The 57,671-nt window shown below is 66.2% G+C and carries 52 protein-coding genes (1 of these 52 running past the window's edge); 30 read left to right on the forward strand and 22 right to left on the reverse strand.

The window, feature by feature from the left end; genetic code table 11:
* Window positions 1–449: 449 nt before the first annotated feature.
* Genes M1247_RS25155 through iolC form a run of 8 tightly spaced genes read right to left on the reverse strand, consistent with a single transcriptional unit; the run spans window position 450 to window position 8,802 of the window.
* A complete protein-coding gene (locus tag M1247_RS25155; RefSeq protein WP_317159134.1) occupies window positions 450–1,292 on the reverse strand; it encodes a sugar phosphate isomerase/epimerase family protein in 843 nt (280 codons plus the stop codon).
* A gap of 7 nt (window positions 1,293–1,299) precedes the next feature.
* Entirely contained in the window at window positions 1,300–2,175 is an 876-nt protein-coding gene (locus M1247_RS25160; RefSeq protein WP_317159135.1) for a sugar phosphate isomerase/epimerase family protein, read from the reverse strand.
* Window positions 2,176–2,178: 3 nt separating this feature from the next.
* The gene (locus M1247_RS25165) at window positions 2,179–3,198 is read right to left on the reverse strand and encodes a Gfo/Idh/MocA family protein (RefSeq protein ID WP_317159136.1); all 1,020 of its coding nucleotides are present in this window, start codon (window positions 3,196–3,198) and stop codon (window positions 2,179–2,181) included.
* A 7-nt stretch (window positions 3,199–3,205) separates the two neighbouring features.
* Window positions 3,206–4,111, reverse strand: a complete 906-nt coding sequence (locus tag M1247_RS25170; RefSeq protein WP_317159137.1) for a sugar phosphate isomerase/epimerase family protein — start codon at window positions 4,109–4,111, stop codon at window positions 3,206–3,208.
* Between the two features lie 8 nt (window positions 4,112–4,119).
* Entirely contained in the window at window positions 4,120–6,069 is a 1,950-nt protein-coding gene (gene iolD / locus M1247_RS25175; protein WP_317159138.1) for a 3D-(3,5/4)-trihydroxycyclohexane-1,2-dione acylhydrolase (decyclizing), read from the reverse strand.
* Between the two features lie 3 nt (window positions 6,070–6,072).
* Complete coding sequence (gene iolB / locus M1247_RS25180; RefSeq protein WP_317159139.1) at window positions 6,073–6,945, reverse strand: 5-deoxy-glucuronate isomerase; 873 nt, start codon at window positions 6,943–6,945, stop codon at window positions 6,073–6,075.
* 2 nt (window positions 6,946–6,947) lie between these two features.
* Complete coding sequence (locus M1247_RS25185) at window positions 6,948–7,832, reverse strand: Cgl0159 family (beta/alpha)8-fold protein (protein WP_317159140.1); 885 nt, start codon at window positions 7,830–7,832, stop codon at window positions 6,948–6,950.
* Complete coding sequence (gene iolC, locus M1247_RS25190) at window positions 7,825–8,802, reverse strand: 5-dehydro-2-deoxygluconokinase (RefSeq protein ID WP_317159141.1); 978 nt, start codon at window positions 8,800–8,802, stop codon at window positions 7,825–7,827. Before iolC ends, M1247_RS25185 begins: the two co-directional genes overlap by 8 nt.
* A 216-nt stretch (window positions 8,803–9,018) precedes the next feature.
* On the opposite strand from iolC, the gene M1247_RS25195 reads away from it, so the two are divergent.
* From M1247_RS25195 to M1247_RS25210, 4 genes are all read left to right on the forward strand, one after another.
* Window positions 9,019–9,747, forward strand: a complete 729-nt coding sequence (locus M1247_RS25195) for a GntR family transcriptional regulator (protein ID WP_410506937.1) — start codon at window positions 9,019–9,021, stop codon at window positions 9,745–9,747.
* Window positions 9,748–9,977: 230 nt separating this feature from the next.
* Complete coding sequence (locus M1247_RS25200; protein ID WP_317159142.1) at window positions 9,978–10,967, forward strand: substrate-binding domain-containing protein; 990 nt, start codon at window positions 9,978–9,980, stop codon at window positions 10,965–10,967.
* Window positions 10,968–10,986: 19 nt separating this feature from the next.
* Window positions 10,987–12,045, forward strand: coding sequence for an ABC transporter permease (locus tag M1247_RS25205; RefSeq protein WP_317159143.1), 1,059 nt, complete (start codon window positions 10,987–10,989; stop codon window positions 12,043–12,045).
* Window positions 12,046–12,048: 3 nt separating this feature from the next.
* A complete protein-coding gene (locus tag M1247_RS25210) occupies window positions 12,049–12,867 on the forward strand; it encodes an ATP-binding cassette domain-containing protein (RefSeq protein WP_317159144.1) in 819 nt (272 codons plus the stop codon).
* 41 nt (window positions 12,868–12,908) lie between these two features.
* Here M1247_RS25210 and M1247_RS25215 read toward each other — a convergent pair whose 3' ends face one another.
* Window positions 12,909–13,808 carry an AraC family transcriptional regulator gene (locus M1247_RS25215; protein ID WP_317159145.1) on the reverse strand — a complete coding sequence of 300 codons (900 nt, stop codon included), beginning with the start codon at window positions 13,806–13,808 and terminating at the stop codon, window positions 12,909–12,911.
* A gap of 151 nt (window positions 13,809–13,959) precedes the next feature.
* On the opposite strand from M1247_RS25215, the gene M1247_RS25220 reads away from it, so the two are divergent.
* The gene (locus tag M1247_RS25220) at window positions 13,960–15,042 is read left to right on the forward strand and encodes an aldo/keto reductase (RefSeq protein WP_317159146.1); all 1,083 of its coding nucleotides are present in this window, start codon (window positions 13,960–13,962) and stop codon (window positions 15,040–15,042) included.
* An 8-nt stretch (window positions 15,043–15,050) separates the two neighbouring features.
* Here the strand turns inward: M1247_RS25220 and M1247_RS25225 are convergent, their stop codons facing one another.
* Window positions 15,051–15,821: a TIM barrel protein gene (locus tag M1247_RS25225; RefSeq protein WP_317159147.1), complete on the reverse strand. Its 771-nt coding sequence runs from the start codon at window positions 15,819–15,821 to the stop codon at window positions 15,051–15,053.
* Between the two features lie 149 nt (window positions 15,822–15,970).
* On the opposite strand from M1247_RS25225, the gene M1247_RS25230 reads away from it, so the two are divergent.
* Together M1247_RS25230 and M1247_RS25235 are read left to right on the forward strand one after the other, a co-directional pair.
* Window positions 15,971–16,957: a LacI family DNA-binding transcriptional regulator gene (locus M1247_RS25230; protein WP_317159148.1), complete on the forward strand. Its 987-nt coding sequence runs from the start codon at window positions 15,971–15,973 to the stop codon at window positions 16,955–16,957.
* Window positions 16,954–17,289 carry a hypothetical protein gene (locus M1247_RS25235; protein ID WP_317159149.1) on the forward strand — a complete coding sequence of 112 codons (336 nt, stop codon included), beginning with the start codon at window positions 16,954–16,956 and terminating at the stop codon, window positions 17,287–17,289. The genes M1247_RS25230 and M1247_RS25235 overlap by 4 nt, the downstream gene beginning before the upstream one ends.
* On the opposite strand, the gene M1247_RS25240 is transcribed toward M1247_RS25235, so the two are convergent.
* From M1247_RS25240 to M1247_RS25260, 5 genes are read right to left on the reverse strand one after another with little or no spacing between them, the layout of a single operon-like run.
* Window positions 17,262–18,107 (reverse strand): hypothetical protein, encoded by an 846-nt coding sequence (locus M1247_RS25240; RefSeq protein WP_317159150.1) that lies wholly within the window; start codon window positions 18,105–18,107, stop codon window positions 17,262–17,264. The two genes, M1247_RS25235 and M1247_RS25240, sit on opposite strands and share 28 nt — an antisense overlap.
* A 26-nt stretch (window positions 18,108–18,133) precedes the next feature.
* Complete coding sequence (locus M1247_RS25245) at window positions 18,134–19,114, reverse strand: Gfo/Idh/MocA family protein (RefSeq protein ID WP_317159151.1); 981 nt, start codon at window positions 19,112–19,114, stop codon at window positions 18,134–18,136.
* On the reverse strand, window positions 19,111–19,980 hold the full coding sequence (locus M1247_RS25250; protein ID WP_317159152.1) for a sugar phosphate isomerase/epimerase family protein: 870 nt from the start codon (window positions 19,978–19,980) through the stop codon (window positions 19,111–19,113). Before M1247_RS25250 ends, M1247_RS25245 begins: the two co-directional genes overlap by 4 nt.
* On the reverse strand, window positions 19,977–20,984 hold the full coding sequence (locus M1247_RS25255) for a Gfo/Idh/MocA family protein (protein WP_317159153.1): 1,008 nt from the start codon (window positions 20,982–20,984) through the stop codon (window positions 19,977–19,979). Before M1247_RS25255 ends, M1247_RS25250 begins: the two co-directional genes overlap by 4 nt.
* Window positions 20,981–22,144, reverse strand: coding sequence for a phytanoyl-CoA dioxygenase family protein (locus tag M1247_RS25260; RefSeq protein WP_317159154.1), 1,164 nt, complete (start codon window positions 22,142–22,144; stop codon window positions 20,981–20,983). Before M1247_RS25260 ends, M1247_RS25255 begins: the two co-directional genes overlap by 4 nt.
* Before the next feature lie 103 nt (window positions 22,145–22,247).
* Between M1247_RS25260 and M1247_RS25265 the strand changes: the two genes are divergently transcribed.
* The 7 genes from M1247_RS25265 to M1247_RS25295 all read left to right on the forward strand — a co-directional run bounded on the left by M1247_RS25265 (window position 22,248) and on the right by M1247_RS25295 (window position 30,265).
* On the forward strand, window positions 22,248–23,249 hold the full coding sequence (locus tag M1247_RS25265) for a LacI family DNA-binding transcriptional regulator (RefSeq protein ID WP_317159155.1): 1,002 nt from the start codon (window positions 22,248–22,250) through the stop codon (window positions 23,247–23,249).
* Between the two features lie 97 nt (window positions 23,250–23,346).
* On the forward strand, window positions 23,347–24,195 hold the full coding sequence (locus M1247_RS25270; RefSeq protein ID WP_317159156.1) for a PfkB family carbohydrate kinase: 849 nt from the start codon (window positions 23,347–23,349) through the stop codon (window positions 24,193–24,195).
* 339 nt (window positions 24,196–24,534) lie between these two features.
* Window positions 24,535–26,472, forward strand: a complete 1,938-nt coding sequence (locus tag M1247_RS25275; RefSeq protein ID WP_317159157.1) for a 2-oxoacid:acceptor oxidoreductase subunit alpha — start codon at window positions 24,535–24,537, stop codon at window positions 26,470–26,472.
* Complete coding sequence (locus M1247_RS25280; RefSeq protein ID WP_317159158.1) at window positions 26,469–27,554, forward strand: 2-oxoacid:ferredoxin oxidoreductase subunit beta; 1,086 nt, start codon at window positions 26,469–26,471, stop codon at window positions 27,552–27,554. Before M1247_RS25275 ends, M1247_RS25280 begins: the two co-directional genes overlap by 4 nt.
* Window positions 27,555–27,574: 20 nt before the next feature.
* The gene (gene mobA / locus M1247_RS25285; protein ID WP_317159159.1) at window positions 27,575–28,141 is read left to right on the forward strand and encodes a molybdenum cofactor guanylyltransferase; all 567 of its coding nucleotides are present in this window, start codon (window positions 27,575–27,577) and stop codon (window positions 28,139–28,141) included.
* Window positions 28,142–29,215: 1,074 nt separating this feature from the next.
* Window positions 29,216–29,539 carry a transglycosylase family protein gene (locus M1247_RS25290; RefSeq protein ID WP_458695252.1) on the forward strand — a complete coding sequence of 108 codons (324 nt, stop codon included), beginning with the start codon at window positions 29,216–29,218 and terminating at the stop codon, window positions 29,537–29,539.
* A gap of 228 nt (window positions 29,540–29,767) precedes the next feature.
* Window positions 29,768–30,265 (forward strand): transglycosylase family protein, encoded by a 498-nt coding sequence (locus M1247_RS25295; RefSeq protein ID WP_317159160.1) that lies wholly within the window; start codon window positions 29,768–29,770, stop codon window positions 30,263–30,265.
* Between the two features lie 27 nt (window positions 30,266–30,292).
* Here the strand turns inward: M1247_RS25295 and M1247_RS25300 are convergent, their stop codons facing one another.
* A complete protein-coding gene (locus M1247_RS25300; protein ID WP_317159161.1) occupies window positions 30,293–31,441 on the reverse strand; it encodes an FAD-dependent oxidoreductase in 1,149 nt (382 codons plus the stop codon).
* Window positions 31,442–31,525: 84 nt separating this feature from the next.
* On the opposite strand from M1247_RS25300, the gene M1247_RS25305 reads away from it, so the two are divergent.
* The 12 genes from M1247_RS25305 (at window position 31,526) to proB (ending at window position 47,265) form a co-directional block, all read left to right on the forward strand.
* Window positions 31,526–33,493 carry a S9 family peptidase gene (locus M1247_RS25305; protein ID WP_317159162.1) on the forward strand — a complete coding sequence of 656 codons (1,968 nt, stop codon included), beginning with the start codon at window positions 31,526–31,528 and terminating at the stop codon, window positions 33,491–33,493.
* 10 nt (window positions 33,494–33,503) lie between these two features.
* Window positions 33,504–34,754: a saccharopine dehydrogenase family protein gene (locus M1247_RS25310; RefSeq protein WP_317159163.1), complete on the forward strand. Its 1,251-nt coding sequence runs from the start codon at window positions 33,504–33,506 to the stop codon at window positions 34,752–34,754.
* 115 nt (window positions 34,755–34,869) lie between these two features.
* On the forward strand, window positions 34,870–35,481 hold the full coding sequence (locus M1247_RS25315) for a DUF937 domain-containing protein (protein ID WP_317159164.1): 612 nt from the start codon (window positions 34,870–34,872) through the stop codon (window positions 35,479–35,481).
* A gap of 108 nt (window positions 35,482–35,589) precedes the next feature.
* Entirely contained in the window at window positions 35,590–38,241 is a 2,652-nt protein-coding gene (locus tag M1247_RS25320) for a valine--tRNA ligase (protein ID WP_317159165.1), read from the forward strand.
* Window positions 38,242–38,269: 28 nt separating this feature from the next.
* Window positions 38,270–39,691, forward strand: coding sequence for a bifunctional tetrahydrofolate synthase/dihydrofolate synthase (gene folC, locus M1247_RS25325; protein WP_317159166.1), 1,422 nt, complete (start codon window positions 38,270–38,272; stop codon window positions 39,689–39,691).
* Window positions 39,692–39,756: 65 nt separating this feature from the next.
* Complete coding sequence (locus M1247_RS25330) at window positions 39,757–40,095, forward strand: DUF4233 domain-containing protein (protein WP_317159360.1); 339 nt, start codon at window positions 39,757–39,759, stop codon at window positions 40,093–40,095.
* 52 nt (window positions 40,096–40,147) lie between these two features.
* Window positions 40,148–40,570, forward strand: a complete 423-nt coding sequence (gene ndk / locus M1247_RS25335) for a nucleoside-diphosphate kinase (protein WP_317159167.1) — start codon at window positions 40,148–40,150, stop codon at window positions 40,568–40,570.
* Between the two features lie 291 nt (window positions 40,571–40,861).
* Entirely contained in the window at window positions 40,862–43,840 is a 2,979-nt protein-coding gene (rne, locus tag M1247_RS25340; RefSeq protein ID WP_317159168.1) for a ribonuclease E, read from the forward strand.
* 165 nt (window positions 43,841–44,005) lie between these two features.
* On the forward strand, window positions 44,006–44,317 hold the full coding sequence (gene rplU / locus M1247_RS25345) for a 50S ribosomal protein L21 (protein ID WP_317159169.1): 312 nt from the start codon (window positions 44,006–44,008) through the stop codon (window positions 44,315–44,317).
* Window positions 44,318–44,364: 47 nt separating this feature from the next.
* On the forward strand, window positions 44,365–44,631 hold the full coding sequence (rpmA, locus tag M1247_RS25350; RefSeq protein ID WP_317159170.1) for a 50S ribosomal protein L27: 267 nt from the start codon (window positions 44,365–44,367) through the stop codon (window positions 44,629–44,631).
* A 91-nt stretch (window positions 44,632–44,722) separates the two neighbouring features.
* Entirely contained in the window at window positions 44,723–46,168 is a 1,446-nt protein-coding gene (obgE, locus tag M1247_RS25355) for a GTPase ObgE (protein WP_317159171.1), read from the forward strand.
* A complete protein-coding gene (gene proB / locus M1247_RS25360; protein WP_317159172.1) occupies window positions 46,165–47,265 on the forward strand; it encodes a glutamate 5-kinase in 1,101 nt (366 codons plus the stop codon). The genes obgE and proB overlap by 4 nt, the downstream gene beginning before the upstream one ends.
* A gap of 48 nt (window positions 47,266–47,313) precedes the next feature.
* Here the strand turns inward: proB and M1247_RS25365 are convergent, their stop codons facing one another.
* Complete coding sequence (locus tag M1247_RS25365; protein ID WP_317159173.1) at window positions 47,314–47,949, reverse strand: TetR/AcrR family transcriptional regulator; 636 nt, start codon at window positions 47,947–47,949, stop codon at window positions 47,314–47,316.
* Between the two features lie 67 nt (window positions 47,950–48,016).
* Here M1247_RS25365 and M1247_RS25370 point away from each other — a divergent pair, with 67 nt between their 5' ends.
* Window positions 48,017–49,294, forward strand: a complete 1,278-nt coding sequence (locus tag M1247_RS25370; RefSeq protein ID WP_317159174.1) for a cytochrome P450 — start codon at window positions 48,017–48,019, stop codon at window positions 49,292–49,294.
* On the opposite strand, the gene M1247_RS25375 is transcribed toward M1247_RS25370, so the two are convergent.
* Entirely contained in the window at window positions 49,266–50,108 is an 843-nt protein-coding gene (locus tag M1247_RS25375; RefSeq protein ID WP_317159175.1) for an NAD-dependent protein deacetylase, read from the reverse strand. The genes M1247_RS25370 and M1247_RS25375 overlap by 29 nt on opposite strands.
* A gap of 53 nt (window positions 50,109–50,161) precedes the next feature.
* Window positions 50,162–50,701 (reverse strand): cysteine hydrolase family protein, encoded by a 540-nt coding sequence (locus M1247_RS25380; RefSeq protein ID WP_317159176.1) that lies wholly within the window; start codon window positions 50,699–50,701, stop codon window positions 50,162–50,164.
* Window positions 50,702–50,758: 57 nt separating this feature from the next.
* On the opposite strand from M1247_RS25380, the gene M1247_RS25385 reads away from it, so the two are divergent.
* Window positions 50,759–52,810, forward strand: coding sequence for an NAD(+) synthase (locus tag M1247_RS25385; protein ID WP_317159361.1), 2,052 nt, complete (start codon window positions 50,759–50,761; stop codon window positions 52,808–52,810).
* A gap of 21 nt (window positions 52,811–52,831) precedes the next feature.
* Here the strand turns inward: M1247_RS25385 and ripB are convergent, their stop codons facing one another.
* The 3 genes from ripB to M1247_RS25400 all read right to left on the reverse strand — a co-directional run bounded on the left by ripB (window position 52,832) and on the right by M1247_RS25400 (window position 55,448).
* Window positions 52,832–53,446: an NlpC/P60 family peptidoglycan endopeptidase RipB gene (ripB, locus tag M1247_RS25390; protein ID WP_317159362.1), complete on the reverse strand. Its 615-nt coding sequence runs from the start codon at window positions 53,444–53,446 to the stop codon at window positions 52,832–52,834.
* A 285-nt stretch (window positions 53,447–53,731) separates the two neighbouring features.
* On the reverse strand, window positions 53,732–54,544 hold the full coding sequence (locus tag M1247_RS25395; protein WP_317159177.1) for an enoyl-CoA hydratase/isomerase family protein: 813 nt from the start codon (window positions 54,542–54,544) through the stop codon (window positions 53,732–53,734).
* A gap of 31 nt (window positions 54,545–54,575) precedes the next feature.
* The gene (locus tag M1247_RS25400) at window positions 54,576–55,448 is read right to left on the reverse strand and encodes a ribokinase (protein ID WP_317159178.1); all 873 of its coding nucleotides are present in this window, start codon (window positions 55,446–55,448) and stop codon (window positions 54,576–54,578) included.
* 72 nt (window positions 55,449–55,520) lie between these two features.
* Here M1247_RS25400 and M1247_RS25405 point away from each other — a divergent pair, with 72 nt between their 5' ends.
* Together M1247_RS25405 and M1247_RS25410 are read left to right on the forward strand one after the other, a co-directional pair.
* Window positions 55,521–56,786 carry a glutamate-5-semialdehyde dehydrogenase gene (locus M1247_RS25405; protein WP_317159179.1) on the forward strand — a complete coding sequence of 422 codons (1,266 nt, stop codon included), beginning with the start codon at window positions 55,521–55,523 and terminating at the stop codon, window positions 56,784–56,786.
* Between the two features lie 31 nt (window positions 56,787–56,817).
* A protein-coding gene (locus M1247_RS25410) for an AAA family ATPase (protein WP_317159180.1) crosses the window boundary here: on the forward strand, window positions 56,818–57,671 show its 5' portion. It continues 31 nt past the right edge of the window; the window shows 854 of its 885 coding nt (coding positions 1–854); the start codon lies at window positions 56,818–56,820; its stop codon lies beyond the right edge, outside the window.

The raw sequence follows: 57,671 nt of genomic DNA on the forward strand, positions 1-57,671 counted from the left end.
ACGGCGAGCAGCTCAGTACGGGTCAGTGATTCGACCTCGCAGGCGGCGAACGCGTCGAACGCCGCCCGCAACCCGGCCATCGCTGCGACCACACCACCCTCCATTCATCGAACATACATTCGACCACTGACAAAAACTGTTCGCCGCCAGAGTGGCCCTGCTCGATAATGGGACACATGTGAACTGCTGTGACTGTTGAAACCAAAGTGCCTAAAGTTTTTTCCACGGCACCGTTCCGACCGCTCCGTGACGGGGGCGTTCGGTGTTGTAGATGTGTCGAAGTCGTCGACTTGGGCTTGCAGTTCGTCGCGTGTCTCGGTGAGAGGCTGTCTGTCGGGGTAGCCGAACAGGGGTTTGGTGGAAGCGATGCACCGGCCCGTGATCCAGACGAGACTGCCCCGCGAGGTGCATCATCGGGCCAATGAGAGATGGCTAGGCGAACGCGTGCCTTAGAGCACCGAGATCGCCGATTCGGCCGCGAGCCTGACTGCCTGGCTGACCGGCAGGGCACGGTGCGCGGCCGAGAGGATCTCCACACCCCAGGGCCCGTCGAAGCCCAGGCTGCGCAGCAGGATTACTAGTCCGGGGAGGTCGAATATCCCCTCGCCGCACAGCAAGCGATTGTTGACGGTGTCCTCGAACAGTGATCCGAGGACCGTGGCAGCCGCGTCATTGAGTTCGACGCCGAAGAGCATTTCCGGCGCCAACGCGGTCGCTGTCTCGTCGAGGGAGGTGCCGGCGCGGAAGACATGCCAGGCGTCGACGACCAGTCCGGCCGCGGGATGTTCGGCAGCCCTGATGATCTCGGCCCCCATGGGAACGGTCTCGATGATCGAGAACGGCATGGTCTCGATTGCCACCCGGGTGCCGTGCGCGGCGGCCTCATCGGCGAGCTGCCGTAGCGGCGCCACCAGGGACTCTGGATCCGTTGTGCGCGGCCCCTGCTCGGAGCCGAGCTTGATGAATGCGGGCGTCAGCACGTCGGCGGCCTCGAACAGCAGATCTCGTACCTCGTAGGTGTGCCCTGGCGCGCCCCGGGGGATCCACCAGCGTTCGATCAACTCGATCTCGATGTGCTGGAGTCCGGCGTCGGTAATCAGGCGGCGCAGCCCGGCGAACCCGATGGAGTTCCGGATGGCGAGCAGGTCATCAGCGATCAACCCCAGGCCCGTATAGCCCGCATCCGCCACTGCGGCAACACGTTCAGTGATCGGTACCGGACTGACAGCGGGGCTGTCCATCGGGGATATATCGCCCGCGCTGGTCCATGCGGTGGCAACCAACTGTGGCATGTGACGGCTACTTGCGGTACTTGGCGACGTAGTCGGTCATGGTGGCGAGCTGGTAGCGCGACACCTCGGGCGAATTCTCGTCCTCGGCGAAGACGGAGGACACCATCACCGTGTCGGGACGGTCATAGAAACCGATCTCGGCCAACCCGCCGAAGAACTCGTCCCAGTCAACGTCACCGTCACCGATCTTGAGGTGCTGATGTACCCGCACCGGATTCCCGGGCGGGTTGGTGATGTAGCGCAGGCCGTGGGAGCGGTGATGGTCCATGGTGTCGGCGACGTGCACCAGGCGTAGCTTTTCGCCTGCGGCACGCATGATGTCGAGCATCGCCGACCCCATGTGAAAGGTGTGACACGCTACGTAGACCATGCCGATGTTGGGGGAGTTGACCCCGCGGATGATGCGCAGCGCTTCAAGGCCGTCTTCGACGAAATCGTCCGGGTGCGGGTCGATTCGGACGTCGATACCCTCCCTTTCGAAGACCGGCAGAAGCTCCTCCATCGAGCGGAAGAACGCCCGCTCGGACTCTTCGGACTTCTCGGGCCTGCCGGAGAATTCGGTGTTGATGACGTTGACGCCGAGGTCGACGGTGATCTCGATGACGCGCTTCCAGTTGCGCACTGCGGCCTCGCGGGCATCTTCATCCGGACCGGACCAGCGCAGTACCGGCAGCACCGATGCGATGCCGATGCCCGCATCTGCACACGCCTTACGGAACTTCGCCACCAACTCGTCGTCTGCGCGCGGGTGGTTGAAAAACGGGATGAAGTCGCGATGCGGGGTGAGTTGCAGGTATTCGTAGCCCAGATCGGCCACTACCCGGGGAAGTTCGAGCAGCTCGTGGTCGTGGTGGAACGGGGTGGGATCCAGGGCGATCCTCATCGCTCAGGCTCCTGGGATCGAGGCGCGGGCCACCATGTCCACCTCGACAACCCCACCAGACTGCAGTGACTGGACGCCGGCCGCGCAGACCGCCGCGGCCGCGTAGCCGTCCCACGCGGTCGGGCCGTCTACGTTGACGCCGCTACGGACGGCATCGACCCACCGCTGGAACTGGATGTCGTAGGCGCGGCCGAACCGTTCCCGGAACCCGGGGGTGATCTCGCCGCCCCAGGTGCCGGGGGCGCCCTTGCGGATCAACCCGATGTCGAGTCCGATGATGGCCGAGCCCTTTTCGGCGACCAGTTCGGTACGCACCTCGTAGGCGACGCCCGTGGTGACGAACAGTTCGACGTCCACATGCTTGCCGCCGGCGGTGCGCAGAATCGCAATCTGCGGATCCTGAATACCTTCGGGGGCCCCTGGATTGGTGGCCGGACGCAGGATCTGGATGGAGGTGATCTCCTCGTCGAACAGGAAGCGGGTGACGTCCACTTCGTGCACGAGAGAGTCCTTGACGATCATCGAGCTGTCGAAACTGGGTGGCACGGCGGGGTTGCGATGTACGCAGTGCAACACCAGGGCGCGGCCCAGTTCGCCGCCGTCCAGCAGATTCTTGAGTCTGTCGTATTCCTCGTCGAAGCGGCGCATGAACCCGACCTGAATCAGCCGCTTACCGAGTTCGGCCTCACGACGGACCACCTCCAGTGAGGATTCCACGTCCGTGGTCAGCGGCTTCTCACACAGCACCGGCTTGCCGTGCTCCAGGCAGGCCAGCAGTTGTTTGTCGTGGGTGGGCCCGGGCGTGGCGAGCACGACCGCATCGACATCCGGATCGGCGATCGCATCCAGCGGATCGGCGACAGCGCGGCAGCCGGGGATGCCTGCCGCGACGGCTTCGGCCTTTTCGGCGATGAAGTCGTTGACCACCGTCACCCGCGCACCGGAGATGCGGGACGACAACCGCTCGACGTGGTCAGTACCCATGATGCCCACACCGAGGACGGCGACACGAAGATCGGACATGATGCTCCTAGCTGAAACGAACGGACGGGATGCCGCACGAGCCCAGATATCGATGGGTGCGTTTGGCGATGGGCAGGGGTTCGTCGGCGGCGCACGGATACATGTCCTGCTCGACGATCGCGAACACGTCGATGCCGAGCTTCGCGACGGCCGCGAGAAGTGGTGGCATCTCTGGGATTCCGTGCGGTGGCTCGATCATGGCGCCGAGTTTGACGGCCTGACCGAACGGCAGATCTTCGGCTTCCACCTTGGCCCGCACCTCCGGGTCCACCTGCTTGAGATGCAGGTAGCCGATACGTTCCGGCGCATGTTCGATGATGGCGATGTTGTCACCCCCGCAGTACGAGATGTGACCGGTGTCCAGGCACAGGTTGACGAACGCACCGTCGGTGCCGTCCAGGAAGCGGTAGACGTTCTCCTCGGTGTCGACATGGCTGTCGGCGTGCGGGTGGTATTGCGCACGCACCCCGTATGATTCGAACATCGCCTTACCCAGCGCGTTCATCCCCTGAGTCTTCTTCCGCCACTGTTCCGGGGTGAGGTTGCGATCCTCCAGCACCGCTCCGGTGGCGGGATCCCGCCACATCTCGGGGATCACCACGACATGCTTGCCGCCCACGGCCGCGGTCAGTTTCACGACATCCTCGATCTGTGACCACACCGAGTCCCAGCTGTCGTCCTGGTGGAGATGTTCGAAGACCGTGCCCGCGGAGAGTTTCAGGCCACGGGCGGCGAGCTCATCGGAGAGCTGCTGCGGGTCCGTGGGCAGATATCCGTAGGGGCCCAGTTCGATCCACCGGTAGCCGGAGGCGGCCACCTCGTCGAGGAATCGGGTGTACGGGGTCTGCTGCGGATCGTCGGGGAACCAGACACCCCAGGAGTCGGGGGCGGACCCCACCAGAATCGTGCTCACGGTCCCTCTCAACGGTCCGACGGATTGACGAATGGGCGTTGGACCTTCTTCCAGTCCGCGTAACGCCGGTAGGCCTGCTGCGTTGAGGCCAGCGTGGATTCCTGGCTGACCGGCACGTCCCACCACGAGTTGCTGTCCGGGGCGAAGATCATCGGATCGGTCTCCACATGGATCACCGTGGTGGTGTCGGCGCCCTTGGCGGTTTTCACGGCGTCGGCGAACTCGGCCGCAGTGGTGACCTTGATGACGTCCGCGCCCAGGCTGGCCGCATTGGCCGCCAGGTCGACGGGCAGGGTGGCGCCGTCGAGACGACCGTCCTGGCTGCGGTAACGGTAGGCCGTACCGAAGCGCTGGGAACCCAACGACTCGGAAAGGCCTCCGATGGAGGCGAATCCATGGTTCTGGACCACGACGGGAATGACTTTGACGCCTTCCTGCACGGCGGTCGCCAATTCGGTGGCCATCATGAGGTATGAGCCGTCGCCCACCATGATGAACACGTCGCGGTCGGGTGCGGCCATCCGTACCCCGATGCCACCGGCGATCTCATAGCCCATGCACGAGTACCCGTACTCGACGTGGTAACCCTTGCGGTCGCGGGTCCGCCACAGTTTGTGCAGATCGCCCGGCATCGACCCCGCCGCGCATACCACTACGTCGTGGGGGTCTGACAGCGTGTTGACCAGTCCGATCACCTGGTTCTGGTTGAGTGGCGCGCCCTCCTCGGTCGCGTAGACCGACGACACGGTGACATCCCACTCGGTGGCCAGCTCGACTGTGCGGGCACGGTATTCGTCGCTGACGGAATGATCCCCGAGGGTGGCGTGCAACGCTTCGAGACCTTCGCGGGCATCGGCGACCACGCTGATCGCGCTCTGCTTGACCGAGTCGAGCGACGCCACGTTGATGTTGACGAAGCGAACGTCGGGATTGTTGAAGGCGGTGCGCGACGCCGTGGTGAAATCGCTGTAGCGGGTGCCGATCCCGATGATCACATCAGCCTCGGCTGCGAGTGCGTTGGCTGCCGTGGTACCGGTGGAGCCGATGGCCCCGACCGACTGCGGATGGTCGAAAGGTAGCGAGCCTTTGCCTGCCTGGGTTTCGCCCACGGGGATGCCGGTACGAGAGGCCAGTGCGGCCAGGGCGTCGGTGGCGCCTGAATAGATGACACCGCCGCCGGCGATGATCAGCGGTTTGGCGGCCGAACGGATCAGCTCGGCGGCGCGGGCGATCACCGAACGTTCAGGCAGCGGCCGCGCCACATGCCAGGTGCGTTCGGCGAACAGCGATTCGGGCCAATCATGGGCCTCGGCCTGCACATCCTGGGGGATGGAAACCGTCGCTGTTCCTGTTTCAACGGGGTCGGTCAGTACCCGCATGGCGCCGAGCAGCGCGCTGGGCAGTTGCTCGGGTCGCCACACCCGATCGAAGTAGCGCGACAGCGGTTTGAACGCGTCGTTGACGGTGATGTCACCCGATGAGGGCAGCTCGAGCTCCTGCAGCACCGGGGCACTGACCCGGGTGGCGAAAGTATCGGCAGGCAGCAGCAGTACGGGTAGCCGATTGATGGTGGCCAATGCGGCACCGGTCAGCATATTGGTCGAGCCAGGGCCGATGCTGGCGGTGACCGCCCAGGCCTGCAGCCGGTCCTTCTGCCGGGCGTAGGCGACAGCGGTGTGCACCATGGCCTGCTCGTTGCGGCCCAGCACGTATCTGAGTCCGGGCTCGGTGTGCGCCTCGGCTGCGTCGATTTCATCCTGCAACAACGCCTGGCCGAGGCCGGCCACGTTGCCGTGGCCGAAGATGCCGAGGCAGCCGGCGAAGAACTTGTTGCGTTCGCCGTCCCGCTCGACATATTGGTTGGCCAGGAACCGAATCGTGGCCTGAGCCACCGTGAGTCGCACGGTGGCCTCCGTGTCGGCAAGCTTCTCGGTGGACTTCGGTGCGGTGGAGACCATCGGTCAGGCTCCTTCTCGTGCGCTGCCGAACGGCAACCGGGGATCGATTTCCTGGTGTTCCCAACTGTTCCGCAGCCAGGTGTGGTTCGGATCGTCACAGATCAACCAGGCCCGATTCGGACCGGAGCCTGCCATCACATTGAGGTAGTACATGTGGTGGCCCGGCGCTGCGATGGACGGGCCGTGGTAGCCGTGCGGCACCAGCACCACATCGCCGGTCCGCACCTCTTCGAGCACCTCGATCGGGCGTTGCGGGGTGCCGTACACGCGGTGGTAGCCGAAGCCGGGGGTGCCGGCCGGGCTGTCGTCGACCTCGAAGTAGTAGATCTCCTCCAGCTGCGTTTCGACGTCGGTGTTCTCGTCATGCTTGTGCGCGGGATAACTCGACCAGTTGCCGCCGGGAGTGATCACCTCGCAGGCGATCAGCGAATCCGCCTCGAATGCGGTTGCGGTACCGAAGTTGTGTACCTGCCGGCTGCAATTGCCCGCACCGCGCAGTTCGACCGCGACATCTGCGGCGGCAACGCGCCGGTTCGGGAGCGACCGTGCGGCGCGAGCGCCGCAGATCGCGATGCGGCCGTGACCGGTCAGCGTGTACTTCTGGTCGATACCGAGATAGACCATGTCGGCCGGCCCGTCGAAAACCGAGGCACGCGGGGACAACTCCAGCGTCTCGCCTGCGCATTCGACGGCGCCGCCGCCGGCCAGCGGCAGGATCATCAGCTCAGTCTGGCCGGTGGACCGGGCCACCGAGCCGGACTCGCCGAGATCGACCACCTGCAGCGAGGATTCGGCCCAGCCTGCTGATTCGGGGGTGATGTCGACGGTGTACGGAGACGCTGCGCTGTTCGCCGGAATGTACAAGCTGTTGTCCACGGTCACCTCACCATCTTCACCGCGGTCGCGACCGCTGAACTGACATCGTCATCGGCTGGGTACAGCAGCGTACGTCCGGCGATGAGCCCCCGGACCGACGGCAACGTCAGTGCCTTCTCCCAGCTGGCGAACGCCTCGTCGGGGTCAGCCGGGTCACCGCCCAGCAGCAGCGTCGGCAACGTCGTCGCTTCCATCACCCGGTCCATCTCGGCCACCACCGGCAACTTCATCCAGGTATAGGCCGAGGTGGATCCGAGGCCCTGGCTGATGTGCACGGACTTGATCACCGCGTCGGGGGAGAGGTCGTTGCGGACCTTGCCCTCGACCCGGGTGGACAGGAACGGCTCCAGCATGGCGATCAGGCCGTGGGCGGCGAGCTCGTCGACGGCCTTGGCGCAGGCGGCCATTGTGGATACCGTGCCGGGATCATCGACATCGATGCGGCACAACATCTTTCCGCCGTTCAGTTTTGCCGCTGCGGTCGACGCCGCGGTGGCGCCCGTCATCCGGTCATCGAGTTCGAACGTCGAGCCGGCCAACCCGCCACGGTTGAACGAGGAGAACACCACCTTGTCCTCCAGCGCCCCGAGCAGCAGCAGGTCGTCGAGAATGTCCGCGGTGGCCAGCACGCCGTCCACCCCGGGATCGGCAAGCGCGGCACGCAGCCGGTCCAGCAGGTCGATGCGGTTGTTCATTGCGGTGGGCCGTGACCCGACGGCGAGCGCGCCGCGCGCCGGGTGGTCGGCGGCGACGATCATCAGCTTGCCGTCACCACGCACGGTCGGTCGGGTGCTGCGCTGTTGCCAGGCGGCGGCGACCGCGGCGGGCTCGGCTGCGCGCAGTTCGGTGATCTCGGTGTAGCTCTTACACACGGTCGGTTCAGACATTCACGGCCTCGTCCGCGGTTCGTTCGGCGAGCTCGGCCACTTCGGCGGCGGTCGGCATTGCGGTCGAGCATTCCAGCCGGGAGGCCACGATGGCGCCCGCGGCATTGGCATAGCGCAGCGTCTTCTCCAATGGCCAGTCGTGCAACAAGCCGTGAATCAGGCTGCCGCCGAACGCATCGCCTGCGCCGAGGCCGTTGACCACCTCGACCTCGTTGGGCGCGACGGTGACCGCGGTGTGCCTGGTCTTGCCCAGCACACCACGCGGGCCCTGTTTGACGATGGCCAACTCCACGCCCAGGTCGAGCAGCGCGTCGGCGGCCTTGTGCGGGTTGGTCTCACCGACGGCGATCTCGCATTCCTCACGGTTGCCGACCGCCACGGTGACGTGCTGCAGTGCGCGTTGCACCTGTTCGGTGGCCGCAGCCGGGGTGGCCCAGAACATCGGGCGGTAGTCGAGATCCAGCACGGTCAGCGGCGCCCGATTGCGGGCATCCCACGCGGCGAAATGCGCACTGCGGCTCGGCTCTTCAGACAGCCCGGTGACCGTCGACCAGTACAGCCGGGCGTTGCGTACGGCGTCCAGGTCGATCTCGTCTGCTCGGACCTGCAGATCGGGAGCTGACGGCTTGCGGTAGAAGTACAGCGGGAAATCGTCGGGTGGGAAGATTTCGCAGAAGGTCACCGGGGTCGGGTACTCGTCATGGGTGGTGACGAACCGGTTGTCGACGCCGAGACGGGCGAGCTCGTTACGGACGAAACGGCCGAACGGATCGTTGCCTGCACCGGAGATCAGGGCGCTGCGATTCCCCAGCCGCGCGGCGGCGACCGAGACGTTGGCGGCACTACCGCCGAGGAACTTTCCGAATGATTCGACGTGTTCGAGACCCACGCCGACCTGAAGCGGGTAGATGTCGACACCGCTGCGCCCGATGGCGAGGACATCGAATGCCTGGTTAACCGTATCGGTCACGACTGACTCCCGGGTGCGATGTGCAGATGTGGCTGGCTACGAGCGTGAGCGGCGACGGGTCCACCGGCTCCCGTTGACGACTGTGCTCCCTTACGCCGCACGCTGTCAAGACTTTGTTCGGACATTCTTACTTCCAGTCATTAGCAGGTACGCTGAGCAGTCACTCCAAGCGAACGCCGTGCGGAGCACGTGAGGATCGGAGCGAAGGTGACCCCGATGCTGTCTGTCGAACTCGACCGCTCGAGTCCGGTGCCGCTGTACTACCAGGTCGCGCAGGTCTTCGAAAAGGCAATCCTGGACGGACAACTCAAGCCGGGCGACCGTTTTGAGAACGAGCTTGCGCTGGCCAGTCGACTGAATTTGTCGCGGCCGACCACGCGCCGTGCGATCCAGGAGTTGGTCGACAAGGGAATGCTGGTGCGAAAGCGCGGCGTCGGCACCCAGGTGGTGCAGACCCCTGTGCATCGTCCGGTCGAACTAACGAGCCTGTATGACGATCTGACGAGGGCCGGTCAGGAGCCGGCCACCAAGGTCCTGGACTACTCGGTGCGTCCGGCGGATGACGACATCGCCGAGCGGCTGAACCTGGAAGTGGGCAGTGAGGTGGTGATGATGCGCAGGCTGCGCTCGTCGGGCGGACAGCCTCTGGCGCTCATGACAAACCATCTACCTGCGGCGATCGCGCCCGACCGCGAGGAGCTCGAACGCGCGGGCCTGTACCAGTCGTTGCGTTCACGCGGCGTGCACATCCGGCTGGCCAGGCAGCGGATCGGGGCCAAGGCGGCTGATCGGGAAGAGGCGCGACTGCTCGACGAGAAGCCGAAAGCGCCGCTGCTGGTGATGGAACGCACCGCGTTCGACGACTCAGGCCGCATCGTGGAGTTCGGCAGCCACGCTTACCGCGCGTCGCGCTACTACTTCGAGACCACGCTCGTCGACCGCTAGGACATATTCAAAGCAGCTTTCCTCCTGTCCTTTTCGCGACACTCGGCGCATTTGCGGCGGCTTGGTGTTCACCAGCCGCCTGCTGGTGCATTTGATATGCAGTCCTAATGTCAGAACAAAGTCTTGACATTCAGATGTGAGCCGTATTACATCAGCGGTGAGGCCGTGCCGCTTGGCTCCGGAAGCCGGACGCACAAGCACCGCGGTGAGGTCGATGACAAGGAGAAGCAATGAGGTTCAGTCGGCTCATGGCGGCCGCCGCGGCGAGCCTGCTCGTGTTGGGGGCCAGCGCATGCTCCAGCACGGGTGGGAAGCCGGAGAGCAACGGTGACGGTATGGGCGCCGGGCAGGCGAACACACCGCGTGCGACGATCGCGATGATCACCCACGAAGTACCCGGTGACTCTTTCTGGGACCTGATCCGCAAGGGCGCGCAAGCCGCAGCCGACAAGGACAACATCGAATTGCGGTACTCGAGTGATCCGGAAGCCCCCAGCCAGGCCAACCTGGTGCAGAGCGCGATCGACAGCAAGGTCGACGGAATCGCGTTGACGCTGGCCAAGCCTCAGGCCATGGCGCCGGCGGTCCAGAAGGCGCTCGATGCGGGCATCCCCGTCGTCGCCTTCAACTCGGGCTTCGCCGACTTCAAAGCCATGGGCGTCCAGCAGTACTTCGGCCAGGACGAGAAGCTCGCCGGCGTCGCGGCCGGTGACCGCCTCAACCAGGACGGTGCGAAGCGGGCGCTCTGCGTCATCCAGGAGCAGGGCCAGGTGTCGCTGGAGGCCCGTTGCGCCGGTGTGCGGGAGGGGTTCAAGGGTCAGATGGAGATCCTGAACGTCAACAGCAAGGATATGCCGTCAGTGGAGTCCACCATCACCGCCAAGCTGCAACAGGACCCGACCATCGACCATGTCGTGACCCTCGGGGCGCCCATTGCCCAAGCGGCCGTGCAGTCGGTCGGTAACGCCGGAAGCCAAGCCAAAGTGGTCACCTTCGACACCAACGCTGCACTTGTCGACATGATCAAGAACGGCCAGGTGCAATGGGCCGTCGACCAGCAGCCGTTCCTGCAGGGCTACCTCGCCATCGACTCGCTGTGGCTGTATCTGAACAACAAGAACACCATCGGCGGCGGGCAGGCCACGCTGACCGGCCCGTCCTTCATCGACAGCTCCAACATCGGCGCGATCGCCGAGTTGGCCAAGTCCGGCACTCGTTAGCCGCCGAATCGGAGAAATGATGACTACGCAAGCAGATCTCGACCTCGAGACCCACAAAGTCGTCCGCGACGAACGGGTCAAGGAGCAGAACAAGCTGCAGCGCTTGATGATTCGTCCCGAGGTCGGCGCGCTGGTCGGCGCGATCGGGATCTTCGTCCTGTTCCTGATCGTGGCTCCGCCATTCCGCACCCCTGAGGCCCTGGCCACCGTGCTGTACGCCAGCTCGACCATCGGCATCATGGCGGTCGGCGTGGGTGTGCTGATGATCGGCGGTGAATTCGACCTGTCCGCGGGTGTCGCCGTCACCACCGCGTCGCTCGCGGCGTCGATGCTGAGCTACAACCTGCATCTGAATCTGTGGGCCGGGGCGGTGCTGGCGCTCGTCGTGTCGTTGGTCGTCGGTTTCTTCAACGGCTACATGGTGATGAAGACGAGGATCCCGTCGTTCCTCATCACCCTGAGTTCGTTCTTCATGTTGACCGGCATCAACCTGGCCGTGACCAAGCTGGTCTCCGGCCAGGTCGCCACCCCGAGCGTGTCCGATATGCAGGGATTCGAGTCCGGCAAGGCCGTTTTCGCCTCATCGTTCGACGTCTTCGGGGTATCGGTGCGCATCACCGTGGTGTGGTGGATCCTGTTCGCGCTCATCGCCACCTATGTGCTCTTCAAAACTCGCGTCGGCAACTGGATCTTCGCGGTCGGCGGAAATCAGGACAGTGCACGCGCGGTCGGCGTCCCGGTCACCAAGGTCAAGATCGGCCTGTTCATGGTGGTCAGCTTCTGCGCCTGGTTCGTCGGCATGCACCTGTTGTTCGCGTTCAACACCATCCAGTCCGGCCAGGGCATCGGCAACGAGTTCTTCTACATCATCGCCGCGGTCATCGGCGGCTGTCTGCTCACCGGCGGTTACGGCACTGCGATCGGCACGCTGATCGGTGCGTTCATATTCGGTATGACCAACCAGGGCATCGTCTACGCCGGCTGGAACCCGGACTGGTTCAAGTTCTTCCTCGGCGCGATGCTGCTGTTCGCGGTGATCGCCAACAACGTTGTCCGCAACTACGCAGCGAAAAGGTAAGTGATGAGCACAACTGCTGAAGCGCCGCTCGCCGAGACACCCTCGGGTGGCGAGACACCACTGGTCGAGCTCAAGGAAGTCGGTAAGAGCTACGGAAACATCATCGCGCTCAAGGACATCAACCTGCGGGTCGGTGCGGGCGAGGTCACCGGTGTGCTCGGTGACAACGGCGCAGGCAAGTCGACACTGATCAAGATCATCGCGGGGCTGCACAAACCCACCGAGGGGGAGCTGCTCATCGACGGCAAGCCGACGGTGTTCGAATCGCCCAAGGATTCGCTGAAGGCCGGCATCGCGACCGTGTACCAGGATCTGGCAGTGGTTGCACTGATGCCGGTGTGGCGCAACTTCTTTCTGGGCAACGAGCTCCGCAAGAAGGGCATCTTGAAGTCGCTGGACATCAACGCGATGCGCGCGACCACCATCTCCGAATTGCAGAAGATGGGCATCGACCTGCCCGATGTCGACGCGCCGATCGGCTCGCTGTCCGGCGGCCAGCGTCAGTGCGTGGCGATCGCCAGAGCGATCTTCTTCGGTGCCCGCGTGCTGATCCTCGACGAACCCACCGCCGCACTCGGGGTCAAACAATCCGGCATGGTGCTGCGCTACATCACCGCGGCCAAGGATCAGGGCTTCGGCGTCATCTTCATCACCCACAACCCGCATCACGCGCACATGGTCGGTGACCATTTCGTGTTGCTCAACCGTGGCCGCCAGAAGCTCGACTGCAGCTATGACGAGATCACCCTGGAACACCTCACCCAGGAGATGGCCGGTGGCAACGAACTCGAGGCCCTCAGTCACGAGTTGGGCCGCAACTAGCCTTCGCTTGCCCGTGCCGACGGCACCCCCGTCGTGTCTGGTCAGAGAACGTGGGCGGGTTCCGGGATGTGTTCGACTATGCGTAACCGCGCGGCGTCCTGCCCCGGTGTCGCGCCGAACAATCTGCGGTACTCCCGGGTGAACTGCGATGGGCTGTCATATCCGACCCGGTGCCCCACGCCGGCGATATCGTCACGCTGCGCAACCAACAGTGTCCGCGCCTGCTGCAGTCGGATGCGCTTGTGAAACTGCAAGGGGCTCATAGCCGTCACGGCCCGGAAGTGTCGGTGAAACGCCGAGGTGCTCATCCCGCACATCCGCGCCAGATCCTCGATCCGGACCGGCTCGGCGAAGTTCTCGCGTATCCAGCCGATGGCGACACTCAGGTGCGCGAGATCGCTGTCGGCGAGCCCGATCTGGCGCACCATCTGGGCGTGGGGCCCGGTGAGCAACCGCCAGAGGATCTCCTGCTCGATCAGCGGTGCGAGCACCGGGGCATCGGCGGGATGGTTGAGGAGCCGTAGCATTCTGGCGACGGCGTCGAGCAACTCGGCATCGGCAGGTCCAGTGGCCATTGCGGGTCCGGTGGGCGACGTGCGGGGTGCCGTCGGCACCTGCAGCATCAATGCTGCGACCGCGGCAGGCCGCAGCACCAGTCCCATACCCAGTGACGGCGCCAGGTACTCGCCGGTGACAGGCAGATTCGCCGTCACGATCAGACAATGCCCGGCCCGGTACTCGAAAACCCGCTCACCCAACAGCAACCGCTTGCCGCCCTGTGCCATGACGACCAGCAACGGCTCGGTCAATGAATAGTCCGGCGTCGCGGACCTGGTGACCTTCGACAGCAGCAGGCCGTCGATCGGCGTCCGCAGATCCGGACGCGCGTGCATGGCGATGAGGGCACGAATATCGGCAAGGGAGTCGGACGCGGAGCGCATGAGTTCAGCCAATCACCTGGCGCAGGCGTATGTGGACGATCACGATAGTACAAGCAGGATTGTGCAAGAGTCGGCCATGATTGGTCTACCGCGGGGGCTGCAGGTCGGATTCGATGGAACCATCCAATTCGCCTCAGCAAGGAGAAGTTTCATGTCGCTCGACAACTACGTCACCCTCGGTCGGTCCGGTCTACGCGTCAGTCCATTCGCGCTCGGCGCGATGACCTTCGGAGAGGATCCCGGTGCAGCGGGAACCAGTGTCGAGGAGTCGGAACGGATCCTGGCCCGCTATCTGGACCGGGGCGGCAACTTCATCGATACCGCCAACTTCTACACCAACGGGCACTCGGAGAAGATCCTCGGCGACTTCTTCGGCTGTAGCCCCGGTCGCCGCGAGCATGTGGTGCTGGCTTCGAAGTTCTTCACCAACCTGTTCCCGGGTGACCCGAACGGCGGGGGTGCGGGGCGGTCGGCCATCACTGCGCAGCTGCACCAAACCCTGCGTCGGCTGCAAACCGACTACCTGGACGTGTACTGGCTGCACAATTGGGACCGCCACACCCCGATCGAGGAAACCATGCGCACGCTCGACGATCTGGTGCGCGCAGGCACCGTCCGCTATATCGGGTTCTCCAACACCCCGGCTTGGGTCACCGCGCAAGCTCAGACCGTGGCGCTGCTGCGGGGCTGGACTCCGCTGGTCGCGCTGCAGGTCGAGTATTCGCTGTTGGCGCGGACCGTCGAGGGAGAGCTGGCACCGCTGGCGGCCGATCAGGGTATGGCGTTGGTGCCGTGGAGTCCGCTGAAGAACGGCTTCCTGTCGGGCAAGTACCGCCGCGGCACCGACGTGGTCGACTCCGAGCGCGCCGCGTTCGTCGGCGGGCCCAACGATGACGAATACACCGTCATCGACGCAGTGGCCGACATCGCCGACGAGCTCGAAACCACTTCGGCGGCAGTATCGCTGGCCTGGCTGCGGGCCCGCACCGGAACTGTGGTGCCCATCATCGGTGCGCGGCGCCTGGCGCACCTGGAGGCCAACTTGGCTGCACTCAACATCACGCTGAGGCCCGAACAGTTGCATCGCCTCGACAAGGTATCCGTGCCGGCGCTGAACTACCCGGCAGAACTCAACGGAGACATGCGGGCCATGTTGCAATTCGCGGGCACCACTGTGGACGGGCAACCGTCGAGGGTGTATCCGCCGCTGCTGGCCAGTGACGTTCGGTACTGAACCCGCGGTCAGCTGAACGCGGCGCGGAATGCCTCCAGTGCGGCGACGCTGTCAGAGGCGGCGTAGGCCTCCATGCCTACCGGACCGGTGTATCCACTGTCGCGCAAGGCTTTCGCCACCGCCGGGTAGTGGATCTCACCGGTGCCCGGTTCGCAGCGGCCGGGGACATCGGCGACCTGGATCTCGCCGATCGCCGCGCCGGCCCGGCGCACCAGTTCCACCAGGTTCCCCTCGCCGATCTGGGCGTGGTACAGGTCGAGCATCATCTTGACGTTGGGGTGGTCGACGGACTCGACGAGCGCCAGCGTGTCCTGGGCCCTGGCCAGCGGCACGCCGGGATGATCGACGATCGTGTTCAGGTTCTCCAGGCAGAACATGACACCGGCATCGGCGCCAAGCTCACCGAGCGACTCCAGTCCACGTTGCGCGGAGAGCCACATCTGCCCGGTGGCCCGATGCTGTGGCCGAGCTGCCTGGCCGTCCACTAGCTCACCGGGATGCACCACAAGCCGCGGAACACCGAGCACCTCAGCGGCTCTGATCGCCTTCTGGGCCGTCCGCACGACCTCGCGGGCGCCCTCGGGATCGTAGAGATCGCCGTGCAGATACCCGGTCATCGACGAGAACCGGGCTCCCGTGGCGGCGAGCGCGTCGAGATCCTTATCGTGAAAACTCCAGATCTCCACCGAGAAGCCCAGGTCCGATATCCGCCGGGCGCGCTCGACGATATCGAGCTCGGTAAACACCATCTCCGCACAGACGGCCAGATCGAAGGTCATCACCGCGCCGCCGTGGCGGTGAGACAGAAGCGAAGATTGTCTGACATGAGGGCTCCTGATAAAGCTAGAACGTTCTAGTTCGACGCAAAGTAAATCCTGCGCGACGGATGCAGTCAAGGATTTTTCTAGAACGTTCTAGACTGCTCCGCATGCGGGACCGTCCGACCCTTCATGATGTGGCAGCGCGCGCGGGGGTGTCCCGCGCCCTGGTGTCAATCGTGATGCGGGAAGCGCCCGGTGCCAGCGACGCCACCCGCGAGCGGGTGCGCCAAGCCGCAAACGAGCTCGGCTACCGGCCGGACCCACGGGCGCGCATGTTGCGCTCACAGCGCACCAATCTTCTCGGGGTGGTCTTCACTGCGGGGCAGGAGTTCCACGCCGGTCTGGTCGACGGGGTCTACCGGGCCGCCGAACAGCGTGGCTACGACGTCCTGCTGAGCTGCGTCACGCCCCACCACGACGAACGCAAGGCGGTGCGCACCCTGCTCGACGACCGCGTCGAGGCGCTTGTGCTGATCGGCCCTGAACTTCCCACCCGCGAGCTGGTCGAACTCGACACCCGGCTGCCGGTGGTGGCGGTTGCGCGGAAGGCGCGTGGGGTGGACGTTGTCCGCAACAATGACGTGTTCGGCGCCGGGCTGGCCGTCGAGCACCTGGCCGGGCTCGGTCACACCGCGATCACGTACCTGGATGGCGGACGCGCACCCGGCGCGGCCGAACGGCGCAAGGGCTACCGCACCGCGGCGTCCGCGGCGGGAGTCGGCGCGACGATCGTCAACGGTGGTAGCACCGAACGTGCGGGCGCGGCTGCTGCGACAGCCCTGCTGGAATCACCGCTTCCGACAGCGGTATTCGCGTTCAACGACCGGTGCGCGCTCGGCTTCATCGATGTTGCGATCCGTGCTGGAGTGCGGGTGCCGCACGACGTGTCGGTGGTCGGTTTCGACGACAGCCCGCTTGCGGGTCTGACGCACGTCGACCTGACCACTGTCGGTCAGGACAGCGCTCAGCTCGCCGATCTCGCCGTCGGCCGCGCCGTTGAGCGCATCGACTCCACTGATGCCAGGGTCGACCTGGTGTGCGAGCCCAAACTGGTGATACGCGGCTCGACGGCTGCGCCGATACTTATGCCATGACCGATCTCGGCGTGTTCACCTTTCATCTCGTCGAGATGCCCATAGTGGCGGCGGTGCCGCTGTTGTGCCGCCCGCCTCAGGCGGCACATGTTGCGCCCCGGTCGATCCCCACGTTCTCGATCTGGAACTCGGTTCGGGCGATGACCGATATGGTGCACGGTCACAGTGGCATCGCCGAAGTCGCAGACCCCGCCATGCATGCCGACGCGATGGCGGAGCGGCGACGCCGGGACTTTCATCACGAGTTCGCAACCTACCGGTTCCGTCCGCTGTCCGAGTACGGCAGCTGGAACGGGCGTACTTGTTACGTTCCGCGACGTTCCAGCTTGTAGTGCAATCGGACGGCTGCCGTATTCCACACCCGCAGTACGTGATCGGTGCGCAGCACCTGCTCGTCATCGACATACAGATCGAATGTCTCGTGTATCGGGACGCGCTTGGCAAAGTAGCGTCCCCGGTCACGTACCAACACATAGGCCCCGTCCGCGCCCCACGACCCAGCCGGTGACGCGAGCCGCAGGCCACCGGCCGGCCGGTGCTGTGGCTGCAGGAACACCTGCACGTTGCCCTCCTCCAGCGGGAACGTCACATGGACACTGGGGCGCAGGGCATCGGGAAGCTTTCTGCGCGAATAACATCCGCTGAACACAGTGTCGCCGTTGCCGCGCAGGGTCCGGATCCATCCTGCCGCCACCTGAGTACCGCCGCTGTCGGTGATCACCGATACCCGGCCGTCCATGCCGCGCGCGACATCCAGTGGCCGCATCGGCAGCGCCAGCTGTCGCACCCGCTTGCCGAATAGGCGCGAGACTAGCTCTCCGCCAGGCCAGAACAGCGGCGACCAGCTGCTCCACACCTCCATCCGCCATCGCGCTGTGTGGGTGTAGAAGTCGTGAATCATCGGGTGCACCGTCGCGGGATCGAACCCGGGCCCTGCCAGCCCGGCAAGGCCGGGCTGCAAGCCGGCATCGGGATCGCCCTCGGTCAATGCGCCGCCGCGCCGGGCAGCTTCGGCCCGTAGCCAGCTGTTTCCACCGTCCCTCGTGCCCAAGGGGGCCTGCAGCCACGCGTGGGTACCGTCGAGGTCGACGACGCGGCCGGTGACCCGCCAGAACTTGCGCGTCGCGAGGTCCAGCGTCGACAGCTTCACACTGTGGATCGTACGGTCGCCAACCGTCAGCGGGGCTCAAGTCCCGCGGCCCGGTAGGCCGCGTCGACGAAGGCCATGTTGTCCACTGCATCCGCGGTGCCGAACGGTAGCGGTGCCCCGTTCTGCACATGATCGGCGAATGCCTGGAGTTGATAGGTGTAGCTGGGGCGGGTGCCCAACCGCTCGACTCGCTCGGATGCCGCGGACCGCACTGTCAACCGGTCGTCGTCGTTGGGCCGGATGAAATCGTGGACCAGCGCTTCACCGCCGGTACCGACGATCCGGATTGTGAATGAATACGCTTCGGCCACCATCGAATGCGTCGCCAATCCCGTCGTCCCACCGGGAAATGAGAGTTCGACATCGCACCGTGCGTCGACACCGGGTGAGCGCTGTTCGGCGCGGGCGCTCAGGATCGACGGCGCACCGCCCAGCACCAGGCGGCCCAACGATCGCATGATGTGCAACCCGTAGCAGCCCAGATCCATCAGCGCGCCACCGGCCAACTCCAGAGACCAACGCGGGTCGGCGTCCCCGGGCGCGGGCATGCCCATCCGCACTTCGACACGCGTGATCGCGCCCAGCTCACCGGCGGCCGCCAGGGTGAACGCCCGCTGCGTCACCGGATGGAAGAAATAATGGAAGCCTTCGAGCACCGTGATGCCAGCGGCTTCAGCCGCCTGCGCGACCGACAGGGCTTCGGACTTGTTGCGCGCGAACGGTTTCTCGCTCAGGACCGGCTTGCCTGCGGCGATCGCCGCGAGGTTCCACGGTGCGTGCAACGAGTTGGCCAGTGGGTTGTAGATGACGTCGACCTCGGGGTCGTCGATCACCGCCTGGTAGCCGTCGAGGACCCGCTCCACCCCGTACTTGTCGGCGAAGGCCGCCGCCCGCTGCGGATCGCGCGCCGCCACCGCCACCAGACGATGACCCAGTTCAGCCGCCGGGCCGACGATGGCCTTCTCGGCGATCCGCGATGCGCCGAGTACCCCGATGCGCAGGGTCATGCTGTGACGCTGGTCAGGTAGGCGACGCTGGTGACCACGTCGGCGACCGGCCCGTCACCGGTGGGTTCGCCCTCGAGGATGGTGTCCTGTTCGAGGACGAACCAGCCGTCGAAACCGTTGTCCCGCAGAACGGAGACGATGCCCGCGATGTCGATGTCACCGGTGCCCAGCGGCGTGTACATGCCTGCCTTGACGGCATCGGTATAGGTGATGTCGCCCGACTGCACCCGGGTGGCCAATGCCGCGTCGACGTCTTTGAGGTGAGTGTGCGCAATGCGCTGGGGTACGGCCTTGGCGAGTTCCACCGGATCGGTGCCGCCGATCAGCAGATGGCCGGTGTCCAGGCAGAGCGCGATCGCCGAACCGGCGAGCACCCGGTCCACATCGGACCGGGACTCCACCATGGTGCCGACGTGTGGGTGCAGCACCGCCAACAGTCCCGCGTCGGAAACGATGTCGGCGAGCCGGTCGAGGTTGGCCAGCAGCGTCGCCCACTGGTTCCCGTCGAGCTCCGGGCGCGAGTCGTACCCGTCGGCTCCGGTGGCCGCGGCAAGCACCACCACGTCGGCTCCGGCGGCGCGCAGGGACGCCAGCGGGCCGGCGAGATCGGTAGCGGGATCGTGGTCGGCGTCGTGCAGTACGACCGGCACGAAACCGCCGACGCACGAAAGGTCCTGTGCGGCCAGGGTGGCCGTCAAGTCGTCGGTGTCGGCAGGCAGGAACCCCTCGGGACCTAGTTCGGTGGCGCTCAGGCCCGCGCCGCGCATTTCGGCGAGCACCCGATCCGGGGGCAGTTGATATCCCCAACCGGGTACCTCGCAGACACCCCAGGAGATCGGTGCTCCGGCGATTTTGATGGCACTCATGCGTTGCGGACCTCCTCGATGCGTACCGGTGCGTGGCGTCGTAGTGATTCGGTCGCGGCCTCGGCCAACCAGGCCACCTCGACCGCGTCGGCGACTGTTGCGCCGGGGATCGCGTTGCCGTTGACCACCGATACGAACCCGGCGAGTTCGGCGCGGAAGGCGTCGGTGAAGCGGTCCATGAAGAAGTGGTGGTAGGGGCCGGACGGAAAATCGTTGTCCGGATCCATGTTCCGCATCGGTGCTCCCTGGTCCCACCCTGCCACCACGGTGTCGTTGAAGCCGTGGACCTCCAGGCGGCAGTCATAGCCGCGGGCGTTGTAGCGTGCTGCCGACACGATGCCCATCGCACCGCCGTCGAACGTCACCACCGCCGCGGCGGTATCGACATCGTCGTATTCGGCGAAACGCGGATCGCCCTGCACGGTCCCGGTGGCGTACACCTCCACCGCGTTCTGGCCGGTGATCCACCGCAGCACATCGAAATCGTGCACGGCGCAATCGCGGAAGATCCCTCCGGAACCGGCGATGTATTCCATCGGCGGCGGCGCGGGATCCATGGTGGTGCTGCGCACGGTGTGCAACTGTCCCAGTGTTCCTTCGTCGACCGCGCGTTTGGCCGCGGCGAACGCGGCGTCGAACCGCCGCTGGTATCCCACCTGCACAGGTACGCCCGAACGGGCGATCGCCTCTGCGACATGGGCGCTTTCGGCGGCGGTCGCGGCGATCGGCTTCTCGCAGAACGTCGGCAGTCCGCGGTGCACGGCAGCCAGTGTGAGCTCGGCGTGGGCTCCGGTGGCGGCGGCGACCACCACGCCGTCTACTCCGGAATCGAGCAGGTCCTCGACCGAATCAGCAGGCGTGGCACCATGTTTGGCCGCCACTGCGGCGACCACGTCGGGGCGTTCGTCGGCCACGATGAGTCTGTCGATACCGTCCAGTCCGGACAGGGTGTCGACATGGAATGCGCCGATGCGCCCCAGGCCGATGACGCCGAGCGTGGTCATGGGATTCTCCGTTCGTGTTGGGCATGCAATTCGCGATCGAGATCTGCCAAGGGGAGGTCGGCGTCCAGTGCAGCCAGGACGGTGTCCACCTGGCTCGCCGGGGCCAGACTGCCGATCGGTTGGTCCTGGTCGAGGTTGGTGGGGAAGGGGTAACCCTCGGCGGTGGCATTGACGGCGTTGGCCAGCGCGCGCCGCGGGCGTCCGGCGGCCTTCATCGCGAGCAGGGCGGGATAGATGGCGCGCACCATCGCGGTGCGGTCCAGCGACTCCATGGCACGACCGAACGGCGAGGAGATCTGCAGTAGGTTGGCCATCCGGCTGATGTCGGCCGAGGTGTTCGCGCCGGCTCCGTGGTAGAGCGCAGGGTTGAAGAACACCGAATCGCCTTTGCGCAGCGGTACCTGCACGTGGTGGGCCGCGAAGAACTCGATGAACTCGGGCCGGTAGAACGCGATGTAGCCGGCTTCGAAACGCTGCGAGTAGGGCAACAGCATCGTGGGCCCGCTCTCCAGTGGCATATCGCAGTGGGCGACTGCGCCCTGCAGCGTCAACGCGGGCGAGAGCCGGTGCAGGTGCAGCGGATAGTCGGCCAGCTGGTCGGGGGCGACGAAACCAAGGTGGTAGTCGCGATGCGGAACCTGCGCGGCGCCACCGGGATTGACGACGTTCACCTGCGAGGTCACCTGGTAGCGCGGGCCGAGCCAGGCCTGCGAGACGAGTGCGAGGACGTCGTTGGCGTAGTACTCGGCGAAGACGTCCGGGCTGTGCAGCGCGAGCTTCTGGGCGGCGTTCCAGATGCGGTCGTTGGCTCCGGCCTTGCCGAAGTGATCACCTGCGGCGGCGCCGTCGGCGCGCTGTGCGGCGATGATCGAGTTGAACGCACCGCTGGCACGATCCAGCAGGTCGTGGTCGAAGCCGCCATCGAACACCACGACGCCGGGACCCTCGCTCAGGGCACGGATGAGTTCGGTCTGCAGCGCCCGCCGCTCGGTGCGGGCGATCGCGGTCGCGGAGTAGACCGGAATGTTGCGACGCACATCCACGGCATGCGGGTAGTCCGACGGGTCGGTTTCGCGGGCAACCTGGGCGCGGAAGTCCTCGAGCGAACAGTCGGGTTCCTCGATCCATGCCCGATGCGCGGTGTTCAGCGGTGCGGCCATGGCAGCTAGTCTCGCTGTGTACTGTGCCACAATCAACGGCAGAAACCCATCAAAAACCCCTCACACACCCTGGCGGGAAAAGGCGCGCGAGAAAAGGGGGAACGTGCACCGATACAAAGTGCGGGAAATCGCTCAGCAGGCGGGCCTGAGCGAGGCGACGGTGGACCGTGTGCTCAATGACAGGCCCGGCGTCCGCGAGAACACCCGCGCGGAGGTCCTGCAGGCGATCGCCGACCTCGACAAGCAACGGGCGCAGTTGCGGCTGAACGGGCGTCGCTTCCTGATCGACGTGGTGATGCAGACGCCCCGCCGTTTCTCCGATGCGTTCCGTGCGGCGATCGAGGCTGAACTGCCTGCGTTCGCCCCGGCGATGCTGCGGGCCCGGTTCCGCCTGTGGGAGTCGGGGGCGACGGACCAGATGGTCGACGCGCTGGCCAGGATCCGCGGCAGTCACGGTGTGGTGCTCAAGGCGCCGGATCAGCCGGAGATTGTCGAGGCCATCGATCGACTCGTTGCTGCGGGCGTCACCGTGGTGACCTACACGACCGACGTGCCGCACAGTTCCCGCTGCGCCTACGTCGGGATCGACAACCACGGGGCCGGCGCGACCGCGGCGTATCTGATGGATCAGTGGCTCGGGTCGGCACCGTCGTCGGTCCTGATCACTTTGAGTCGCACAGTTTTTCGTGGTGAGGGGGAGCGGGAGGTCGGGTTCCGGTCCGGGCTGCGGTCCTCCGGCCGCGACATCGTCGAAGTGAGCGACAGCGACGGCATCGATGCCACCACCGAACGGCTGGTGCTCGAGGCGCTGCGGCGGAATCCGTCGGTGGAGGCGGTGTATTCGCCGGGCGGCGGCAACACCGCGACGGTCGCGGCGTTCGAGAAGCTCGGCAGAGTGTGCCGGGTCTACGTGGCCCACGACCTCGACGCCGACAACCGGACACTGCTGCGTGACGGCAAGATATCGGTGGTGCTGCACAACGATCTGCGGGCCGACGCCCGGCTGGCGATGCGGCTGATCCTTGCCCAACACGGCGCCCTTCCGGTCGAGCCCGCCCGTCCCACGCCGATCCAGGTGATCACGCCCTACAACCTGCCGCCATGAGGGCCACCAACGATCCCGACTACCATTTCGCCCGCACGGCCACACCGCTACCTGGATGCGCCGGACGCCGCCAGACCACGACCGGGAGACTCTCTTGATGCGGACAGAGTTAGTCCCCGGCGTGACCGTGCTCGGCAACTTGGCGATCGATGTGATCGACGGAGCACCGAGGAGCCCGGGCGGATGTGCGTCATTTGCCGGGGTGGCGCTGGAGGCGACCGGCGGAACCGGCCGCATCGCCGCGATGGGCGCCGAAGTCGACCACGCGCTGTTCGACCCGCTGCTGGACCGCTTCGGTGACATGGTCGCGATCCTGCCGTCGGACCGGACCAGTTCGTTCCGCCTCGACTACGACGACACCGACCATCGACATATGTCGGTGGAGGCCATCGGGCCGGTCTGGGGCGCCGCCGAGATCGAGGCCGCCGACCCACACACGACCTGGGTGCACCTCGCGCCGCTGCTGCGCACAGACTTTCCGGCAGGCACGCTTGAGGTTCTCGCCGCCCGCGGGCACCGCGTCGCCTACGACGGGCAGGGCCTGGTGCGTGCGGACCGGCTCGGCCCTTTGGTCGAGGACCGGCATTTCTCGACTGACCTGCTGACGCATCTGGACGTTCTCAAACTCGCCGAGGATGAGGCACTGGTGGTCGCCGACGGCCCCTTCGATGCTTCAACGGCTCGCCGGCTCGGTGTGCCGGAGATCGTGGTGACCTACGGGTCCGAGGGCTGCGTCATTTACCTGGAGGGCGACATCGTGCGGGTACCTGCTGCGTGGCGGGTGCTCGGAGTCCAGACGACCGGCGCCGGGGACATGTTCACGGCCTGTTATGTCGCCAACCGGGCGGCCGGTGCCGAACCGCGCCACGCCGCTGAACGTGCTAGCGAACTCGTCGCCCGGGAGCTGCAGAAGCGGGTGCAGGTCGGCACCTCCCAAGGCGTGTAACCGCAGGTCGTAGCGTTGAGTTGACAGCTGTCAAGTTGGTGCTTGCCAGTGCTAGCTGCGCGCTACCGACGGGTAGCATTTCCTTAGAGAATGACATTCTCCAAAACGTGACGAAAACCACAGTGGTGTCTCAAACCGGGCTTCTTCACCTCTATGAGCAGTGCCTTCGGTGGCATTCGTGTCGCGTGTCGGACCGCGCCTCGGTGAAGTCCAGCCTAAGAGCAGTGCAATAATCGGTACTGGCAGTGACATAAAAATTTCGGTGTCCATCGAACCGGAGGCGCGCCGCAGGACGGCGACTCGACAGGCGTGGCCGAAGTAGCGTGAAAGGCGGTAGCCGTGGGTGAGAACGGCAACGGCAATGGCACCGCGCCGCGGCAGAAGCTGGAAAAGGTCGTCATCCGCTTCGCCGGCGACTCCGGCGACGGGATGCAGCTGACCGGTGACCGCTTCACCACCGAGGCAGCGCTGTTCGGCAATGACCTTGCCACCCAACCGAATTACCCCGCCGAGATCCGCGCGCCACAGGGCACGCTGCCCGGTGTGTCGTCGTTCCAGATCCAGATCGCCGACTACGACATCCTCACCGCGGGCGACCGCCCTGATGTGCTGGTCGCGATGAACCCGGCGGCGCTGAAGGCCAACGTGTCCGATCTGCCGCGGGGCGGTCTGATCATCGCCAACTCCGACGAGTTCACCAAGCGCAACCTCGCCAAGGTCGGCTACGACGCCAATCCGCTGGAGACCGACGAGCTGTCCGACTATGTGGTGCAGTCCGTCGCGATGACCACCCTCACGCTCGGCGCGGTCGAGGTGATCGGCGCCACCAAGAAGGACGGCCAGCGCGCCAAGAACATGTTCGCGCTCGGGCTGCTGTCGTGGATGTACGGCCGCGAACTGGAGCACAGCGAAACCTTCATCCGCGACAAGTTCTCCCGCAAGCCCGAAATCGCCGAGGCCAACGTGCTGGCGCTCAAGGCCGGCTGGAATTACGGCGAGACCACCGAGGCCTTCGCCATCACCTACGAGGTGGCGCCGGCCAAGCTGCACTCGGGCGAATACCGCCAGATCTCGGGTAACACCGCATTGGCGTACGGCATTGTCGCGGCCGGTCAGCTCGCCGGCGTTCAGGTGGTACTCGGGACCTATCCGATCACCCCGGCTTCGGACATCCTGCACGAACTGTCCAAACACAAGAACTTCAATGTGCTGACGTTCCAGGCCGAGGACGAGATCGCAGGCATCGGTGCGGCCATCGGCGCCTCCTACGGTGGCGCGCTCGGCGTGACCAGCACCTCGGGGCCCGGTGTCTCGCTGAAGTCCGAAGCCATCGGCCTGGCGGTGATGACCGAGCTGCCATTGATCGTCATCGACGTGCAGCGCGGCGGCCCTTCGACCGGTCTGCCGACCAAGACCGAGCAGGCCGATCTGCTGCAGGCGCTGTTCGGCCGCAACGGTGAATCCCCGGTGGCGGTACTGGCCCCGCGGTCGCCGTCGGATTGCTTCGACGTCGCGGTCGAGGCCGCCCGCATCGCGGTGAACTACCACACCCCGGTGATCATCCTGTCCGACGGTGCGGTGGCCAACGGTTCGGAGCCGTGGCGCATCCCCGACGTGAGCACCTATCCGGCCATCGAGCACACCTTCGCCAAGGAGGGTGAGCCGTTCCAGCCGTACGCACGGGATCCCGAGACGTTGTCCCGCCAGTTCGCCGTGCCCGGCACACCGGGTCTGGAGCATCGCATCGGGGGCCTGGAGGCTGCCAACGGTTCGGGCAACATCTCCTACGAACCCAAGAACCACGACCTGATGGTGCGGCTGCGTCAGGAGAAGATCTCCGGTATCTCGGTGCCCGAGCTCGAGGTCGACGATCCGAGCGGTGAAGCCGAATTGCTGTTGCTCGGCTGGGGCAGCTCGTACGGCCCGATCGGTGAGGCGTGCCGTCGCGCCCGGCGTAAGGGAATCAAGGTGGCCCACGCGCATCTGCGTCATCTCAACCCGTTCCCGGCTAACCTCGGTGAGGTACTCCGTCGCTACCCCAAGGTGGTTGCGCCGGAAATGAACCTGGGCCAGCTTGCGCTGCTGCTCCGGGGCAGGTACCTGGTCGATGTTCAGTCGGTGACCAAGGTTGAAGGCATGGCGTTCCTGGCGGACGAGATCGAAGGCATCATCGATGCCGCGCTGGACGGAACGCTGGGCGACAAGGAATCGGACAAGGCGAAGTTTGCACGGTTGGCGGCGGCCACGGTGGAGACGAGTGTGGGAGCGAACGCATGACTGACCTAGTTGGCGCGGACCATCAAGATCTGGGCCTGACACCGCTGACCAAGACTGCCCTGGTGCCGACGACGGACCAGCCGCAGAAGGGCAAAGACTTCACCAGTGACCAGGAGGTCCGCTGGTGCCCGGGGTGCGGCGACTACGTCATCCTCAACACGATCAGGAACTTCCTGCCCGAGTTGGGGCTGCGTCGCGAGAACATCGCGTTCATCAGCGGTATCGGGTGCTCCAGCCGCTTCCCGTACTACCTGGAGACCTATGGTTTCCACTCGATCCACGGCCGTGCCCCGACCATCGCCACCGGCCTGGCGTTGGCCCGGCCGGACCTGTCGGTATGGGTGGTCACCGGTGACGGCGACGCGTTGTCGATCGGCGGCAATCACCTGATCCACGCGTTGCGGCGCAACATGAACATCACGATCCTGCTGTTCAACAACAGGATCTACGGTCTGACCAAGGGGCAGTACTCGCCGACCTCGGAGACCGGCAAGGTCACCAAGTCCACCCCGATGGGGTCGCTGGACTACCCGTTCAACCCGGTGTCACTGGCGCTCGGTGCCGAGGCGACCTTCGTCGGCCGGGCACTGGACTCCGACCGCAAAGGCCTCTCGGAGGTGTTGCGCGCCGCGGCGGCGCACCGCGGTGCCGCACTGGTCGAGATCATGCAGGACTGCCCGATCTTCAACGACGGGTCCTTCGACGCCCTGCGCAAGGAAGGCTCCGAGGAACGGTTGATCAGTGTCAGCCACGGCGAGCCGATCACCTTCGGAGCTGACGGCGAGTATTGCGTGGTCAAGTCCGGATTCGGCCTTGAAGCGGCCAAGACCGCGGACGTGTCCGCCGACGAAATCGTCGTGCACGATGCGCAGCTCGACGACCCCGCGTACGCGTTCGCGCTGTCACGGCTGTCTGAGCAGAACCTCGAACACATGGTGATGGGCATCTTCCGCCAGGTGAACAAGCCCACCTACGACGATGCTGCGCGCCAGCAGATTCAGGCTGCTCAGAAAGCCAAGGCACACGACACGGCGGCCCTGCAAGCGCTGCTTCGGGGCAAAGATACCTGGACTGTCGACTAACGTGCGCTAACGTCACGGGCGTGACATCGCCTGTTCCGTTGGCTGCTGTGGTGTTGGCGGGCGGGGCATCCCGTCGTATGGGCCGTGACAAGGCCACCTTGCCGTTCGAGGGAACGACAATGGTTGAGCGGGTGGTCTCGGCAGTCAGTCAACGTTGTTCACCTGTCTTCGTCATCGCCGCTCCCGGTCAACCACTGCCCGAGCTGACCGCTCACGTCCTGCGCGACGAGGTACGTGGCGTGGGGCCGCTGGTCGCAACCGGCAGGGGACTACGTGCGGTCGCCGAATCCGGCGGTGAGTTGGCCTTCGTGTGCGCGGTCGACATGCCGTTCCTGTCAGCAGATCTCATCGATCAACTTCTCGACCCGGCGGTGCGGCTGGGCGCCGACATCGTGCTGCCCTGGGACGGCCGAGACCATTACCTGGCCGGCATCTATCGGAGCTCGCTGACTGAACGGATCGCCGCGTTGGTGTCCGACGGTGAGCGCAGTATGCGGGCATTGGCAGAAACCGTCGACACACAGCGGATCGTGATGGCGCCACAGCGCGCATTGACCAATGTCAACAGCGCGGCAGATCTGCCCTGAGTTCCGCGCACAACTGCCAAACCGCCTCCAGCAAATTGTGAATTCTCCGCACTGTTGGCCTCTATTTATCGTTTCGAGATAAATTAGCAATTGTTTCGTCATTACTTCTGTGTCGACATTTCGATTCTTAAATGGGAAATTGCCTGCACTGCCTTTGCGGGCCTCATGAATGTTGTCCGAGATACCCACGCGCCGTGGGTATCTCGCGGGTTTTGTGCGGCGGTATCGGCGCGTGTATTCGATATTCGCCGTGTTGGTCACGGTGGCGGACGGGTGAAAACCGTCTCGACCCCGGCCTTTCTCGCGGCAGGGAGCCCAGGAGGGCCTCGGCGCCGACCACAGCCCGCCCCTGACCCGTCGTTCTGGTGGTATCTGAGAATGAAACAGTCTGGACTGCAATGCATTTAGCGCTCTGACGGCGGCGGTGACGACCTCGGTGATGAGCGGTGTCCTGGCCCCGGCCGGTCGCCGGCTGGGGCGTATCCGTTGCGTGGCAAGGCAATCGGCCAGCAGCGTGGCCGGGTCCCGCGATGCGGGCCGACAGCGAACCGGTTTCCGGCTCCGCAGAGGGTTACGTAACACTGGCCGATGGCATCTACCAGTGCTTATGCGTCGGCGGACGCGAAATCCAGGCGCTCGGAGCACTCAGGCAAGTGGGGCGGCTCACAAAATGACCGTGATCTCAGTCACTGCCTGTCGGTCGCTTCTCGGAACGGTGAAACCGTTAGAACGCGGAGTTGACCTGCATAAACGATTCTCTAATCGTCTCGTTATCTGTCTGTGATCTTTCCGAGGCCACTTCTACATTGACATGACTTCCGTTCGAGATCTTTGTACCGTCCCTGACGACTCCAGACGGAGCAAATAATTTCAACACCAAGAACCTGCGTGTGAGCGGGGCTGCCGCGGCGAGAACGACCGCGCGGGGGCCGGGGGCTTGATCCCGGCCTGGCATTCAGTCCCCCTTTCGTGCCTGACCGAGACGGCGCGAACCAACTCCTCCGGCCTGGAGTCCAGGCTGCTGTGCGCCCGCGTCAGCGGGCGTGGGTGGCGCGCGCTTGGCGAAAGGAACGCATGAAGAACATCCGCAAGACGCTCGGCCTGGCCGCCATGACCGGAGCGCTCGCTCTGGCCCCGATGGCGCTGGCGACCGGCACCGCCAATGCGGACAGCGTCAACTGGGACGCCGTCGCCTCCTGCGAGTCCGGCGGTAACTGGTCGATCAACACCGGTAACGGCTACTACGGCGGCCTGCAGTTCAACCTGGGCACCTGGCGCTCGCACGGCGGCGCGGGCATGCCCCACAACGCATCGCGCTCGGAGCAGATCCGGGTGGCCGAGAACGTGCTGAACACTCAGGGCATCGGCGCCTGGCCGGTGTGCGGTCAGCGCGGCTAGTCCTGTCTGTACCCAGTAGGACGTAGTACGAAACGGTGCCGGGCCACGCGCCCGGCACCGTTTCAGTTTCCCCATCAGGCCCTCCGGTTACTCCAGCCTCCATGAGAACTTCAGCCTCCCGTGTAACGCGTGAGGTTGGTCACACGAACTCATTAGTGACCGCATGGTTGCCCAAACGTGACGAAGGTTCTGTGCGGTCCTCGTGTCGAAGGTCGGGGAAGGACCGCGATGAGGAACATCTCGAGGGCGACAACCAGGGGTTTTTGGCTGATAGTCGGAGCCGGTGTGCTTGCGGTGGCACCGCTGATCCTGTCCGTGCCCACGGCTCCGTCAGCGCACGCGGACTCGGTCAACTGGGATGCCATCGCCGCCTGTGAATCCGGCGGCAACTGGTCGACCAACACCGGAAACGGCCACTACGGCGGTTTGCAGTTCAAGCCGACCACCTGGGCCGCTCACGGCGGCGTGGGATCTCCCGCCGGCGCGTCCCGAGAAGAGCAGATCAGGGTCGCCGAGAACGTGCTCGCCACCCAGGGGCTCGGCGCGTGGCCGACGTGCGGCACGCGCGCGGGCTCCCCGGCCGTTTGGGGAGCACCGGCCGCGCCGGCCGCGCCCACGGGTGGTTGTGCCGCGGTGCGGCCCGGCAGCGTGCTCGGCATCTTCAACCTGCGCCAGCTCTGTTCGTCGCTCCTCGACCCGCTGGTGTCGCTCGGCGCGGCGCGCTGAGGATGGCCACCGGTCAGGCGGTGCCGTTCAGCGCACCGGTGTGAAGGCCGACCGCGACGCGATCGATGCCAGCTGCCGGGTCAGCACGAACTCGGGAACCAGCACGGTGGCGCGCCCTGCGACGGCACTGAGCGTTGCCGGGCGCAGATTGACGATCCGGCCGATGAGTGCCGATTTGCGTACCAGCGTGTTCACCCGGGGCCGCCGCAGCGCGGCGAACCGTGCGAACGCGTCGGGCAGATCCGTCGCCCCGTCGGCCAGCCCCGCCAGGATCGCCGCATCCTCCAGGCCCTGACAGCCGCCCTGGCCGAGATGTGGACGCATCGGGTGCGCGGCGTCGCCCGCGATCACGACGGGGCCGCGCGCCCAGCAGCGGGCCTGCGCGCGGTCGTAGAGATCGTTGCGCAACACCTCGGCCGGATCCGAGGCGGCGAGTAGAGCAGGAACGGGTTCGGCCCACGAGCCGAACACCCGCCGTAGATGGGCCAGCTCCCCGTCGGGCGCCGTCTGGCCCTGCGGGGCCCGCTGGGTGGCGAACCAATACGTGTGATCGGATCCGAGCGGGACATGTCCGACCTCCACGCCGGCGCCGAGGGTTTCGCCGGACAACTCCGGGTCGAGCATGTAGTCAGCCACTCCACGCCAGGCGGTGTAGCCGGCATAACGACGTGTCAGCGGGCCGTTCAGATGGCGGGCCACCACCGAAGCGACCCCATCGGCGCCGAGCACGGCGGCCGCCTCCCGGCTGGAATCGTCAGACAGCGTCACCCGCACTCCGGAGCCGGTGGCGACGAGGTCGTCGACTGCCAGCCCGTAGTGCACCGTGCCGGGTCGCAATGCTGCGGCCAGGATGTCGGTCAGTTCGGAGCGCCGAATGACGACGAGCGGTTCGCCCAGGCTCCTGATCATCCGTTCCCGTGCCGGCCGCCGCAGCCAGGTGCCGTCGTGCCAGCGCAGCGCCCCCGCGGCGACCCGGCCACCCGCACCGCGCACGGCGTCACCGAGGCCGATCTCGTCGAGGGCGGCCAATGCGTTGGGCCAGATGCTGATACCGGCGCCTGATGCCGTGTCGGTCCGCGCTTCGACGACATCGACCTCGAACCCGCGCCGCTGCAGCGCGACGGCGCTCGCCAGTCCGGTGATGCCGGCTCCGACAACGAGGATCGGCTTTGCCATCGTTCGAATGTAACGAGCGCCACGCGTGTTGCCGCGACCGGAGTTGGGATCGGCAACTGCCGGCGGCGGCTACCGTGGTCGAGCATGACCCCGTTTCACGACCTCGACGAGTATCTTGCGCTGCCACGGGTAGCGGGCCTTGCGGTTTCACCGGACGGTTCGCGACTGGTCACCACAATCAGCTCATTGAATGACAAGCGCACGGAATTCGTCAGCGCGGTATGGGAATTGGATCCCACGGGGCGCCGGCCCGCCCGCCGGTTGACGCACGGCGCCAAAGGTGAATCGGCACCTGCTTTCACCGCCGAGGCCGACCTGCTGTTCCTGGCGGTGCGGCCGAGCGCCGACGAGGACAAACCGCCCGCGGCGCTGTGGCGGCTGCCGGCCACAGGTGGGGAAGCCGTCGAGATGCTGACCATGCCCGGCGGTGTCGCCGGTGTGGTGAGTGCGGCCGCGGCCGACGTCACGGTGGTGGCCGCAACACTGTTGCCCTCGGCCGGTGATGTCGACGCCGACAAGACGCTGCGGGACCGGCGCAAGGACGCCAAGGTGTCGGCCGTGTTGCACGCCGGATACCCGGTCCGGCACTGGGACCACCATCTCGGCCCGGAACAACCGCACCTCTTTGATGCGGACGGGCCGACCGATCTCACCGCGAACCCCGGAGAGGCCTTGCGGGAGGCTGCATTCGACGTCAGCGCCGACGGGCTGTTCGTGGTGAGCTCCTGGCAGGTGCCGGGCCCGGGAGCATCGATCCGGTCGATCCTGGTGCGTATCGACCGCGAGACCGGCGACCGCACCACGATCGCCGACGAGCCGGGCGCCGACCTGGGTGCTCCGTCGATCGCGCCGGACGGGCACGCGGTGGCATTCTTGCGCGAAACCCACTCGACACCCACCGAAGCGCCGCGGCTCACGTTGTGCTGCATGCAGTTCGGTGCGGAGCCGGTGGAGCTGACCGTCAATTGGGACCGGTGGCCCAATTCGGTGACCTGGTCGCAGGACTCATCGACGTTGATCGTCACCGCGGACGAATCAGGGCGCGGACCGATTTTCGGCGTCGACCCGGTCACCGGAAGCGTCACCCGCCGCACCGATGACGACTACACCTACAGCAATGTGCGTACCGCGCCCGGCGGTGTGATCTATGCGCTGCGCAGCTCGTACACCGCGCCGCCGCATCCCGTGCGCCTCGACCCGGACGGCACCATCACCGAGCTGCCGTGCCTGGATTGGCCGGAACTGCCAGGCACTCTCACCGAGCTGACCGCCACCGCAGAAGACGGCGCGCCGGTCCGGTCCTGGCTGACCCTGCCCACCGGTGACGAGGCCGCTCCACTGGTGCTGTGGATTCATGGCGGCCCATTGGGCAGCTGGAACAGCTGGCACTGGCGCTGGAACCCATGGCTGCTCACCGCACAGGGCTACGCGGTGCTCATGCCGGACCCTGGGCTGTCCACCGGGTACGGCCAGGAGTTCATCCAGCGCGGTTGGGGTGCCTGGGGTGGGGCGCCCTACACCGATCTGCTTGCCGCGACGGACGCGGCGTGCGCGCATCCGCGGGTCGACGCGTCGGTGACCGCGGCGATGGGCGGATCATTCGGCGGCTACATGGCCAACTGGATCGCCGGTCAGACAGACCGCTTCGACGCCATCGTCACCCATGCCGGCCTGTGGGCGCTCGATCAGTTCGGCCCCACCACCGACGGTGCCTATTGGTGGGCTCGCGAGATGACCCCCGAGATGGCACAGCACAATTCGCCGCATCGGTTCGTCGGCCAGATCCGTACCCCGATGCTGGTCATCCACGGTGACAAGGATTACCGCGTGCCGATCGGAGAAGCCCTGCGGCTGTGGTACGAGTTGCTGGCCCACTCTGGTCTGCCCGCCGACGAGGACGGATCCAGCCCCCACCGTTTCCTCTACTATCCGAGCGAAAATCATTGGGTGCTGGCGCCTGAGCACGCCAAGATCTGGTACCAGGTGGTGAGCGCATTTCTGGGCAAGCACCTGCGCGACGAAGACGTTCAACTGCCAGAACTGCTCGGGTAGCGTCAGCATCGTGACGCAGCGTGAGTTCGATCTGGTTCTATACGGGGCGACGGGATTCGCCGGCAAGCTGACGGCCGAGTACTTGGCCACGGCTGGCGGAACGGCGCGAATCGCGCTGGCCGGGCGTTCGGAGGACAAGTTGCGCGCGGTGCGTGCCACGCTCGGCGCGGCAGCCCAGGCGTGGCCGCTGATCACCGCCGACGCCACCGCGCCGTCCACGCTCGACGCCATGGCGGCCCGCACGCAGGTGGTGGTGACGACCGTCGGGCCGTACACCCGGTACGGCATGCCATTGGTGGCGGCCTGCGCCGCGGCGGGGACCGACTACGCCGACCTGACCGGCGAGACCATGTTCATCCGCAACAGCATCGACCTGCACCACAAGCAGGCCCTCGACACCGGTGCCCGGATCGTGCACTCGTGCGGATTCGATTCGGTGCCATCCGATCTCACTGTGTACGCGTTGTACCGGCGGACCGCTGCCGATGGTGCCGGCGAACTCGGCGACACCAACCTCGTCGTGCGAACGTTCGCGGGCGGGGTGTCCGGCGGCACGGTCGCCTCGATGCTGGAGGTGCTGCGCACGTCGTCCAGCGATCCGGAATCCCGGCAGCTGATGAACGATCCGTACACCCTGAGCCCGGACCGCGGCGCCGAACCGGAACTCGGCGGGCAACCGGACGTGCGCTGGCGGCGTGGCGGTGAGATTGCGCCGGAGCTGGCCGGATACTGGACCGGGGCGTTCGCAATGGCGGCACCGAACACCCGAATCGTGCGACGCAGCAATGCATTACTGGATTACCGCTATGGGCGCCGGTTCTCCTATGCCGAGCAGATGAGCCTCGGTCGCTCGCTCGGCGCGCCGCTCGCCGCGGCGCTGGTCACCGGATCCAACGCCGCCACGCTCAGCCTCGGCGGCCGGTACTTCAACCGGCTGCCCGCCGGCCTCGTCGAGCGCGTCGTTCCCAAGCCGGGGACCGGGCCAAGCGAGAAAACCCGCGAACACGGCCACTACCGCGTCGAGACCTACACCACGACGACCTCGGGTGCCCGGTACGTCGCGACGATGGCGCAACAGGGCGACCCCGGTTACAAGGCCACTGCGGTGTTGCTCGGCCAGTGCGGGCTGGCGTTGGCCACCGACCGTGACCAGCTTTCCGACCTGCGTGGCGTGCTGACGCCGGCAGCGGCGATGGGAGATGCACTGCTCACCCGGCTGCCGGGTGCCGGGGTGACGCTGGAGACCACCGCGCTGACCTGAATCGATCGGGCCTGAAACGATCGCACCGCCGCGAACACCTGTGGGGCAAGATCAATTGCGACTAGTGTCGTCCGCGAGGACTTCAACTACGCCAGCAACGAAGGTGGGAAGAACAATGGCCGGTCTCGACGAACTCTTCGCCCAGATCCCGGTAGGGGACATCGCGAACAAGCTCGGTGCCGACGAGGGTGAGGTGAACGCGGCCATCAAGACCCTGGTTCCGGCACTCGTCGGTGGCATGCAGCAGAACGTCCAGGCTGACGACATCGACTCGAGCAAGCTCGAGACCGCGGTGACCGACCAGGCAGCCAGCGGCCTGCTCGACGGTGGGGTGAACGTCAACGAGGTGGACGAGAACGAAGGCGACAAGATGGTCGCCCACATCTTCGGCGGCAACAACAGCAGTACGGTCGCATCGTCACTCGCGGGCACCGGTGCAGGTGGCGGCGACCTGATCAAGAAGCTGCTGCCGATCCTCGCCCCGATCGTGCTGGCCTACATCGGTAAGCAGTTCTCGCAGCAGAACGCGCCCGCACAGTCCGCTCCGCAGCCCCAGGCCTCCGGCGGAGGCCTGGGTGACGTCCTCGGCAGCATCCTCGGCGGTGCCACCGGTGGTGGCGGGGGTAACAACAATCCGCTCGGCAGCATCCTCGGCAATGTGCTCGGCGGTGGTCAGGGCAACGCCATCGGCGAAATCCTCGGCGGCCTGCTCGGCGGCAAGAAGTAGCCGGTCCGGCCGTACCGCCTCGCGATCTCGCGGCCCCCGCCACCCGGTGCACGCACCCGGTGGCGGGGGCTTTCGCGTATTCGCACCGTTCCTTCCTAGAATGGCGCGGTGACCCCCAGCCCTGACAATCGCGCCGATGCCCTCCCCAAATCATGGGACCCCGGCTCGGTGGAAGCCGAGCTGTACCAGGGCTGGGTGGATGCCGGATACTTCACCGCCGATGCTGCGAGCGACAAGCCCGCGTACTCCATCGTGCTGCCGCCGCCGAATGTGACCGGCAGCCTGCACATGGGCCATGCGCTCGACCACACGCTGATGGATGCGCTCACCCGGCGCAAACGCATGCAGGGCTACGAGGTGCTGTGGCTGCCCGGCATGGACCACGCCGGTATCGCGACCCAGACCGTGGTGGAAAAGCAACTCGCGGTGGACGGCAAGACCAAGGAAGACTTCGGCCGCGAGCTGTTCATCGAGAAGGTGTGGGACTGGAAGCGGGAATCCGGCGGCACCATCGGCGCCCAGATGCGCCGACTCGGCGACGGCGTGGACTGGAACCGTGAACGTTTCACGATGGACGAGGGCCTGTCGCGCGCCGTCCGCACCATCTTCAAGCGCTTGTTCGATGCCGGGCTGATCTACCAGGCCGAGCGGCTGGTCAACTGGTCGCCCGCGCTGCAGACGGCACTCTCGGACATCGAGGTCGTCCACGCAGAGGTCGAGGGTGAGCTGGTCTCGTTCCGCTACGGGTCGATGAACGATGACGAGCCGCACATCGTGGTGGCCACCACCCGGGTCGAGACGATGCTGGGAGACACCGGCATCGCGGTGCACCCCGACGACGAGCGCTACCGCCACCTCGTCGGCAAGACATTGCCACACCCGTTCACCGACCGGGACATCGTGATCGTTGCCGATGGCCACGTCGACCCTGAATTCGGTACCGGCGCAGTCAAGGTCACCCCCGCTCACGATCCCAACGACTTCGAGATCGGGTTGCGACACCAGCTGCCGATGCCGTCGATCATGGACACCAAGGGCCGGATCGCAGGGACCGGAACCGAATTCGACGGAATGGACCGGTTCGAGGCACGGGTGAAGGTGCGTGAGGCGCTGGCTGCCCAGGGGCGGGTCGTGGAGGAGAAGCGCCCGTATCTGCACAGCGTCGGTCATTCCGAGCGGAGCGGCGAGCCCATCGAACCCCGGCTCAGCCTGCAATGGTGGGTCAGGGTCGAGACGCTGGCCAAGGCGGCGGGCGATGCGGTGCGCAGCGGCGACACTGTGATTCATCCGCCGAGCCTTGAACCGCGATGGTTCGCCTGGGTCGACAACATGCACGACTGGTGCATCTCGCGGCAGCTGTGGTGGGGCCACCGCATCCCGATCTGGCACGGCCCGGACGGCGAGACGGTGTGCGTCGGTCCGGACGAGACCCCGCCCGAGGGCTGGGAGCAGGACCCCGATGTGCTCGACACGTGGTTCTCCTCGGCGCTGTGGCCGTTCTCGACCATGGGTTGGCCCGACCGCACGCCCGAGCTGGCCAAGTTCTATCCGACAAGCGTTCTGGTCACCGGCTACGACATCATCTTCTTCTGGGTGGCGCGGATGATGATGTTCGGCACGTTCGTCAGCGACGATCCGACGATTACCGCCGGCGGTGAGCGTGGCCCTCAGATGCCGTTCGAGAACGTCTTCCTGCACGGTCTGATCCGCGACGAATTCGGCCGCAAGATGAGCAAGTCGCGCGGCAACGGCATCGACCCGCTGGATTGGGTGGAGAAGTTCGGCGCCGACGCACTGCGGTTCACCCTGGCCCGTGGCGCCAGTCCCGGCGGCGACCTGTCCATCGGTGAGGACCATGCCCGTGCCTCGCGTAACTTCGCCACCAAACTGTTCAATGCCACGCGTTTCGCGCTGATGAACGGGGCGGCCCCCGCGCCGCTGCCCGGCCTCGCCGACCTGACCGACGCCGACCGCTGGATCCTCGGCCGGCTGGAAGAGGTGCGCGCCGAAGTGGATTCGGCGTTCGACAGCTACGAGTTCAGCCGGGCCTGCGAATCGCTGTACCACTTCGCCTGGGATGAATTCTGCGACTGGTACGTCGAGTTGGCCAAGGTCCAGCTGGGCGAGGGCATCACCCACACGACCGGGGTGCTGGCCGAGGTCCTCGACGCGTTGCTGAAGTTGCTGCATCCGGTGATGCCGTTTGTCACCGAGGCCCTGTGGAAGACGCTCACCGATGGCGAGTCGATCGTCATTGCGCAGTGGCCCGAAGCGTCTGGATACTCGTCCGATCCTGATGCGGCACAACATATCGCCGATATGCAGAAGCTGATCACCGAGATCCGCCGGTTCCGTAGTGACCAGGGGCTGGCCGACCGGCAGAAGGTTCCGGCCCGGCTGTCGGCCATCGCCGAGTCCGGCCTGACCGGGCAGCTCGCCGCGGTCACCGCGCTGGCCTGGCTGACCGATGCCGATGACGGGTTCACCGCCTCGGCCGCGGTCGAGGTGCGGTTGTCGCAAGGCACCGTGGTGGTCGAACTCGACACCTCGGGCACCGTGGATGTCGAGGCGGAGCGGCGGCGGCTGGAGAAAGACCTGGGCGCCGCACAGAAGGAACTCGCCACCACCACCGCAAAGCTCGGCAACGACGCGTTCCTGGCCAAGGCGCCCGCCGACGTTGTCGACAAGATCCGGGGCCGCCGGCAGTTGGCCGGTGAAGAGGTCGAACGGATCACCGCACGCCTGGCGGGGTTGCGATGAGCGCTTGCGCGAAGAGCCGAGGACCCAGATGACAGACCCGACTCCGTCCCCGGACGAGATTGCCGCGCTGTTACAGGTCGAGCACCTGCTCGACCAGCGTTGGCCGGAAACCAAATTGGAGCCCAGCACCACGCGGATCACCGCCTTGTTGGAGCTGCTGGGCTCGCCGCAACTCGGCTACCCGTCCATCCATATCGCAGGCACCAACGGCAAGACATCGGTGGCACGCATCGTCGACGCGCTGCTGACCGCGCTGCACCGGCGCACCGGGCGCACCACGAGCCCCCACCTGCAGTCGGCGGTCGAGCGCATCTCGATCGACGGGAAGCCCATCACGCCCGCGCAGTACGTCGCGACGTACACCGAGCTCGAGCCGTTCGTGCAGCTGGTGGACCAGCAGTCCGAAGCCGGGGGCGGTCCGGCGATGAGCAAATTCGAGGTGGTCACCGCGATGGCGTTCGCCGCGTTCGCCGACGCGCCGATCGACGTCGCGGTGATCGAGACGGGCATGGGCGGACGGTGGGACGCCACCAACGTCGTCAACGCACCTGTCGCGGTGATCACCCCGATCGGGATCGACCACGCCGACTACCTGGGTGACACGATCACCGCGATCGCCGGGGAGAAGGCCGGCATCATCACCAGGCAGAAAGACGACCTGGTTCCCATGGGGATGGACACGTCCACGGTGGCGATCATTGCCGAGCAGGCTCCCGAAGCGATGGAAGTGCTGCTGGCCCAGGCTGTGCGCGCCGACGCCGCGGTGGCCCGCGAAGGCTCCGAGTTCGCGGTCTTGAGCAGGCAGGTCGCCATCGGCGGCCAGCTGCTCGAACTGCAGGGGCTCGGCGGGGTGTACTCCGAGGTGTTCCTGCCGCTGCACGGCGAACACCAGGCACACAATGCGGTGGTGGCCTTGGCCGCGGTGGAGGCGTTCTTCGGCGCAGGGCCGGACCGTCAACTCGATATCGAGACCGTGCGTGCTGGGTTCGCGTCGGTGAGCAGCCCGGGTCGACTGGAGCGGATGCGCAGTGCTCCAACGGTATTCATCGATGCGGCGCATAATCCCGCCGGTGCGGCAGCGCTGACTCAGACTTTGCAGCAGGAGTTCGACTTCCGTCATCTGGTCGGTGTGGTGTCGGTGATGGCGGACAAGGACGTCGACGGCATCCTGACCGCGTTGGAGCCGGCGTTCGACCAGATCGTGGTCACCCACAACGGCTCTGCGCGGGCCCTCGATGTGGAGTCGCTGGCCCAGCGGGCCGAGGAGCGCTTCGGTCAGGACCGCGTGATCACCGCGACAACGCTGCCCGATGCCATCGAAACGGCCACGGCACTGGTCGAGGACGCCGGTTCCGACGGCGAGGGACTCTCCGGGGCGGGCATGGTGATCACCGGCTCGGTGGTGACAGCCGGGACTGCCCGAACCCTGTTCGGACGGGATCCGCAGTGAGCGAACAACCGGCGGGCGAACAACTACCGCCGCCACCGGATCCGTGGAAGAGCTTCCGCGGGGTGATGGCCGCGACCCTGATCCTGGAAGCCATCGTGGTGTTGCTGGCGCTGCCGGTGGTCGCCGTCGGCGACCCAGGACTGACGCTGTGGTCCGGGGGCTATCTGATCGGGCTGGCCGTGGTGCTGGTTCTGATGGCGGGGGTGCAGGGTAGGCCGTGGGCCATCTGGGCGAACCTGTCGCTGCAACTCGTCGTGATCGCCGGGGTGGTCATCCACGGCGCCATCGGTTTCATCGGCGTGGTGTTTGCGGTGGTCTGGCTACTGCTGGTGTATCTGCGCGCCGAGGTCAAGCGCCGGCAGGACCGTGGTCTGCTGCCCGGTCAGCAACGTCCGCCGGAATAGTGCCGGGGACCGTGATGGCGCAGGGTATTACCGACCGGTACGCTTCCTCTCCGTGACTGAGCGGACCCTCGTACTGATCAAGCCGGACGGCGTGCAGCGCCACCTCGTGGGGGAGATCCTCAGCCGGATCGAACGCAAGGGCCTGACGCTTGCGGCCCTCGAGATGAAGAACGTGAGCGAGGACCTGGCGCGGCAGCACTACGCCGAGCACGACGGCAAGCCGTTCTTCGCCTCGCTACTGGAATTCATCACTTCCGGACCCGTTGTTGCCGCGATCGTGGAAGGCCCGCGGGCTGTGGCTGCGTTCCGCCAGATCGCAGGCGGCACCGATCCCGTCGAGAAGGCGGTGCCCGGGTCGATCCGTGGTGACCTGGCGATTGTCACTCAGGACAACCTGGTGCACGGGTCGGATTCGCTGGAATCCGCGGCCCGTGAGATCGCGCTGTGGTTCCCGGCCGAGGTGTCAGCTCGGTAACTGGGTTGCGCGGTCTGGTCAGGACCGCCCCAGTGATGTGGGATACTGGTTGCGGGTAGCCGGCTTCACACCGAGGCTGAACACCCGAATGAAGACTTCGACGAGCGCGACCATCGCAATCCGGTGCGGCGCGGGCCGTCCAGCCGTCATTCAGCCAGGCACCGGGTGGGTTCGGTAGCGAGCCGCCCGGAGCGAGACCACAACAAGTCCGGGGAAAGTGTCCCGGGCCAATAGCGGAAGCCCTCGCGTGGCCGCGTCGAACAGACGCGCCCGGGGGCTTGAGGAGAATTCGTGGCCGAAGATGCCCAAACCGAAGACCTATCAACCCAGACTCCAGAACAGGACAGCTTCCCAGAGCGGCTGAGAGTTCATTCGCTGGCCCGGGTGCTCGGCACCACCAGTAGGCGGGTGCTCGATGCCCTCGCCGAACTGGACGGACGTCGGCGCAGCGCGCATTCCACGGTCGACAAGGCCGAGGCTGAGCGGGTCCGCGAGGCGCTCGCTGTTCCACCGGTCGAGGCTGGGGTAGCCGCTGAGGTGGTCGCGGAAGCGGTTGCTGAGGCCGCCGTACCGGTCCAACCGACGGAACAGTCCGCCGAGCCGGTGGAACAGCCGGCCGCCGAGGTCCCGGCTGTCGAGGTCCCGGCTGTCGAGGTCACCGCTGCGGCCGTGCTCGTCGATGGTGACGAACCCGAGTCACGGTTGATTCTGGAGACCGCCAACATTCCGCCTGCCCGCGAGGTCAACACCGATCGGGCCGACTACCTGCCGCTGTTCGTCGCCCCCCAGCCCGTCCGGTTCGAGCCGGTAGAGGCCGACGACGAGGACGCCGACGATTCAGCTGACGCGGCGGACGATTCTGACTCCGACGAGGACCAGTCCGACCGGCCTGCCGCACGGCGGCGGCGCCGGGGTCGCCGGGGACGCGGGCGCGGCCGTGGCGAGCAGAGCGATGACAATTCGGACTCCGATGACGGCCCCGACAATCAGGACGACACCGATGAGCAGGATTCCGGTGACGATTCCGAGGACTCCGACGATTCGGACGACAATGGTGACGACGACACCACCAGCGCTGATGGTGGCAGTCGTCGGCGTCGTCGGCGTCGCAGGCGCAAGTCGGGCTCGGGCGACTCCGACGAAGCGTCCTCACCGGACGACCCGCCGAACACCGTCGTGCACGAACGGCCTCCGCGCAATGACAAGCCGGAGAAGGACAACAACGAGATCCAGGGCATTTCCGGATCTACGCGGCTGGAAGCCAAACGGCAGCGCCGTCGGGACGGTCGCGATGCCGGACGCCGGCGTCCGCCGATCCTGAGCGAGGCCGAATTCCTCGCCCGTCGTGAGGCCGTCGAGCGGACGATGATCGTGCGTGACAAGGTGCGCACCGAACCACCGCACGAAGGCGCCCGCTACACCCAGATGGCGGTGCTCGAAGACGGCGTGGTGGTCGAGCATTTCGTCACCTCACCGGCATCGGCTTCACTGGTCGGCAATATCTACCTCGGCATCGTGCAGAACGTGCTGCCCTCGATGGAAGCGGCGTTCGTCGACATCGGCCGTGGCCGCAACGGCGTGCTCTATGCCGGCGAGGTGAACTGGGAGGCCGCCGGGCTCGGCGGTGCGCAGCGCAAGATCGAGCAGGCGCTCAAGCCCGGCGACTACGTCGTCGTGCAGGTCAGCAAGGATCCGGTCGGGCACAAGGGGGCGCGACTGACCACGCAGGTGTCCCTGGCAGGCCGATACCTGGTGTACGTACCGGGCGCCTCGTCGACCGGCATCAGCCGCAAGCTGCCCGACACCGAACGCCAGCGCCTCAAGGAAATCCTGCGCGAAGTGGTCCCGGCCGATGCCGGTGTGATCATCCGCACCGCATCCGAGGGCGTCAAAGAAGACGACATCCGCACCGACGTCAACCGCCTGCAGGAGCGCTGGACGGAGATCGAGGCCAAAGCCACCGAGATCACCGGGAAGAAAGCCGGTGCGGCGGTCGCCCTCTATGAAGAGCCCGACGTGCTGGTGAAGGTCATCCGTGACCTGTTCAACGAGGATTTCTCCGGGCTCATCGTGTCCGGCGACGAGGCCTGGACCACCATCACCGAGTACGTGCAGTCGGTGGCCCCCGACCTCATGGGCAGGTTGACCAAGTACGAGCCGGCCGGTGACGGACCCGATGTGTTCGCCGTGCACCGCATCGACGAGCAGTTGGCCAAGGCGATGGACCGCAAGGTCTGGTTGCCCTCGGGCGGAACCCTGGTCATCGACCGCACCGAGGCGATGACCGTCGTCGACGTCAACACCGGCAAGTTCACCGGATCGGGCGGCAACCTCGAACAGACCGTCACCCGCAACAACCTGGAGGCCGCCGAGGAGATCGTGCGCCAGCTGCGGCTCCGCGACATCGGCGGCATCGTTGTCATCGACTTCATCGACATGGTGCTTGAGTCCAACCGGGATCTGGTGCTGCGCCGCCTGACCGAGGCGTTGGGCCGCGACCGCACACGCCACCAGGTGTCCGAGGTGACATCACTCGGTTTGGTCCAGCTGACCCGAAAGCGCTTGGGTACCGGGCTGGTTGAAGCATTCTCCACGTCCTGCACCCATTGCGGTGGCCGAGGGATCGTTCTGCACAGTGACCCGATCGAATCCGCTTCCGGGGGCGGTGGCCGCAAACCGGAAACCAGCGGCGGCGGACGCCGCGGCAAGCGGGGCAAGAAGGCCGTCTCCCGTCCCGACGACGTGCAGGTGGTCAAGGTTCCGGCGCACACACCGGGTGAGCATCCGATGTTCAAGGCGATGGCGGCCTCCTCCGGGGACCATCACGACGAGGCGGACGGTGAGGTCACCGACGAGGCGAGCGCCGGTGACGACGAGCAGACCACCACCGACCAGCCGGTCGACTCCGAGGCGCAGACCACAGATGAGTCGATCGAAGAGGACTTCACCGGCGGGGACGATTCGGACGACGATTCCGACGAGTCTGAGGATTCCGACGACGACTCAGATGAGTCGGACGAGTCGGATGACGAAATCGACCTCGATGACGACGATGACGACGAGGATGACCTCGACGAGGACATCGAGGTGGTCGGCGACTCCGACGATGATTCTGACGACGACACCGATGATGACTCCGACGGCGATGATTCGGACGACTCCGACGGTTACCGGGACTACTACCGGCCCCCGGTGGTGGCCGCCCGTGGTGGTCGGGTACGTCGTCGGGCGTCGGCCCGCCCGGCCGGCCCGCCGACTCACGAGAGCTGAGGTGTCGGTTTGACCCTTTACCCGCTGGTCACGTACCCTTGACCAGTTGTCGCCAGCGCCTGTGATTGCAGGCCGGTGACGGCGGGACATTTCCCGCCACCCCAGACCCGCGCACGTACCGACTGGTAGCGCGCGCCCGGAGAGCAGCAGAGGACACAGGACACGATGGCGACATACGCAATCGTCAAGACCGGCGGCAAGCAGTACAAAGTCGCGGTCGGCGACGTGGTGAAGGTAGAGAAGCTCGAATCCGAGCCCGGCGCGTCAGTGTCGCTGCCCGTCGCCCTCGTGGTTGACGGCGCCAAGGTCACCAGCGCAGCTGACGACCTGGCCAAGGTCGCTGTGACCGGTGAGGTCCTGGAGCACACCAAGGGCCCCAAGATCCGGATCCACAAGTTCAAGAACAAGACCGGCTACCACAAGCGCCAAGGGCATCGTCAGCAGCTGACCGTGCTCAAGGTCACCGGTATCAAGTGATGAGCCGTCAGGCGAAGAACAGACAAGACAGCGCAAGGGGCATCTAGATGGCACACAAGAAGGGCGCTTCCAGCTCGCGGAACGGCCGTGATTCTGCATCACAGCGGCTCGGCGTCAAGCGGTTCGGTGGCCAGGTCGTCAAGGCAGGCGAGATCATCGTCCGTCAGCGCGGCACCCACTTCCATCCCGGCGTGAACGTTGGCCGCGGCGGCGACGACACCTTGTTCGCCACCTCGCCCGGCGCCGTCGAGTTCGGCTCCAGGCGCGGACGCAAGACGGTCAACATCGTTCCCGTTCCGCGGCCGGAGGCCTGAGACTTCGAGGACACCGCCCGCGAATGTGAAGCAGCTGCGAGTTCTCGACAGAACTTCCGCATAGCTTCACATTCGACGGAAAGGATGTCCGATGCCCCGGTTTGTTGACCGCGTCGTCATACATGCGCGGGCCGGCAACGGCGGTCACGGCTGCGCTTCGGTGCACCGCGAGAAGTTCAAACCACTCGGCGGTCCTGACGGCGGTAACGGTGGCCGCGGCGGCAGCGTCGTGTTCGTCGTCGATCCGCAGGTGCACACCCTGCTCGACTTCCACTTCCACCCCCACGTCGACGCGCCCTCGGGCAAGCAGGGGGCAGGCAGCAACCGCGATGGCGCCGCGGGCGAAGATCTCGAAGTCCGGGTGCCCGACGGGACAGTCGTGCTCGACGAAGACGGCCGCCTGCTGGTCGACCTGGTCGGGGCAGGTACCCGTTTCGAGGCTGCCGCGGGCGGTCGTGGCGGGCTCGGCAACGCCGCATTGGCCTCTCGGGCCCGCAAGGCTCCGGGTTTCGCGCTGCTCGGCGAGAAGGGGCAGGCCCGCGACCTCACCCTGGAACTCAAAACCGTCGCCGATGTCGGCCTGATCGGATTCCCATCGGCCGGAAAATCCTCACTCGTATCGGTGATCTCGGCGGCCAAGCCGAAGATCGCCGACTATCCGTTCACCACATTGGTGCCCAATCTCGGTGTGGTGTCGGCGGGGGAGCACACGTTCACGGTCGCCGACGTGCCCGGCCTGATTCCCGGGGCTTCCGAGGGCCGCGGCCTGGGGCTGGAGTTCCTCCGGCACCTGGAGCGATGTGCGGTACTCGTGCATGTGGTCGACTGCGCCACGATGGAGCCCGGTCGCGATCCGGTCTCCGATATCGAGGCACTCGAGGCCGAGCTGGCGGCCTACACTCCGACGCTGCAAGGCGATTCGACGTTGGGCGATTTGGCATCACGCCCGCGTGCGGTGGTGCTCAACAAGATTGATGTCCCGGACGCGCGGGAGTTGGCCGAATTCGTCTCCGAAGAGGTCGCCCGGCGGTTCGGCTGGCGGGTCTTCGAGGTGTCCACGGTCAGCCGTGACGGCCTACGTCCGTTGACGTTCGCGCTGTGGGAAATGGTGAAGGCCTACCGCGACGCGCAGCCCGCGTTGGCACCGAAGCGACCGGTGATCCGGCCGGTCGCGGTCGATGAGAGTGGCTTCACGGTCGAATCCGACGGCGAGGGCGGCTTCGTCGTGCGGGGCACCAGGCCGGAACGCTGGATCGGTCAGACCAATTTCAACAACGACGAGGCCGTCGGCTACCTCGGCGACCGGCTGGCCCGGTTGGGCGTCGAAGACGAGTTGCTGAAGCTGGGCGCCAAGCCCGGTTGCGCCGTCACGATCGGTGACATGACCTTCGACTGGGAGCCTCAGACACCGGCCGGGGCCGATGTCGACGTGCCGATCACCGGGCGCGGCACCGATATCCGGCTGGAACAGAACGATCGGGTCGGCGCCGATGAACGCAAGGCCGCGCGGAAGGCACGCCGGGAGAGCGACGCGTGAGCGTCCACCGCGACGCGGTCCGCACGGCGCGCAGCGTGGTGGTCAAGATCGGAACCACAGCGCTGACCACGCCTTCGGGGGTGTTCGACGCCACCCGGCTGGCCGCGCTGGCCGAGGCGATCGAGGGCCGCATGAAGGCGGGCTCTGATGTGGTGATCGTGTCCTCGGGTGCGATCGCCGCCGGGATCGAGCCGCTTCGGCTGAGTAAGCGGCCCACGGATCTGGCCACCAAGCAGGCCGCCGCGAGCGTGGGGCAGGTTGCCCTCGTCAACGCCTGGAGCGCGGCGTTCGGAACCTACAACCGCACCGTCGGGCAGGTGCTGCTGACCGCACACGACATCTCGATGCGGGTGCAGCACAACAATGCTCAGCGCACTCTGGACCGGTTGCGAGCTTTGCACGCGGTAGCGATCGTGAACGAGAACGACACGGTGGCCACCAACGAGATCAGGTTCGGCGACAACGATCGACTGTCGGCGCTGGTGTCGCATCTGGTCGGGGCCGACGCGTTGGTGCTGTTGTCCGATATCGACGGGCTGTACGACTCAGATCCGCGAAAAGGCAACGCGCGCTTCATAGCTGAAGTCGCCGCCGCGGGTGACCTGGACGGTGTGGTGGCCGGCGGTGGCAGTCATCTTGGCACCGGTGGGATGGCGTCGAAACTGTCCTCGGCCCTGCTGGCCGCCGATGCCGGCGTGCCGGTGCTGTTGGCGGCCGCTTCCGATGCCGCGGCCGCGCTGCAGGATGCATCGGTGGGCACGGTGTTCGCGCCGCGCCCCGAGCGGATGTCGGCACGCCGTTTCTGGGTGCGCTACGCCGCGGAGTCGGCAGGCGCCCTGACGTTGGACGACGGGGCGGTGCGTGCGGTGGTCAAGGCACGCCGCTCGCTGCTGCCTGCCGGAATCACCGAGGTCTCCGGGCGATTCCATGGCGGTGACGTGGTCGACCTGCGCGGACTGGATGGCCGGACGGTCGCGCGCGGCGTGGTGGTCTATGACGCGGCCGAACTGACCACGATGATCGGTCGTTCGACCCACGACCTGCCTGCCGAGATGCGCCGACCCGCCGTACATGCCGACGATCTGGTCGCCACCTAGCGGTTTGTGGAGTTTTAACCGTGCACGGTGCGGCTGGGACGCCACAAATCACGGGTTTGGCGACTGCAGATAGAGCGCACCCCAGACGATCTCGGTGAGCGTGGTGGCCAGTCCGGGATCAAGGGACTCCGGTTGCGCGGGCAGATTCTGATGACAGGTCCGCTCCACCATCCAGGTCAGGGCGCTGGCGGTGGTGTCCGCAGGTAGTTCGGCGCGGATGAAGCCGTCGGACTGCCCGGCCTCGATGACCCCGGTGAGCTGTCGGATGATTCCGCCGAGCAATTCCCGGTAGGTCTCGCCGACGAGCTGGTCGTAGGCGGACATCTCGTTGAGCGCGACCAGAACCGGTTGGTGACGCCGATAGCTTGCGATGATGCCCGACATCGCGGTGTGGACATCGGCAGGATCACGCCGGCGCGCGACGCCCCACCACTGCTGCGCATCACGGGCCAGATCCCCGAACACCTGGGTGGCCAGCCGCCGCAGCAGATGCCCCTTGTCCTCGAAGTAGATGTAGAAACTGGCCCGGGAGATGCCCGCCTCCGTCGCGAGCCTGTCGACGCTGAGTTCGGTGAAGCTCGTGCCGTCCGACATCAGCCGGTCGGTGGCGTCCAACAACTGCCTTTCCACCCGTTCGCGGCGCTCTTCGCGTTTGGCCTGCGGTTTTCGCGTTACCGATGGCATGGCCACCAGGGTATCCGCCGATCGCACACCTTGACTAGACATGCTGTCTAGACTTATTGTCACCATCATGACTGTGTCACCGATCACACCGGTCTCTGCTCCCGGCGGGCGCCCCTACGATCCGATCGATCTGTCGTCGCGGACGTTCTGGGCCACCACCGCCGCCGAACGTGAGGCCGCATTTACCGAACTGCGGGCCGCACGGCCGGTGAGCTGGCATCCGCCGGTGGAAGACGCGCTGATGCACGATCCGGACGACCGCGGCTTCTGGGCGGTCACGCGGCACGCCGATATCGTCGCGATCAGCCGTGACAGCGAGACCTTCCGATCGGGTAAGGGGGTGATCTTCGAGAATGTGCCCGAGGAGTTGCTCGAGGCCTCGCAGTCCTTCCTGGCCATGGATGCCCCGCGGCACACCTTGATTCGGAAACTCGTGCACTCCGCGTTCACGCCCCGACAGGTCAGCCGGATCGAAACGTCGATCAAGGAGAACGCCGGGACGATCGTCGCGGAACTCAAAGCTGCCGGCAGCGGCGTCGACTTCGTCGAGCAGTGCGCCAAGGAACTGCCGATCCGCACCCTGTCCGACATGGTCGGGATCCCGGAATCCGAACGGAACCAGGTCGCTCATGCTGCCGACGCCATGGTGTCATGGGCCGATCCGGTGTACCTCGCCGGCCGCAACCCACTCGAAGTGCTGCTGGAAAGCCAGATGTACCTGCATCAGGTCGCATACGCACTCGCGGCGCAGCGCCGCGAACACCCGGGTAACGACCTGATCAGTGCCCTCGTGCAGGCCGAGGTCGACGGGGACCGGTTGACCGATGCCGAGGTGGCGGCATTCTTCGTGCTGCTTACAGTCGCCGGAAACGACACCACCCGTCAGGCCACCAGCCACACGCTGCGGGCACTGACCGACTTCGGTGACCAACGTGCCTGGCTGATGGAGGATTTCGACGGCCGCATCGGTGTCGCGGTCGAGGAATTCGTGCGGTGGGCAACCCCGGTCATGACGTTTCGCCGCACCGCCGCCACTGATGTCGAAATCGGCGGTCAGCTGATCGCCGCGGGGGAGAAGGTGGTGATGTTCTATGCGTCGGGCAACTGGGATTCGACTGTGTTCGACCGGCCCGAGTTGTTCGACCTCAGTCGTAAACCCAATCCACACCTCGGATTCGGTGGCGGTGGCCGGCACTTCTGCCTCGGCGCGCATGTGGCCAGGACTCAGTTGCGGGCCATCTTTGCCGAGCTGCTACATCAGCTACCCGGCATCGAGGCCGGCGAACCTGCTTACCTGCAAGGCAATTTCGTGCACGCTATCCGATCGATGCCCTGCTCGTTCTAGCCAGTTCACCGGCGAGCAAGGCCAGCATCTCCGAGCATCCGGCCTCGACCTTCACCGCAGCCAACTCGTCGCCGCGGGTGTGCCCACGGTTGATGATTCCCACCGGGATGCCGTGTGCCGACGCATGCCGCACGAATCGGTAACCGGAGTACACGGTCAGCGATGACCCCGCCACCAGCAATGCCTCAGCTTCATCGATCAATGAGTAAGCCTGCTCCACACGGTCTTTCGGTACGTTCTCGCCGAAGTAGACGATGTCGGGTTTGAGCATGCCGCCGCAGGCCGGACAATCGACGATCACGAAGGACGCCGTGTCCGCGACGACGGCATCGGCATCGGGAGCCACCGCGATACCGCCGACCGATTCGGCCCGTTCGACGAATCCCGGGTTCGCGGTTTCCAACAACTCGGCCAGCAGACTGCGCTCAAGGGTATGCCCGCAATCGAGGCACACCACCTGCGCATAGGTGCCGTGCAGGTTGACGACGTCGCGGCTGCCGGCCTTGGTGTGCAACAGGTCCACATTCTGCGTGATGAGTCCCGTCACCACGCCGGAGAACTCCAACGCCGCCAGTGCCCGGTGCCCGGCGTTGGGCATCGTCCGGTCCATGTGTCGCCAGCCGACATGGTTGCGGGCCCAGTAGCGCTGCCGGAACACCGGATCGGAGGTGAACTGCCGGATGGTCATCGGATTGCTCGGTGGCGAATCCGGACCACGGTAGTCAGGGATGCCGGAGTCGGTGGACATTCCTGCGCCCGTCAGTACGGCAACGCGCCGCTCTTGCAGCAGGGCGACGAGTTCGGGGGCATCCACACCTCGACAATAGGCGGGCAATGGCGGGCCACGCCGTCCCTCGGGGTAGACGCTCAACCAAGGCTGTCCGCTGCCGAGACGATCTTGGCGCTCATGTTTCGCTGCATCATCCGCAGGGCCGCCTCGCCCAGGTCCGCGTCGATGTGTGCGACCGCATCGGCGGGCACCACCACATCCAGATGGCGCACATACGCGTCGAGCGCGCTGTACAGGATGCACTGCTCGGTGACCTGCCCCGTGAGCACCACCCGCCTGGTCGCGAGCCGACCCAAGAGGTAATCCAGCGCCGTCGCGTAGAAGGCGCTGTGCCGCACCTTCGTGAGCACCCGGCTGCCCTCGGCCGGAACGATCGGGGAGACCAGGTCCGGTCGTGCGCCGTCGAGCGCCGCGCGCACGATGTCGCTGAAGTCCGCGGTGAAATCGCCGTAGTTGTCGTTGACGTAAATCAGGTCGACGTCCTCGCGGGAACGGGCCACGTCGACGAGTCTGACCAGCGGATCGACGATCTCCACGACATTGGGAACCAACAGTTCGGCGTCCTTGTGCCGGTAGGCGTTGAGCATGTCGACCACGAGGACAGCGGTATCGGCCACAAGAGGTTGATACCCCGTCACCCGTTCTTGACACTTCTCGGGCAACATTGGGAGGTGATGGACTTCTACTCGGCTTACCACCACGGGTTCGCGCGGGTTGCCGCCTGTACCCATCACACGGCACTGGCAGACCCGCAGGCCAATGCGGAGTCGGTGCTGCGGCTCGCACAGGCGTGCCATGACGATCACGTCGCGCTTGCGGTTTTCCCCGAGCTGACGTTGTCCGGATATTCGATCGAGGACATCCTGCTGCAGGACGCGCTGCTGGAATCGGTCGAAGAGGCTCTCGTCGAGATTGTCGCGGCCTCGGCGGTGCTGACGCCGGTGCTGGTGGTCGGGGCGCCGCTGCGGCACCGCCACCGCATCTACAACACGGCAGTCGTGATTCACCGGGGTGCGGTGCTCGGGGTCGTGCCGAAGTCCTATCTGCCGACCTATCGCGAGTTCTACGAACGCAGGCAGCTGGCGGCGGGCGACGACGTGCAGGGCACGATCCGCGTTGCCGGGGCGGAGGCGCCCTTCGGGCCCGACCTGTTGTTTGTGGCGTCGGATCTGCCCGGCTTCGTGTTGCACGTCGAGATCTGCGAGGACATGTTCGTCCCGGTCCCGCCCAGCGCGCAGGCCGCGTTGGCCGGTGCGACGGTGCTGGCCAACCTGTCCGGCAGCCCGATCACGGTCGGCCGCGCCGAGGACCGCTGCCTGCTGGCCCGGTCCGCCTCGTCGCGCTGCCTGGCTGCCTACGTGTACGCCGCCGCAGGTGAGGGCGAGTCGACGACGGATCTGGCCTGGGACGGTCAGACCATGATCTGGGAGAACGGACTGCTGCTCGCCGAGAGTGAGCGGTTCCCGCATGGTGAGCGACGCTCGGTGGCCGATGTCGATCTGGAGTTGTTGCGTTCGGAGCGGTTGCGGATGGGCACCTTCGACGACAACGCCCGGCATCACCGTGCCACCGTGGATGCGTTCCGGCAGATCGAGTTTCAGCTTGATCCACCCACCGGTGACATCGGGCTGCTGCGTGAGGTCGAGCGTTTTCCCTTCGTGCCGTCGAATCCGCAACGGCTGCAGCAGGATTGCTATGAGGCCTACAACATCCAGGTGTCCGGCCTGGAACAACGGCTGCGGGCGCTGAACTATCCGAAGGTGGTGATCGGGGTCTCCGGTGGTCTCGACTCGACCCATGCCCTGATCGTCGCCGCGCGCGCGATGGATCGGGAAGGCCGCCCGCGCAGCGACATCCTGGCGTTCACCCTGCCCGGATTCGCCACCGGCGACCGCACCAAGGGTAACGCGATCCGGCTGGCCGAGGCGCTCGGTGTCACGTTCGAAGAGATCGACATCTCCTCGACCGCCCAGTTGATGCTCACCGAGATGGACCACCCGTTCGGACGCGGTGAAAAGGTGTATGACGTCACGTTCGAGAATGTGCAGGCGGGTCTGCGTACCGATTATCTGTTCCGGCTCGCCAACCAACGCGGCGGCATCGTGCTGGGCACCGGTGACCTCTCCGAACTTGCGCTGGGCTGGTCGACCTACGGTGTCGGCGACCAGATGTCGCACTACAACGTCAACGGCGGCGTGCCGAAAACCCTGATCCAGCATCTGATCCGGTGGGTGATCTCGTCGGGCCAATTTGGAGCTGACGGCTCGGCAGTCAACGAGGTGCTGCAGTCGGTGCTGGACACCGAGATCAGTCCGGAGCTCATCCCCACCGGCGAGGACGAGGAAATCCAGAGCAGCGAGGACAAGGTCGGCCCCTATGTGCTGCAAGACTTCTCCCTGTTTCAGGTGCTGCGTTACGGCTTCCGGCCGTCGAAGGTGGCGTTCCTGGCCTGGCACGCCTGGCATGACCGCGACCACGGCGATTGGCCCGCGGGACATCCCGAGGACAAGCGTCCGGCCTACTCGCTCAAGGAGATCCGGCATTGGCTGACGGTGTTCGCGCAGCGGTTCTACTCGTTCTCCCAGTTCAAACGTTCGGCGCTGCCGAACGGGCCCAAGGTGTCGGCCGGCGGCTCGCTGTCCCCGCGCGGGGACTGGCGGGCACCGTCGGACATGTCCGCCCGAATCTGGCTCGATGAGATCGAGCGGGAGATTCCCGAGGACTAGCAGTCGCAGGCAAACGCCCGACTAACTCTCGATCACACGGGTGACATACGTCGTCATCCCGGATAACCGCACCGGTGACACCTTGACCGGCACTCCGGTTTGCTGGGCCTCGAGCATCTGTCCATTGCCGAGGTAGATGGCCTCGTGTTGGCTGCCGCCAGGCCCCCAGAACAGCAAGTCGCCGCGCTTGGCCTGCGACGGTGGGACCTGCCTGCCGGCCTTGTACTGATCGCCGGACCATCGGGGGAGCAACACCCCGACCCCGGCGAAGGCGTAGCGGGTCAGCCCCGAGCAGTCGAATCCGACCGTGCCGGCGCCCGAGTCCACGCCCTTGCTCGGCCCGGTCAGGCTGCCGCCGCCCCACGAATACGGCACCCCGATCTGTGAGCCGGCACGCTTGATCACATATTCGATCGCTTGCCGGCCGTGCACCCGCCCGGAGGCGGCGCCGGTCGGACTGGACCCGAATATGCCCAGGCTGCCCAAGAACGTGCGACCCAGATTCATCGTGGTCTCGGCGGCGATGCGCGTGGCCTGCAGCGAGGCGTTGGCGGCGGCCACCGGATCGCCCGGCGCCCCGGCGCTCACCCTGGTGGGCAGCGTGGGATCCCATTGGACATCGTCGGCGCCCGCCATCGTGGGCGCGGACAGGCCGAATATCACGAACGCGATGAACAGGCTCACGATTCGGAGTCGTTGCGTGGCACGCACAATCGAGATCACCGCCCTTCGTCATGCCGATCGGCCTGCACCAGGCGGGTCAATGCCGAGCGTCTCCGATCCAACTACGTACGTAGTTACTTAGTACGTAATTGGACCGTACATCACTCAGGCCATTTCGTAACGCCCGCAATGTGTCTCACTTTGATAACTGCGCGACGGGGAGTCGGACGCGATCGGTATCAGCAGGCGGCCCCGGTACTACAACCGGCCGTCGACCCGCAGTTCGGGGTGCACCCAATCCGGTGAGCGGCGCTCCTTGAACGAGCGGAACCCCTCGGCGGCCTCGGGGCCGCTGTAACTGGCCTTCATCCCGATGCGGTCGTAGAGGCCCAGATAGTTGTCCAGGCTGGACTTGACCACCCCGCGTGCCCGTGGCGCGGTCCGGCAGCACTGGGCCAGCACTTCACGGGCCGCCGCGAGCAGATCGTCATGGTCGGCGACGCGCGCCACCATGCCCCAGTCGAGGGCTTCCGCGGCGCTGAGCGTGCGGCCGGTGAACATCAGGTCGCGGGTCCGCACCGGCCCGATCAGCCGGGCCAGCATCTGGCTGTAGTACGTATCGGCGATGCCGCGGTACAACTCCGGCACCCGGAACGTCGCGCGGTCGCTGACCACAGCCATATCGCTGCAGATCGCGATCTGCAGACCACCGCCCTGGCACAGTCCGTTGACCGCGCTCACCACGGGCTTGACCGATTGGCGCAGGGTCTCGAATGGCGTGACGTCCATCGACAGCGCGGCGCCGAAGCTCATCCAGTCATCGGCACCGTCCCCGCCGCCGAGATCACCGCCAGGGGCGAAAACGTCGCCGGTGCCCGTGATCAGCAGGCCGGCCAGGTCCGGGTCGGCCTCCACATGGGTTACCGCATAACGAATGCCGAAGTACATCGCCGGGGTCATCGCATTGCGGGCCTCGGGGCGATCCAGCGTGACCACGCCGAAGGGGCCCTGCCGGTCGAACTTCAGATACGGCGTGCCGAGCCAGTCGCCATCAGGTGGTCGCGGTGTCATACCGGCGACTATAACGACAACGGTATCGGCTTCAGTTCGCCGAGTCCGTGCGCGCAGCGGCGTCGATCGCGGCAGCTGACGGGGCACAGTCGCCCGCACCGCGCACCAGCGTTGCCAGGGCGCCTGCCGCGCAGGCCCGCCGCAGCGCATGCTCGTGTCCGGACAACCATCCGGCGGCCAGCACACCGGCGAACACGTCACCCGCGCCCGCGGTGTCGACTGCCTGCAGGGTCGGGGCCGGCATGTCGAAACGCTCGTCAGAGCCGAGATAGCTGGCACCGCGCGCACCCCTGGTGATCACCAGATGCGGGACCGGCCAGTGCCAGTCGGCGGCCTCGGTCTCGTTGACCACCACCACATCCGCCAGCTCGGACAGTGCCAGGAGGTGGTGCGCCGAGGTACCGGCCGGTGATGCGTTGAGCATGACGACGGCTCCGGCCGCGCGGGCCAGCCGGGCCGCGGCGACCGCGGTGGCGGCCGGGATCTCGAGCTGCAGCAGGACCACCTGGCCTGCGGCGATGGCCGACCGGGCGGCCGGTGAGTCGACTTCCAGCCGCGAGTTCGCCCCGGGTGCCACCACGATGCTGTTCTCGCCGGCCGCGTCGACCACGATCGCAGCGGTTCCGCTCGGTCCCGGCACGGTCATCACCGCGCGCAGATCCACACCGTTGTCGTGTAGATGTGCGCGCAAAGTGGTGGCGGCGTCGTCGTGGCCGAGGGCGGCGACCAGCGTGACCGACGCACCGGCGCGGGCCGCCGCAACGGCCTGGTTCCCACCCTTTCCGCCCGACGCCCACGACAGCGACGAGGCGAGCACCGTCTGCGCCGGACGGGGCAGGGCTCCTACGACAAAGGTGAGGTCGGCGTTGACGCTTCCGACCACACATACGCGCGTCGCAGTCATAGCCGACAACGCTAGACCAGCATCGGGCTGACACGTGTCGAAGGCCGCCGGCAGGTCGGATACGCTGGGCTGATGAGTGTGGAAACTCAATCGAGGGCTGGTGTGGCACCGGAGAACGACCTGCGTGAACAGGTCCACGAGGCCGCCCGCCGAGCCCGGGTTGCGGCCCGCACGCTGGGCACCCTGAGCACCGCGACCAAGAACACGGCCCTGCATGCGGCGGCCGACAGTGTGCTCGCGAGCAGCGAGGCCGTCCTGGCTGCCAACGCTGCCGATCTCGACGCCGCCCGCGCGGCGGGCACTCCGGAAGCGATGCTGGACCGGCTGGCCCTCAACCCGCAGCGGGTGGACGGTATCGCCGCGGGACTGCGTCAGGTCGCGGGACTGCCGGACCCCATCGGCGAGGTGTTGCGCGGACGAACCCTGCCCAACGGGCTGCAATTACGTCAGCAGCGGGTGCCGCTCGGCGTGGTCGGCATGGTCTACGAAGGCCGGCCCAATGTGACGGTCGACGCGTTCGGTTTGACGCTGAAATCGGGCAACGCGGCGTTGCTGCGCGGCAGCTCGTCAGCGGTGCGCTCCAACCAGGCACTCGTCGACGCACTGCGCGCGGCGCTGGCGAGCGAGAACCTGCCTGCCGATGCCGTGCAGCTGCTGCCCAGCCATGACCGGGCCAGCGTCACCCATCTGATCCAGGCCCGTGGCCTGGTCGACGTGGTGATCCCGCGTGGCGGTGCCGGTCTGATCGAGGCGGTGGTGCGCGACGCGCAGGTGCCGACGATCGAGACCGGTGTCGGCAATTGCCATGTGTACGTTCATGAGTCGGCCGATCTCGACCTTGCCGAGAATATCCTGCTCAACTCCAAGACCCGGCGCCCCAGCGTGTGCAACGCGGCGGAGACGTTGTTGATCGACAAGGCCATCGCCGATACTGCGCTACCGCGGTTGTCCGCGGCGCTGCAGCAAGCCGGCGTCACGGTGCACGCCGACCCCAGCGAGGAGGAGTTGCGCGCCGAGTTCCTGTCGATGGACATCGCGCTGGCGGTGGTCGACGGCATCGATGCGGCCATCGCGCACGTCAACGATTACGGGACGGGCCATACCGAGGCCATCGTCACGCGGGATCTGGCAGCGGCACAACGTTTCACCGAGCGTGTCGACGCCGCCGCCGTGATGGTCAACGCGTCCACGGCGTTCACCGACGGAGAGCAGTTCGGTTTCGGCGCCGAGATCGGCATCTCCACCCAGAAGCTGCACGCCCGTGGGCCGATGGGACTCCCCGAACTGACCTCGACCAAATGGATCGTGTGGGGCGACGGCCAAACCCGTCCGGCCTAGACGGTTCTCGACAGGAACCAGGAGACCACCAGTGAGCGTGCCCGCACGCCCGGCGCCTTTGTTCGCCGACATCGAGGATGTCGCGCGACGGCTGGCAGAAACCGGCTACCTGCCCGACACCGCCACCGCCACAGCGGTTTTCCTGGCCGACCGGCTGGGCAAGCCGTTGCTGGTGGAGGGTCCGGCCGGGGTCGGCAAGACCGAGTTGGCCCGCGCGGTGGCCCAGACGACCGGCTCGGAATTGGTGCGGCTGCAGTGCTACGAAGGGGTCGACGAGGCCCGCGCGCTCTACGAGTGGAACCACGCCAAGCAGATCCTCCGGATCCAAGCCGGGCAGAACGCCAGTGGAGACTGGGACCAGACCAAGATGGACGTGTTCAGCGAGGAGTTCCTGCTGAGCCGCCCGCTGCTGACCGCGATCCGGCGCACCGATCCCACGGTGCTGCTGATCGACGAAACCGACAAGGCCGACATCGAGATCGAGGGCCTGCTGCTCGAGGTGCTCTCGGATTTCGCGGTGACGGTGCCCGAGCTGGGCACGATCACCGCGGAGCGTGCGCCGTTCGTACTGCTCACCTCGAATGCCACCAGGGAACTGTCGGAGGCCCTCAAGCGTCGCTGCCTGTTCCTGCACATCGACTTCCCCGACGCGGACCTGGAGCGACGCATCCTGCTGTCGCGGGTGCCCGAGTTGCCTGTGCACATCGCCTCGGAGCTGGTGCGCATCATCGGCGTACTGCGGGGCATGCAGCTCAAGAAGGTGCCGTCGGTGGCCGAGACGATCGACTGGGGCCGCACGGTGCTGGCGCTCGGGCTGGACACCATCGATGACGAGATGATCGCGGCCACCCTCGGGGTGGTGCTCAAACACCAGTCCGACCAGCA

Source organism: Mycobacterium appelbergii (genome assembly GCF_032883035.1).
GTDB lineage: Bacteria > Actinomycetota > Actinomycetes > Mycobacteriales > Mycobacteriaceae > Mycobacterium > Mycobacterium appelbergii.

Coding starts and splice junctions, on each gene's coding strand:
- M1247_RS25155 (WP_317159134.1), bottom strand. CDS start 1,292: ATGCCACAGTTGGTTGCCACCGCATGGACCAGCGCGGGCGATATATCC.
- M1247_RS25160 (WP_317159135.1), bottom strand. CDS start 2,175: ATGAGGATCGCCCTGGATCCCACCCCGTTCCACCACGACCACGAGCTG.
- M1247_RS25165 (WP_317159136.1), bottom strand. CDS start 3,198: ATGTCCGATCTTCGTGTCGCCGTCCTCGGTGTGGGCATCATGGGTACT.
- iolD (WP_317159138.1), bottom strand. CDS start 6,069: ATGGTCTCCACCGCACCGAAGTCCACCGAGAAGCTTGCCGACACGGAG.
- M1247_RS25185 (WP_317159140.1), bottom strand. CDS start 7,832: ATGTCTGAACCGACCGTGTGTAAGAGCTACACCGAGATCACCGAACTG.
- M1247_RS25195 (WP_410506937.1), top strand. CDS start 9,019: ATGCTGTCTGTCGAACTCGACCGCTCGAGTCCGGTGCCGCTGTACTAC.
- M1247_RS25200 (WP_317159142.1), top strand. CDS start 9,978: ATGAGGTTCAGTCGGCTCATGGCGGCCGCCGCGGCGAGCCTGCTCGTG.
- M1247_RS25205 (WP_317159143.1), top strand. CDS start 10,987: ATGACTACGCAAGCAGATCTCGACCTCGAGACCCACAAAGTCGTCCGC.
- M1247_RS25210 (WP_317159144.1), top strand. CDS start 12,049: ATGAGCACAACTGCTGAAGCGCCGCTCGCCGAGACACCCTCGGGTGGC.
- M1247_RS25215 (WP_317159145.1), bottom strand. CDS start 13,808: ATGCGCTCCGCGTCCGACTCCCTTGCCGATATTCGTGCCCTCATCGCC.
- M1247_RS25220 (WP_317159146.1), top strand. CDS start 13,960: ATGTCGCTCGACAACTACGTCACCCTCGGTCGGTCCGGTCTACGCGTC.
- M1247_RS25225 (WP_317159147.1), bottom strand. CDS start 15,821: ATGACCTTCGATCTGGCCGTCTGTGCGGAGATGGTGTTTACCGAGCTC.
- M1247_RS25230 (WP_317159148.1), top strand. CDS start 15,971: ATGCGGGACCGTCCGACCCTTCATGATGTGGCAGCGCGCGCGGGGGTG.
- M1247_RS25235 (WP_317159149.1), top strand. CDS start 16,954: ATGACCGATCTCGGCGTGTTCACCTTTCATCTCGTCGAGATGCCCATA.
- M1247_RS25245 (WP_317159151.1), bottom strand. CDS start 19,114: ATGACCCTGCGCATCGGGGTACTCGGCGCATCGCGGATCGCCGAGAAG.
- M1247_RS25250 (WP_317159152.1), bottom strand. CDS start 19,980: ATGAGTGCCATCAAAATCGCCGGAGCACCGATCTCCTGGGGTGTCTGC.
- M1247_RS25255 (WP_317159153.1), bottom strand. CDS start 20,984: ATGACCACGCTCGGCGTCATCGGCCTGGGGCGCATCGGCGCATTCCAT.
- M1247_RS25260 (WP_317159154.1), bottom strand. CDS start 22,144: ATGGCCGCACCGCTGAACACCGCGCATCGGGCATGGATCGAGGAACCC.
- M1247_RS25270 (WP_317159156.1), top strand. CDS start 23,347: ATGCGGACAGAGTTAGTCCCCGGCGTGACCGTGCTCGGCAACTTGGCG.
- M1247_RS25280 (WP_317159158.1), top strand. CDS start 26,469: ATGACTGACCTAGTTGGCGCGGACCATCAAGATCTGGGCCTGACACCG.
- M1247_RS25290 (WP_458695252.1), top strand. CDS start 29,216: ATGAAGAACATCCGCAAGACGCTCGGCCTGGCCGCCATGACCGGAGCG.
- M1247_RS25295 (WP_317159160.1), top strand. CDS start 29,768: ATGAGGAACATCTCGAGGGCGACAACCAGGGGTTTTTGGCTGATAGTC.
- M1247_RS25300 (WP_317159161.1), bottom strand. CDS start 31,441: ATGGCAAAGCCGATCCTCGTTGTCGGAGCCGGCATCACCGGACTGGCG.
- M1247_RS25305 (WP_317159162.1), top strand. CDS start 31,526: ATGACCCCGTTTCACGACCTCGACGAGTATCTTGCGCTGCCACGGGTA.
- M1247_RS25315 (WP_317159164.1), top strand. CDS start 34,870: ATGGCCGGTCTCGACGAACTCTTCGCCCAGATCCCGGTAGGGGACATC.
- folC (WP_317159166.1), top strand. CDS start 38,270: ATGACAGACCCGACTCCGTCCCCGGACGAGATTGCCGCGCTGTTACAG.
- M1247_RS25330 (WP_317159360.1), top strand. CDS start 39,757: ATGGCCGCGACCCTGATCCTGGAAGCCATCGTGGTGTTGCTGGCGCTG.
- rplU (WP_317159169.1), top strand. CDS start 44,006: ATGGCGACATACGCAATCGTCAAGACCGGCGGCAAGCAGTACAAAGTC.
- rpmA (WP_317159170.1), top strand. CDS start 44,365: ATGGCACACAAGAAGGGCGCTTCCAGCTCGCGGAACGGCCGTGATTCT.
- obgE (WP_317159171.1), top strand. CDS start 44,723: ATGCCCCGGTTTGTTGACCGCGTCGTCATACATGCGCGGGCCGGCAAC.
- M1247_RS25365 (WP_317159173.1), bottom strand. CDS start 47,949: ATGCCATCGGTAACGCGAAAACCGCAGGCCAAACGCGAAGAGCGCCGC.
- M1247_RS25370 (WP_317159174.1), top strand. CDS start 48,017: ATGACTGTGTCACCGATCACACCGGTCTCTGCTCCCGGCGGGCGCCCC.
- M1247_RS25385 (WP_317159361.1), top strand. CDS start 50,759: ATGGACTTCTACTCGGCTTACCACCACGGGTTCGCGCGGGTTGCCGCC.
- ripB (WP_317159362.1), bottom strand. CDS start 53,446: ATGGCGGGCGCCGACGATGTCCAATGGGATCCCACGCTGCCCACCAGG.
- M1247_RS25395 (WP_317159177.1), bottom strand. CDS start 54,544: ATGACACCGCGACCACCTGATGGCGACTGGCTCGGCACGCCGTATCTG.
- M1247_RS25400 (WP_317159178.1), bottom strand. CDS start 55,448: ATGACTGCGACGCGCGTATGTGTGGTCGGAAGCGTCAACGCCGACCTC.
- M1247_RS25405 (WP_317159179.1), top strand. CDS start 55,521: ATGAGTGTGGAAACTCAATCGAGGGCTGGTGTGGCACCGGAGAACGAC.